Source organism: Paenibacillus xylanilyticus (genome assembly GCF_013359935.1).
GTDB lineage: Bacteria > Bacillota > Bacilli > Paenibacillales > Paenibacillaceae > Paenibacillus > Paenibacillus xylanilyticus.
In genome coordinates this window covers 57,672-115,342 of the sequence record NZ_JABMCB010000187.1, presented here as the reverse complement: position 1 = coordinate 115,342, position 57,671 = coordinate 57,672, and the positions used below count along the sequence as shown (strand labels likewise).

Here is a 57,671-nt window from a genome sequence, read left to right as displayed (position 1 = left end):
GTGTACACTGCGGCAACAAAAAGTAGGAAGGCTACAACAATTGCACCTAATACTTTAAGCAAAATATTTAATACTTTCTTCCACTTGGTTCCATTCCATTTTTTCTTCTCTCTTTTTTGTTTCACACACATCTGCTCCTGTCCTTATCTGGTTCATGGCATAACAAGCCGTAAATGCAAGCCTAACCAACCAAGATGTCCTCACCATGACGACAATATGAACAGAGTATGAACTAACAAAAAAACCACGTTTCACATACAAGAAAGCTTGCATGTGAAACGTGGCATGTAAATACGGTTTAGATAACTGGCGTGCATTTTATACACCCACCTTATTCTGTAAAGCCTAACTATTCCGTTGGTGGAGTGATTGGCAGCGTGACAATAAAGGTTGTGCCTTGATCAGGCTCACTTTCCACCCGGATGTCCCCTTGATGAAGCGATATAATCTGCTTCACGATGGCGAGTCCCATTCCGCTACCGTCATATTTGCGACTGTGGGAACGATCTGCCTTGAAAAACCGTTCGAATATGCGTTTCTGATCTTCCAGAGGGATACCAATGCCACTATCGGAAATTCGGACGATCACATTTTTGACATCCTGCTCCAGGCTGACACGAATTACCCCCTCATCCCTGGAAAATTTGATGCCATTGCTGAGAATATTCGTCCACACCTGATTCAACTGGTCGTGATCCGCCACAACTTTAACAGCCTGGAGATCAAGCTCAAAGTGAATGCTGCGTGCAGACCATTGTGGCTGGAGAGTTACAATGACGCGCCTGATCTGTTCATCCAGGCTGAGTGTGCTAAGTCGAGGTTGCTGAGACTGTGATTCAAGCATGCTCAACTTGAGCAAATTATCACTCATTTTGGACATCCGCTTCGCCTCGGCGATAATAATCTCAAGATATTTGCTTCTTTCGTGCTCTGAGAGATTTACTTGCTTCAGTGCTTGAGCATAACCGGATATTGAAGTAAGCGGAGATTGAACCTCGTGCGATACATTCGTTACAAATTCCCTGCGCATCTGCTCCAACTGCTGCAGATCCTGCATCATTTCTTCGAAGCTGCGTGCCAGCGTCCCCAGTTCTCCGGTTTGCTTGATATTCAGCTTGACGTTGAAATCTCCGGCAGCGATCCGCTTCGTCGCTCTTGTCAGTTTTTTGATTGGTCTAACCAAATATATGGATGCTACCAGAATGATAAGACTTCCTGCAATCAATGAACAGGTTGCAAAGATCGAAGCAAATTTGACGACAAAGGAGGACGAGGGTGGAGCGAGCGTCTCCAGAAACATGGCTTTCGTTCCCATTTCCGTTTTCACTGGCAAACCTAGAAGAACGGATGCAATACCGTTCGGATTGTCCTGAACAACACCTCCGTCTAACACTTTCTTAAGCCGCTCCTCCGTCACCGGGGCCAATTTATGTCCGTTAAGCTTTCCATACGACTGGAAGTGACCCGCTGCATCGTACATTCGAATATAATAGGAATCCAGCTGCTTCATCTTACTAACGAATGACTCTGCTTCGCGTAAGGGAAGGGTTTTGTAAATCTGCACAACATCTTGTCCAAAGTTACGTAAATTGATTTGAGCGTTCTCGTTCAACTTGTCCTCAAATATCCAGATAGACATAAAAAAAGAAATGACCGTACCTGCGATGACGGAGACCAAAAATGTCAGAACTACACGTATGTATAGCGACCTGATCATTCATATACCTCAAGGCGGTATCCAAGCCCGCGCACTGTCTCAATTCGAAATTCAGACGTCGTCGCGAATCGCTCACGCAGGCGTTTAATATGTACGTCTACTGTTCGATCATCACCAGTGTAATCAATGCCCCAGATCTGATCGATCAATTGCTCTCGTGTATAGACTTGTCCGGGTGTTCCCGCAAGCTTATACAGCAATTCAAATTCTTTCAGGGGTAACGTAAGCGACTCCGTTCCTCTCATCACCTTATACGTTTGTCGATCCAGGGTGACGTTACCAAAATGAATCGTCTGCGTGGAGCCGATTTTGTATCGTTTCAGTAATGCACGAACACGAGCTGTGAGCTCCAACGGATCAAACGGTTTAGTCAGATAATCATCGGTCCCCAGTTCGAATCCCTTCACCTTCTCCCAGGTCTCACCTCTCGCCGTCAGCATGAGCAACGGAAGATCAGGATTGGCTCTTCGCAGCTCCTTGCATAACGTCCAGCCATCCATGACAGGCATCATGATATCAAGCACGACAAGATCAATAGGTGTTGAGCTGTAAACGGTCAGAGCCTCCTTGCCATTCGCGGCTTCAGCCGTTTCAAATCCGTCATTTCTCAAAAATAAACAGACGAGTTCACGAATATTCGGATCGTCGTCAGCAACCAGTATTGTAGGCATTTGTGTCCTCTTTTCCTGTCTTCCATCTTAAGTAGTCGTTAACCATTATTTCCCTATTGGATTCGTAAAAAGCAAACTTCTTCTCGTATATAATACGTTCTTTATACAGGAACGAGTTAAAATTTGAACATGCTGCGTAAAATGTCCTGCATCCCGGCTTTGGAATTCTCAAACTGTTTTACACGGTGGCCGTTGGCACCTGACGGATGAGGGAAGCCCCACAATATTCTTTCTTCTTTTATTCGACCTTCATCAAGCAATTGACGAAGCACAGCCTCAACAGACTTACCTAATGGAATGATGAGGGGATGATTTAACTGATTCACTTCAGGCAGAAACGACCCAAGCACGGCATGATACAGAAATGTATTTTCTCGAATGGATGGTAAGTGTCCATTATAATTCTGTTGATCCACAAAGATTGGAAATCGGATCAGGGAAGTGGTGTGCAAAATTGGACATTCAGGTTCAAATAACCTTTGTACATGAGGAACGCTTAAATAGTGATGCAGCCCTATTTCCTGCAGCATATGAACCAAGTTGGCTCGCATTGTTCCGGCCATTCTTGCTGCAAATTTTGCTTCTTTACAGGCATGTTCAAAGGATTGCTGATCCTTTAACGCTTTGATCGCCGTTCGAAAAGCAATCTCCATCTGCTGCCAGCCCGGTGTGATGCCGACGAGCATGACTTCTGCGGAAGGTTTGATATATTCATTGTGCGGAGAGTAGAACATCTCAACTTTTCCAGAAGAATTTAGTTTCAATTCGTTAATTAGCAGCTCTGCTTTGGAATACTTTTGTTTTTCCGGGAACGAATTCATGACTGTAATGAAATGCTTTTGGCGAGTCGAAGGTATCAGCAGTTTGTTTCCCTCCTTCCAGCATCTTAACCTCTATTTACGCGGCTTTTATACAGAGCATATTGGTAGCTGTACGGTAAACGCTGCACCTTCTCCTGGTTCACTGGATACCGAGACAGAACCATCGTGCATCTCAACTATTTTTTGCACAATGGACAACCCCAGTCCACTCCCGCCTGCAGTACGTGTACGGGATTGATCTGCTTTGTAGAACCTTTCAAATATCCGAGGTTGATCCTGAGGTGCGATACCAGGACCTGTATCTGTGATGCGCACATTGACCTCGTCTTCACTTTGTGTAAGGAAAATATCAATTTTCCCGCCTTTGGGTGTAAACTTGATTGCATTATGGATCAGGTTAATCCACACCTGAATCATCAAGTCCTTATCTGCAACGATTTCGACTTCTTCCAGTTCCACGTTCATCTCTATTTTTTTGTCATCCCATTGGGGCTCACAGGAGAGTACAAGAGTAACCAGTTGTCGATCCAATCGATAGGATGTTTGCTGAGAGGCATGCTCGGATGAGTCCAGAACAGCGAGCTTCATCAAATTATCACTGAGTCTGGACAAACGAACACACTCCGTTTCAATAATCGTCAAATATTGGTCGCGTTTCTCCTGATCCATCGTTGTATCCTTCAGCGCTCTGGCGAATCCGCTGATCGACGTTAGTGGTGATCCGATCTCATGTGACACGTTAGAAATGAACTCCTGGCGGAGTTCTTCCATCACTTTGAGATTCGCGGCCATGTCATTGATACCCTCTACCAGTTGGGCAAACGGGTGATCATGTCCCTGTCTGCCTTTTCGTTTGGCGAGGGTCGAATCCAGATTTACGCGAAAGTCGCCCCGGGAGATTCTTTTCAAAGCCTCAATCAACTCGTTAAAGAATTCGTATTCTCTGCCTTTAACCAATGGACCAATGATTGTGATGCATAAGCCAAATAGAATGAATCCGAGCATGGCATTGATGAGAAAAGCAATCAATTCATGCGGTTGCCACGCGATATGGGAATACGCGCTCCTCGTAATATAGAACGCCCCAGTCCAGCATATAAATAGGGCCAGTGATACCAGGATTACATTTTTGGCAATATGAAGAATTCCAGGCTCCGGCTTCATTGCCTAACCTCCAGTCGGTAGCCCAAACCTCGCATGGTGCGGATGATGAAGGTGTGATCCTCTTCGGGGAAACGCTCGCGAAGACGTTTAATATGCACGTCAATCGTTCTTTCGTCACCTTCATAATCATAACCCCAGATCTTTTCAATTAACTGATCACGCGTAAATGTCTTTCCAGGATAACTGGCAAGGGTGAACAGAAGTTCAAATTCTTTGCGTGGCAGCACAATATCCTGATCGCCCTTCCTGCACTCAAATGTATCACGACGCAGAACGAGATCGCCCAGAAATACGGCTTGTGAAGTCATAATCCGGTATCGTTTCAACAATGCCTTTACCCGAGCGACAAGCACCAAAGGGTCAAAAGGCTTCACCAGATAATCATCCGTCCCGAGCGTAAAACCTTTTATGATCTGCGAAGTATCTCCTTTTGCCGTTAACATCAGAAGTGGCAAGTCGGTCTGTTTACGCAGTTCACGACACAGCTCCCATCCATCCATGCCCGGCATCATAATATCGAGAACGACCAGGCCGACATTATGGTCAGCGAGTAATCGCAATGCATCCAGTCCGTCAACAGCCTCGATTACGTGCAAACCTTCCTGCTGTAAAAAATGTCCTACCAGCTCTCGGATATGCGGGTCGTCATCAACGACCAATATGCTTGTCAATGTGACCACCTCCTTCAGGCAACCTTGCCTTATACTCCACATTCTGTCAAGAAGGAGACCTTATACCATGAAGGCATAACGTCTCTTTCCTGACAAGCTACGCGTTTTAAGCAAAATTTGATGATTTCCAATTATGTTCTGCGCATATATGCCCGTACTGTCAATGGTGCAAAAATGGCTACAATAACCGCAGCTCCGGCAAGACTGCTCACCAGATCTGTGCCCATTGTCCCTTGATTCGCCAATTCCCGTACAGCTGAAACCAAATGGGATATCGGATTGACATTGACTACCCACTGAAGCCAATTCGGCATCGTATCTACCGGAACGAAAGCATTCGAAGCAAAGGTGAGTGGAAACAGGACGAGCATGGAAATCCCTTGTACACTGGACGCTGTGCGAGCAATCACACCAAGAAAAGCAAATATCCAACTGATAGCCCATGAACAAGCGATGACGAGCAGCCCGGCCAGCGCGACATGTCCCAATCCACCTGCAGGGCTATATCCCAATAAATAGCCTATCGCAAAGGTTAGTACCGTTGCAATGGTATATCGGATCGTGTCTGCCAGCAATGCTCCGGCCAGAGGCGCAATACGTGCTATAGGCAATGATTTGAATCGGTCGAATACCCCTTTATCCATATCCTCACGCAACTGCACACCAGTAACGACTGAGCTTGTAATTACCGTCTGCACAAGTATACCCGGAATAATGACCAACAAATAAGCTTGAATGTTTCCCGAGACCGCACCACCAAAAATGTACGTAAACATCAATGTGAAAATGATCGGCTGTAGGGTAACATCGAATAATTGCTCTGGTGTTCGTCGAACCTTTAAGATCCCACGGTAAGCCATCGTTAAGGAATTCCGGACGGTTTGCCCAAAGCTTGTGTATTTTCTCAGCTTACGACTTGGGTTTTGTTTCGCTATTGTACTGTTCATACTTGCAACTCCTCCACTGCTTGTGATTCTTGAGACGTATCAGATGTATTGCCACTCGCATCTTGGCCCGTAATGGTAAGAAACACTTCATCAAGTGTAGGTTTCTGGACACTCATCTCAGCCAGATCAATGCCTGCGGAACGGAAAGCTATCAACAGATCTGCTGTAATATTCGCATTCGCCATCGGTGCAGTAATCTTCCCTGCTTCCGCTGATACGCTGGATTCTGTTCGAAGGATCTGCTCCACAATCTGCCGGGCTGTTTCAATGCGCAAGGGTTCCTGAATTCGCAAATGGAGTGAAGCCGTTCCCAGCGAAGCTTTCAAATGATCCACAGTACCTTCCGCAACCACACGTCCATGATCGATGACAGCAACGCGGTCGGCCAGTTGATCTGCCTCATCCAGATACTGGGTAGTTAACAATACGGTTGAACCCGATCTTACCAGTTGCCGAATCGTGTTCCACATCTGCACACGGGTGCGGGGATCCAAACCTGTCGTTGGTTCATCCAGAAAGATCAGCGGCGGCTGGGCAATAAGACTGGCTGCCAGATCCAGACGACGGCGCATCCCTCCCGAAAAGCTCTTCAACGGTCGTTTAGCGGCTTCTATCAAACCGAACTCCTCCAGCAGCTCTGCCGTTTTGCGTTTGGCTTCCGTTCTTCCAAGTCCCAGTAAGCGCGAGAAAATCATCAGGTTTTCGTTGGCACTAAGCGACTCGTCAACCGAAGCATATTGTCCGGTCAGCCCGATAAGCTGGCGAACCATATGAGACTCTTTCACTACATCGTGCCCGAATATCCGGGCTGAACCCTCATCGGGACGCAGCAGGGTAGCCAGCATGCTGATCGTTGTCGTTTTGCCTGCACCATTCGGACCGAGCACGCCGTAGATCGTACCTGCCCCGACTTTCAAATTCACGCCATCCACTGCACGATGATTCCCGAACGTTTTGACAAGTTCTTCCGCTTCAATTGCCCATTCCCCTTGATTCGTATTTATGGTACTTTGGTGTGTATTTATCAATTGTTGTTCCTCCCATATCGTTTATAGGAGAAGAATATCGTACATTTATGAACTGAATATGAATGACATTAGAGTTACAAATCCAGCGAAACAAGAAAACCCCGCCAAGGTCTAATATAGACCGGCAGGGTTAAATCTGAACAATCATATTCTAGTTGGCGGGTTTAATATCAAAAAAGTCCAGTTCTCCGTAACCTTCGCCTTTGGAAAAGCGAATCTTGTTCACGCCTGCCTTCAGTTGAATCTTGGCGGTAGACAGCCCCCAGTTCTCCCATCCTTTGTTGGTCATATGAAAAGGATTGGCCGTTCCTCCATTTACACTCAGCAGCAGATTCGACCAATTGCCCCCAGCTGTGCCGTTCGCGGTTCGTGCCAGCAAAATGTAGGTACCCGCGGATGCTGCATTCACATCGAATTCAACATAGCTGTCCACGGTATCCATATGTCCGGCCTTCATCCCTCCAGATCCGGCAGGACTCTGCGAGGCGTAAGCTATACCTCCGAATGTTCCCTCTTCCCCTTCATATCGAACATGCTGCGCTTCTCCAGAAGGCAGTGCAATAGGAACATTAGGATCCGCCGGTACGCCCAGATTCGGTGTATTGTCCGCATTCCAGGTGAATTTTTGCATTCGAATCTCTCGATTCCAACCCGCATTATTGTATTTCGCTGTATGATATATCATCCAATCCTCGGTTCCATCTGGAGACTTGGTAAACGACTGATGACCTGGGCCATATAGACCGTTTCCTAACTGGAATATCGGCTGACTGCGCTTGGTCCAGGATGCCGGGTTCAGCAAATTGCTCGACGTACTCGCCGTAATAAGTCCAAGTGAGTAATCATTGGTCCAGCTTCCGCTGGCCGAGTACACAAGGCTGATCACACCGTTTCGAATGATCACTTGTGGACCTTCATTGACGTTGGGGGAGTGATTGGTCTCCCATGCATAGGTTGGCCGCGCAATCTCTACCCGATTCGAATCAATGGTCCACGGATTGCTCATATGAGCAATGTACAGATTCTGCCTTACATTCGTATCTCCTTCCCAGCCCGACCAGATGAAGTAGAGCTGTCCGTTCACCTGTAATACCGTCCCGTCGATAGCCCACTTATTGGTGGGGTCCGTGATCTGTCCTTTATACTGCCAGGTTCCCTCGGTCGGGTCAGCCGACGTATTTTCCATCACGTACATGCGATGATTGACGTTGTCCCCGTCGTCCTTGGCGTAATAGATATACCAGGCACCATTGATGTAATGCAGCTCCGGAGCCCAAATTCCGCAGCAGCCCGTGTTCACCACAGTTGTCGGTGCCGCATCAATGGTCGTCAGCTGAGCAGATTTCCATATGGTCACGTTGCCACCGGTTGTTTTGGTAAAATAGTAGAATCCATCCGTATGCTTATACACCCAGGGGTCTGCACCATCCTGCATGACCACATTATAGAAATTGTTCTGAACCGTAGCTGCATGTGAAGTCTGACCCATCGGAAGAATAAGGAGTGCACATAAGGCAAGCAGCAATTTGCTTCTGTAATTCATCTTCATTATCACTCACCGACCTTTCTTCAATCTTCTATTGCAGCCTTCCGCGAATTGATACGGCGAATGATCTCCGAGTCGAACTTGGCACGTCTGTCATAGGTGTACAGCCCGTTCACTTCCTGTTCCACGTCATACAATTGGGTATAACAAAATCCGAACATCATTGGATGGTCAAGCAATACATTGGTCAATCCCTCATATCGGGCAATAAACGCATCTTCGGATGTCGGCCTGTCGCCGTAACCCCACGCTTTGTCATCTTTTTGATCCGGGTTCCACCATATTCCTCCATATTCACTGATGAAATAGGGCTGCCCAGCGTACGTTTGTCTATCCGGAAACGTATTGTACACTTCCCCGCCGCTTTTCATCGGTTCATATCTGGCCCGGAACGTTTCGGGATTCTGATCATAATCATGCAGATCGAAAATATCGGTCACGACATGAAAGTTACCGCTGGTGTCAATGACCGGACGTGTCGGATCCATACGTTTCGTCATTTCATAGACGATGCGCAGAACATCATTATCCTGCTTGGCCCCGTCCCGATCCCACGTTTCATTAAACGGGCACCAGCCGATAAGCGCAGGGTGATTGAAGTCGCGTTCCATACCCTCAATCCATTCCGGCAGAAACCGGGCTAGACTCTCGGTTGTCGTGATATCCAGTCCCCAGTTGGCATGTTCACCCCACACCAGATATCCAAGCCGGTCAGCCCAGTACAGAAAGCGCGGCTCGAATATTTTTTCATGCAGTCTTGCCCCGTTAAAACCCAGTGCCATGGAGATTTCGATATCTTTGCGCAGATCGTCATCGCTGGGAGCGGTATAGATGCCTTCTGGATAAAAGCCCTGATCCAATACAAGCCGTTGAAAAACGGACTTTCCATTGATCCGGAACGCCATGCCATCCAATTTGACGGTACGCAGTCCAAAATACGATGTAACTTGATCTATTGCCTGATCCTGTTTATGCAGTTTCAACTCCAGATCATATAACTTGGCAAGGCCCGGCTCCCATAAATGGATCTCGGATAACGGAATCATAAGATTAACGGAAGGCCCATGAATGAACGCAGCAGCTTCTCCAACTTCCTTCCCTTCATATCGTGCAATCGCGGTCAATTTCTCTCCAGCGGTATTTCCACCAAGCCTGATCTCCAGATGAGCACACCGATTGTCCGGATCGGCTACCACCTTCATTTCGGACAGGTAGACTTGAGGCACCCGCTCCAGCCATACCGTCTGCCATATGCCTGTAGTACGGGTGTAATCACAGCCATGGGAGTGATATCTTTCGCTTTGTTTTCCACGAGGCTGCCGTCCCGAACGCGGGTCGTCTTCCGCGCATACGGCAACTACATTCGTACCTGCCGATACATAGTCTGTAATATCAAAATGAAACGACGTATATCCCCCCCGATGTCTGCCAACCGAGGTTCCGTTAATCCAGATCTCGGCTTCATAATCAACAGCGCCAAAATGAAGCAGAATCCGATCATTTTCCCAAGCCTTTGGAACTTGAAACTCCCGTTTATACCAAACAGCAGCCATAAAATCGGTATATTGCACACCTGACAGCTTGCTCTCCGGACAGAATGGCACAGTAATTGTTCCGGTAAGCTGGTGTCCGGATTGATCATACCCGCGTTCTCTTCCACTTTGGCCGTGATCAATCTCGAATTGCCAGGAACCATTCAGATTGATCCACTCTTCGCGCACAAATTGCGGTCTCGGATATTCCGGACGGGGTGCAGCCATTTCATTCTTTGCATTCATGATAGAATCTCTCCTTTTAACCTTTTATTGAACCGACATAAACGCCTTTTACAAAATACTTTTGCAAGAAAGGATAAACCATCAGGATCGGAATGGTGGAAACGACAATGGTACAGTATTTGACCAACTCACGATAAGCCGTCGAACTGCCCGCACTGTCAATCACGACACCACCTGCACTGCCCATCGTTGTTGCGCTCGAGTCGTTGGCCACCAGGATCTCTTTCATCAGAAGCTGGAGCGGGAATTTGTCCCGATCCTGCAAAAGAACCATGGCGTTAAACCAGGAGTTCCAGTTGCCAACGAGATAATACAGGAAAATAACAGCCAGGGTCGCTTTCGATAGCGGCAGGATGACATACATCAATATGCGTGCCTGACTGGCTCCATCGATTGTCGCTGCCTCTTCCAGTTCGAGTGGAATGGCCTGAAATCCCGTCCGCAAAATGATGATGTTCCATGTACTCAATGCCGTAGGCAAAATCATGGCCCACAGATTGTTGAACAATCCGATATCCTTCATTAACAGGAACCAGGGTATAAGTCCTCCACCGAAAAACATCGTGATGGTAATGACGATCATAATGGCATTTTTAAAATATAAATCACGTCTGGACAGTACAAAGGCCCCCATGATCGTCATAAGCATGTTAACCAGCGTACCTAGTCCCACGTAAATCAGTGTATTGCGATACCCGATCAATAGACTGTTATCTTTAAAAATCAGCTTGTATCCATCCAAAGTGAAGCCCAGCGGTCTAAGCAATAGCCCTTTGTGTGCCACGAGCTGGGCCGGATCGCTGAACGATGCAAACACTATATGCAAAATGGGATAGAGACAGGCCATCGTCAGCAAGGATAACAGCGTATAATTTACGATGTCGAAAACCCGGTTTCCCCACGTTTTGTGAACAATCATTTTTGATTCATCTCCTCCCTACCACAGGCTGACATCGGAGTTTCGCTTTGCAATGCGGTTTGTAGCCCAGAGCAAAGCAAAATTGATTATTGCGCTTAACAGCCCGACTGCGGTCGAGTAACTCAAACTTGCTTCCCTCAGACCTCGTCGATACACATAGGAAGCGATAACATCTGCAGTATCATAGGTCAGCGGGTTATACAAAAGGATGATTTTCTCATAACCGGATGCCATCAGGCCGCCGATGGCGAAGATAAACAGGATGACAATCACCGGACTGATCTGGGGCAAGGTGATATGCCACATCTTTTTGATTCTTCCCACCCCATCAATGTCGGCAGCCTCGTATAGAGCAGGATCAATCGAACTCATGGCTGCCAGATAAATAATGCTCTCCCAGCCGATGCTCTGCCAAATGCCCGAAAAGGTATATATCGGGCGGAACATGGACGAGTAACCAAGCAGCGAACTGTATTCCTTGCCTGTAATAAACTGCAGAATCTGTGTAATGATGCCTTCGTCCGCAGTGAAGATATGAATCATGCCGCATACCACGACGAGTGAAATGAAGTGAGGCATGTAAGTTACCGTCTGAACCACTTTTTTGAACCTGCTGTTACGTGCTTCATTCAGCATCAACGCCAGGATGATCGGTGCGGTGAAGCCAAAAACGATTCCCCATAGATTTAACAAAAGCGTATTCTTAACAACTCTCCAGAAATAAGGTCCCTGAAAAAATTCAATGAAATGCTTCAGTCCAACCCATTCACTGTCTGCGAACCCAAGCAGCGGCTTGAAGTCTTTGAATGCAATAAGCACACCCCACATCGGTCCGTAACAGAAGACGAGAAACCAGGCGATTACCGGGATCGCCAGCAAATAGGCAAACCAGTTCTTTTTGAAATCTTTTTTAATGACATGACTGGTATTTTTGCGTTTGGGGGTCATCATTCCACTCTGCAATTCCCTATTTTTTCGTAAAGTCAGCAACTCATAAGCACCTCGTTTCTAACTCCTCACCATTCAGAATTTACTGACTACCTTTGGTTGTACCGATCCAGTGCAGCCTGATGGATGCTGAGGAATTCTTTCAATCCCATCTTTTCCGCATCGCTCAGGAACTTGTCATAGGCATCCACCGGGAGTTCCCCCATAATAATTTTGGCAAAGTACTCTCCCCGAAGTGTTGACAATTGATTCCCGAGCTCTGCCTCTCGTGAAGCCTCTTCCTGAGTAAACGTAATTGGAGGCATGGCCATGCTGGTGTCCATTTTTTCCGTCCACTCCTTCCGGATGTCACCGGAATAACTTCCTTTCGCAACAATCAATGGATTGGAATTGTGCTCGTCACGAATGGATGGCCAGGAATGCATGCGGTACTTCAACAACGTTGTCGCCACAGGCTGACCTTCCGGGTCTTTGTAAATGTAGCTGTCTTCATGGAAATAGGGTTTGCCATTTTTATCGATCAGGTGTACCGTTCCGTATTCACCATAGTTGAGAATTTCCCAGCCTTTTTTGCTGTAGTTAAAATCAAGCCAGGCCATTGCTGCTTCGACATCTTCACATTGGGTTGTAATCGCTGCGGTGGTTCCAGTTCGCTTGAAGTTTTTGTATGTGGTTGCGGACTGGTCCCCTTTATTCAGAACAGGGTTAAGTGCTCCGACAAAATCGATGTCGTTCTGCTGTTTCCAGTAACTAAACATGGTATCCGGAGAGTCCATCATGATTGCCGTCTTGTCCGAGATGGCGCTTGCCATTCTCTGGTTGAAGTCAGCGGTTGCCCAATCCCGATTAAGCAAACCCTCCTTATTCCATTGCTGCATGGTAGTCAGGTATTCCTTGGCCTTCGGCTGAGCCGGTCCCCAAGCCACTTTGCCGTTCTCATCCAGGAAGGTCCAGTCCCATACGCCATATGCACCATTAATAATTCCCGTAAAGATCTGACCATACGAAGAGCCGTAATTCAGTGGTTCGGTATATCCGACTTCTTTGCTCTTTTTCAGGAAGTTATGCCATTCGTTAATGGTTGTCGGAACTTCCAATCCCGTCTTATCCAAGGCTTCCTTTTTGATCAGAGTGCCAAACCAGGTCCATTCGGAGTAAGGTGCGATTCCGTAAAAACCAAGCAGTTTCCCGCTATCCGTAACCGTTGTTTTGCGTCTCGTTTCATCGGAGTTCCGCCATGCCGAATAGTTGGGCGCATTCGTTTCCATAAGTTCGGTAAGATCCAGATATGCCCCGTCATTCAGTCCGGCCTCAAGGCCGCCCGGATAACGCTCAGGATTGATAATAATATCGGGAAGCTCGCCGGAAGAGATCATGAGGGTAAATGCATCTGCCTCCTGCCCAACGGGCGGTGTGATGAAATTAACCTTGATGCCGGTTAGTTCTTCTACCTGCTTTTGCACCGCATGATTGTTCATGTCGGGAATTTCTGCAATAGCTGGCATCCAGACGTCCAACGTGACATCTTTCTCGTAGGGATACGCCGAGTAGTCATTAGGGATGGTCTCATCGAAGAAATCGCCCAGATAGGTGTCATTCAACGTCTGATTGACCTCTTCTTGCTGCTCTTGCGTTGGCGTTTCGTTGCCGCGGATGTTTTGGCTAATATCCGTAAAAGTGACTTCTTTCCGTACCTTGGCGACCTCTTCCTTTTGACCAGCCTCATCGGTTTCATTTTTGCTGCTGCAAGCCGCAGTCCCCAGCACAAGCACAGACACCATGAAGATGCCAAAAAACCGTTTAGTGAATTTAGCCATGTTCATCCCCCCGCTTCAAATTCGAGAAGCACTCTTCCCCTCTGTCTGATCCATCGGCTGATTTGTTATTTTCTGTATTTCAATCAAAAGTATAGTTTCATAATTATTGTATGTCAACGCTTACAATTTAATTTATTGTAATAAATTACACTCAATACTTTATCCACTCAGTTATTCATAATATAGATGTTAATCGATAAATATTTGTATAACTACCTATATATAAGGGTTTATCTCAACTAAATCGTTTGTTCCGAAGCTACACTTCACACATCCCCTCTTTTCTCTGTCCAATTTAATTACGGAATTATTGTAACTAAAAGCCTATCTATACATTAGCTCTGTCTCCTTCGACGTTACTCTCCGGATGGTCTCTGAAGGCCATGGTAATCACTGACCGGCACCCCAAAATCAGGTGTACCATTCGTGTTCCATTGAAATCGCTGGATGCGTGTTGCCCTTAAACTGGTGTCAGCCCCCGGAGCGTGAAGCCCATGGTAGACAATCCAGTCCTCCAAGCCGTCCGGGGACATTGTAAAACTGTTGTGCCCTGTGGCATATACGCCGTTTTCCGGGCATTTGCGGAATACCGGCTGCGGGGACTTATTCCATGATGAAGCTTGCATCGGATCGCTCTGTTCATTCATGGTCAACATACCCAAAGCGTAGTCCTCGGACCAGGTTGTGCTTGCAGAATATATCAAAAAGATTCGTCCATTTCGGTGGAGCGTCACGGGTCCCTCGTTGATCGCCATACCGCCTTTCTTTTCCCAGGCTAGGGTTGGTGCAGAGAGAAGCACATGATCTCCGGCCACGGTGGATGGGTCAGACATTCGCATAATATATATGGCCGATCCATAATCGGGAAAATGTCCATAGCCTGCATATAGAAAATAAAGCTGGTCGTTAAGCTTCATCACGGTACCATCCAAACCGGGCACTGGTGTATCCAGTGCTCCTTTCCAGACCCATTCCCCTGCAAAGGGATCCGCGCTTTCATTTTCCAGTACACAGATTCGCCGGGTATCATCTCCACCTCCATCATTGGCCGTGTAGTATACGTACCATCTTTCATTCAGGAAATGAATCTCAGGTGCCCACAAATGATGGCTGTAAGGACCGCCAGGCTCGGGTGACCAGATGATTGTACGGTCTCCTTCCCCGATTTCCGTTAGTCGGACCGATCGAACGAGCTCTACCTGATCTGAACGTGTTCGCATGAAGTAATAATAGCCATCCGTATGTCTGTAAACCCAAGGGTCGGCAGATTGAGCTGCCACAGGATTGTGAAAGGTTCTTTTGTCAGACATTGCTTCTACTCCTCTCAAGTCGTTCTGTCTTCTATTATCTGGCAGGGTTGGTTCACACACAATTATGAAACCGCTTCAAAGTGATCTCAAAAAAAGACAACCTTCAATCGATTTCGTCGGTCGAAAAAAAACCGCCCATGGGCGGTTATGTGATGGATTATTCAATTCGTGTTATGCATCCGCCATTCCAGCGGCGTTACACCGGTAAATTTGACAAAATAATCATAAAATCTGCTGGAGGAGGTAAATCCCACTTGTGATGAAATTATCTCGATCGCTTTATTGGTTTGCTGCAGCAATCGTTTTGCTTCCATTAAGCGAAGGTTAATGATGTATTGTTTCGGGGAAACACCTACAGCTTCCGTAAATTTTTTGCGCAGATTACTTTCAGACAAAAAGTGGCGGGATGCGAGCTCGCTGACCGTGATCGGGGTATGGTAAGAGGAATGAATGTCTTTCAGCACTTCCTGAATGATAACTTGACCGGTCGCATTAGCCGGGTAAGGCGATTCCAATGCATGACTTCGCTGAAACAATAGCAGTGTTGTCTCCATTGCGAGACACATGAGTTGATGTGAAACAGAATCATGCCCGGCAGATCCCCACTCCTTTTCCAACTGGGATAAACTGATGTTTGCCCAAGCCAATTGGTCATCGGAAAGATGAGTGCTATAGATTCGATCCAGCCCGCGTCCAGGCCCATGGAAGAGATAACGGCAATGCACAGGCAGCTGATCATGATAAAAATGGACCGAAATTCCCTGCCATGACTCTGTGCACACATAACCGTGATGAAGCTCTGGAGGAATGAGTACCAGGTCACCTGCTGACACTTTAATGTTTTGTTCAGGAGAACTATAGTACCCTTCTCCTTCCAGGATCAACGTCAATTCGTCATATGCATGTGAATGTGACATGAAGTAGCCTTCACCATGCTCCAGTTTAAGCGCATGGGGCTTGAAGCGCTCAATGCTGACGATAAACGGCATGTCCTTATTTTCCATCTTTGCCAACCTCGACGTCCGGATTCAGCGAGTACTTCACACGCATCACAATATGCTGCCCATGATCACCGAACTGACTTCCGAACAGATTCATCCCCCCATGGTGTTGGGCATCCGGGTCAACGCCAATACGCAGGCGTACTTTGGGTTTGTCGCCCAAATCCAGATCATACAATGAAATATCCGAGATTTTCTCCATATCCAATGTAGTCCTGGCTTGATCTACAAGCCAAGTCTTGAGGATTCCATACTGCGTGGAACCGTCATACCACCAATCCGGGTTCAATTTGCCACGCCTGTCGCCGAGATCTCCTGGGCTTGTCCACATTCCGATCTTGATGCCGTTCACCCAAACGGAAATATCCGAAGGCCAATCATTGTTATAGGTAGGCACTTCAGAACACATTTCCATCGATACTTCCAAAGATTCAATCGTTGCGCCAAACGGAATATCCATGGGCAGCAAATATTCCAGGTACCCTTCTCTCAACCAGATAATTTGAGCCTCTACATGCTCGGGATGAAAAAAGCTTGCCGGATCATCCTCTTTCAGAATCATGCTCTCTGCGCTGGCCATCCCACACGTTGGCGTCACCTCACAGTCACTGTAATGACCGATAGGCATCTGGACCTCATATATATTCGTGGCACGCTTGGAAGCTGGCCTCATCTGATCCAAAACAATATGTATATCATCATAATTGCGACTGCACAATTTCATGGCTCCCCGGGATGCGGGAAGCATCTCTGTGTGTATTAAATTGGCGGCTTCAAGCACTTTGATATGATTGGCCACTGTTGAAATGGGGAGATTCAGCGCCTCGGCAATTTCAATAATATTTAACTTGCTCACTTGTAACAGCTGGAGAATGTCAATCCGGGAACGGGTTGACAGGGCATGGGTAACACTTACCAGTTTTTCCGGGTCATTGAAACTGAGTTCCAGCACGTATCCGCTCTCCTTTGGGAACATATAAATTAAAATAATTTTACTGAATAACAGGAGCAAACACAATCAAATCTCCTGCTCTATCCCATAACGGAATGGTTGCCCTATTCAGTGACCAAGACAGCTTTGCGATCATATGTGCTGTCATTCCCCTGCTTAAGCAAAAAATCTGCCAGATTGGCACGTGACAGCTTCAGCTTGCGGGATGGGTCCTGGTGAATCTCTGCTTCATGCACATACTTTCCATTATAATCACCCATGGTGAGCACAGGCGGTTGAACCAAAATCCAATTGAGCTTGCTTTGGGTGACAAGCGCATCTTTGTCCCGGTGATCGCGAAGCAAATTGGTCATGATGTTGGGAATCACGTATTTATATAAGAAACCGAGTTTACCGGCCTCTCGATGAGCACCAATAAACGACACATGGATCAGCTTACCTGCGTCGCTTTTCTCCATCGCCTGAATGATGTTCTTCAAGGCATCGATTAGAATCATATCCCTTTTGAACATGCTCTTCGCACCAAGAACAGAATAGACTGCATCAACTTTTTCTTTTTTTAAGACAGTATCGATATCGATATAGCGGTTAACTTCTCCTTGCTCAACTTTTAAGTTTGGATGAGAAATGCCAAGTTTGGTTGGGTTCCTGACGAATGCGGTTACAGTATGCCCCTCACTTAGCGCACGCCGCAGCAGTTCACTCCCTGTTCTTCCGGTCGCTCCAAATATAATGATATTCATAGGTTCCACTCAACTCTCTATTTATTTTCACTACATCAATCCCTTATATGAATACGAGCGAATCAGAGAAAACTGTTTGGCCAGAAAGTGTGGTGCATAAGGCATGTCATTGCGAAGCCAGGCAACAATGGTACCAATCAGGGCCGAGGAGCTGTACCAAATCGCAATCTCCTTGTGGATGCCTGCCTGGGCAAAAATGCTCTCAATCTCCAATCGCTCGATTTTTTCGGTCACGAGTCTCGTTAATAACTTCATAAGCCGTTCTGTGAAAATGGGGGTTCGCTTGGAAGCGAGAACGACACGATAGAATTTGGGATGCTCGGCAAAATGCTCAAGCACTTTCACGAGAACCGGCCAAGCCTCCTCTGTTTCAGGGTTGTCGAACCGGTGATATTCATCAACAATCCGTTCAATATGTTCATTCATCTCATCCGCCATCTTCTCCATCATATCTGTAATATCACGATAATGAAGATAGAAGGTCACACGGTTGATGGTGGCACGTTCAGCAATCCGGTTCACCGTTAATTTCTCGATATCCACTTCCTGCAGCAAATCTACAAAAGCATCACGTATTAATTGCCTAGTACGGAGTATTCGCGGATCGATAGCGGACTTGTTATCGTTTTTCATGCTCATGCACTCCTTCAATTTTAGAAAATTACAATTTTAAATAATGAGTCGTTTATTTTCGTAATAAACTACATATTTTATAGTTTTGTAAAATAAGCAACAGATATTCCCCAAAGTGTAAATTGTATTTTGCGGGAATATGTATATAATTCAATAGATACAATGTAAACTATACAACACGTTGTAAATTTAGTCACGTGTAGATTGAAAGGATGGAATGGATTGAGTCAGGCTAGATTATATGATGAGAAAAACATCAAAAAGGGTCCCATACTGTTTGTCATGATTTTGGGTGCGTTTCTTGCCACATTGAATCAAACCCTAATGAGTGTTGCCACGCCGGAGTTGATGATCGATTTTAATATCACCGCTGCAACGGCACAATGGTTTACGACCGGCTACATGCTGGTGAATGGAGTACTTATTCCCATTACAGCGTATTTCATGCAGCGCTTTTCAACAAGGCAGCTCTTTCAGGCTTCCATGCTCATTTTCCTGATTGGTACGATTGTATCAGCACTTGCCACCAACTTCGGTACACTGCTCACAGGTCGTATGATTCAGGCTGCAGGGGCTGGTATTATTATGCCGCTGTTGATGCATGTCATTTTGACATTGTTCTCCCCTGAAAAACGAGGAGCCGCCATGGGTATGGTCGGTTTCGCGGTCATTTTCGCCCCGGCGATCGGACCTACCCTTGCTGGATATGTTCTGGAGAACTATTCGTGGCAAACGATGTTTTACGGAATGATCCCATTGACAGTCATTGTTATCGGATGTGCGTTTGTATATCTGAAAAATGTATCGGAGCGCATAGATACGAAGTTCGATACGCTTAGTGTAGCATTATCAACAATTGGATTTGGCGCATTATTGTATGGCTTCAGCCGTGCGGGAAGTCTGGGATGGTCCAGTGCTGAAGTACTCATTTGCCTCGCGGCAGGCATTATCGCTCTGGCCTTGTTCACATGGCGCCAGCTTGTTTCTGCAAGTCCACTGCTCGACCTTCGTGCGTTCAAGTACAATATGTTCTCCTTGACCACGATCATTAATATTGCGATTACGATGATCATGTATGCAGATATGATGCTGCTGCCTCTGTACCTTCAAAATGCACGTGGTTACACTGCACTGGAGTCCGGTCTATTGCTGCTTCCAGGCGCTCTTGTCATGGGATTCCTGATGCCGGTAACTGGACGTTTGTTTGACCGCTTTGGAGCAAAGTGGCTCGCCATTATTGGTATGGTTATTACGATCGTAACGACGATTGGCTTTATCGATCTCACGGATTCGACCAGCTACACTTATCTGGTTCTGATGTCCACGGGCCGCCGAATCGGGATGGCTCTGCTCATGATGCCGATTCAAACGGCAGGCCTGAATCAGCTGCCACCAAGACTCGGTCCGCATGGTACAGCAATCTCCAATACAGTAAGACAAGTCGCTGGTGCTGTTGGTACTTCATTGCTCGTAAGTGTAATGACCAGTCGTACAACAACGCATGTGCAGGATATGATTGCAAGCGGAGCAGCAAGCGGCTTATCTCAGAAGCAATTGGCGATGGAGTCCATGATCCAGGGAATCAACGATGCTTACGTGGTTATTATCGGTATTGCAGTCGTTGGTCTCGCACTCTCCTTCTTCATTAAACGTACCAAGCAGGCAGCTGAGGAAGAAGTCAAAATGCCTGTCAGACAGAACGTTTCCATGAATTCGAATTAATTCGTTAGTTATATAAAAAGCGGCAGACAGGACATGAAGATCGTCCTGATCTGCCGCTTTTCTATATGTTTTATTGCTGTGGGTTTCCCTATTCGATGATCGTGAGAGGTAAGTGTGTCAAGGACTGTCCTGGCGCAGAAGTCGAAAGATTATGCTCCAGCTCAAAGGAATCAACCGCTTCAACCCGGGCAACCCTTTCCACAAAAGCCGTTAGTACTAGTGTGAGTTCCATCCTTGCCAGCGGTGCCCCCAGACAAAAGTGCGGACCGTTACCAAAGGTAAGGTGTTTCTTATTGTTGAGACGGTGAATATCGATTTTAAACGGGTTTTCAAACATCCGCTCGTCCATATTTGCTGCACTCATCCAGGAGATGACCACATCCCCTTTTTTCAAATCGACACCAAGCAATTGGTTGTCCTTCTTGACGGTTCGATGCCTTTTCGCATTATGGAATCGGTACCGAAGCATTTCTTCTACGGCAAGCGGAACCAGTTCTGGATTCTCTCTTAGCTGACCATATAAATCTCCTTCATCATACAAAAAAGAATAAAACGTGCTCGAAACCATATGGCTCGTAGTTTCAATGCCGGCACCGAGCAGAAGCATCGTTGTTCGTACAACTTCATCTTCCGTGAATTTCTCTCCCTCAACGTCGACATTCAACAAATCGGTAATGATATCATCCCCGGGATTTGTCCGTTTGTTAACTACGAGTGGATATAGAAATTGATAGTACTCCTGGGCTGCTGCCTGTTTTTTCAATTCGATTTCTTCTGCGTTCTCCAGAGTGGCAGGTTGGAACAGGATATCTACCCAGCTTTTAAACCGATGGCTGTCCGTGAGCGGGATCCCCAGCAAATCCGCCATGACCATGGCAGGCAGTGGAGCAGCAAGCTTTTCAACGATATCAATCGTTGTATTGAATTCCAGGTCTGCCACCAGCTGCTTCGCAATGTTGCGAATTCGGGGTTCCCAATTTTTTAGACTACGAGGGGTAAAAGCAGCGGATAACAATGAACGGCTTTTTTGATGTCTTGGCGGGTCTATGCTTGAAATGTTTAATTTGTCCGGAGGTGTGCCTTCCTTGTTCTTCGCCCCTACAGCTATGGTGGTTCGGGTTCCCTCAGCTGAAAAATATTCATGATTGCTTAGGACCTGTTTGACATCATCATACCTGAACACGTTCCAGGTGTCGGTATCTTCATGATAATGCACAGGATTTTCGGACAACATTTTCTGATACCACTCCATGGGGAAAAACTCTTTGGACTTGGACTGGAATCTGGTTATATCCTCAACTCGAATCACTTCTTTGTACATGTGGATGCTACCTCCCAGAATAGTTTCATGTTTGGTTGCTGTAGATTAAAGGGTTTTGGTACATGAATTGACAGTTCAGCACCTTATTAAATTTTATACGAATCGTATAATTTTTGATATAAACCTTTTGAACCAAATTAAAAACCCTCTTTTTATAAGAGGGTTTTATGTATACGATTCGTACATTTTACATTTCCATTTGCTGTTCAGCATTTTCGATCGGTCCATTCAGCTCAATAAACCACCAGCATGCCTGGGCGATCTTATTTGCCTGCAACTGTGCGGGTCCGGATACAAAAGCAGCCTGAAAAGCGGATAACGTAATCTTCAGCATCGACATATTGAGCGTATCTTCCCGGAACAAGGACCATAGTCCCTGGCTTAATTCTTTCGCCTGAATGGACCCTCGCGAGTTCTGAACAGAATGGTTGAACTTTTCCAGCTCGGCCAGCAGGTAGGTTTTATCCGGTACAGTCCGCTTTAAACCAGGATCGATGACAGCCAGACTCGCGGCATCAATGATATGTTCTTGTTTATTCACCATGGCTCGCAGCAACACTTCAATATAGTTCAGAACTTTTGGTACAAGAGACTTCCAGTTAGGTTGATTCAAGTGAAAGTTCCTCCACGTATTCGATATCTGGTGAACCATGCCAAAGCAAAAAATGGCTCCTTCACACGCATATGGTTTAACCTCTTCACCAAATAACTGAACAAGCCGTCCAGAAAGCCAGTTTAACTGAATTCGTGTAAGATGTTCGACATCAAATTCTCCGGAATAGAAGCCTGTCCAGAACAACTCGACAACTCGCTGTTTGTCTGGCGATATCATCGGAACCACGATCTGGTCCACCAGCAAATCAAACTCAGAAGCATAACCCTGCATTTCCAAATCTTGGCGAATCATCATATCTTCCTGAATCCGCTGCTCGAGAATGGCCAGAATACAATCATCCTTGGAACTGAAAAATTTATAAAATGTACCTTTCGATACGCCTGAATGATCGAGGATCATTTGAATCGTTGTATTGGCCACACCATTTTTGTCGAAAAGCATAAGTGCTGTGTCCAGAAGCTGTTGTTTGCGTTTATTCATAAGGACCTCTCAATCTGCCAGCTTTTCCAATTCATCCTGCAGTTGAACAAGCCGGGTGCGGATCGTTACCATTCGAGTCTGTACTTCGGCTAATTGATGCACCAGATTTTGCTCCTTCGCAGCGTCCCTGAACGAATTCGCATGATCCATTAAGGATGATCTTAGCTGAGTCAGTTCGGATTCGTAACTTATACGATCCCCATCCGCTTGTTTCAATTCTTCCTCTACAGCACCGATCTGGTACTCCAGATAAGCTATATCTGATGCGCTCGCTTGCGTTAGTCGCTGTGAATACGTCATGCTTCACCTCATATTCGATTCATTATCATTCGTCCATTGCTTTGGCAACATTATAAGGAAGGATATCGATATCCAGCTCCTGATTGAGAGCGAGCTTCGCCAACTGACTGCCAATAAAAGGGCCCATGGTTAATCCCGAAGCACCAAGCCCATTGGCTGTGATCAGTCCCGTCCATCCCGGAACAGCCCCCATTACCGGAAGAAAGCCTGGCGTAAACGGCCGGAAGCCAACCCTTACTTCCTGAAAAGTGCTATCCGCCAAATCCGGTGCCAACTCCAACCCTTTATTCAGGATCTCCTGCATTCCACCTGGCGTTATTCGAGTATCATAACCTTCGATCTCATTTTCATGAGTTGCGCCTATAACGATCTTGTGTTGGTCAAAAGCCAATAGATATTGGTCAGAAGGAGGCATAACGACTGGCCAGCTGCCCGTATCGTTCTGCTCCGGGACCTGTAAATGCATAATTTGTGCTTTTTGGAAATGAACCTTAAAATGAATGCCCAATGGTTTCAGAATTGAGTTGGCCCACGCGCCGGCACATACAATAACTTCGTCAGCCAGGAAGCTTTCTGTTGCGACAGTCACTCCTGTTACACGGCAGGAATCAAATTGAAGCTTGGCATCGCCATGTACCAGGACAGCTCCATTTCGCCGGGCCGATCGTATCAAGGCATCACGCAGGGCACGGCCATCTATGCGGGCTGCGCCGCTAATGTAAACGGAATGATAACGCTCGTCCAACAATGGAAACCGCTCATGCGTTTCCTCTACGTTAAGCCGTATTATATCCCCAACTTCCGGTGCATCCGCTCTACGGTGATGAGCGCGCTCCTCCATCTTTCCGATTTTCTCTATATCCGGATGAATACTCAGGGCCCCCACTCGGGCATATCCGGTTTCCGTTTCTCCCTCACGTTTGAGTTCTTCAATCAATTCAGGGTAGAAGCGAGCACCCGCCTTCGCAAGCTGGTACCAATCCTGATTACGCCGCTGCGACAACCATGGGCAGATAATACCCGCCGCAGCATCCGTAGCCTGTCCTATATCGTTGCGGTCCACAATGATAACTTCAGCACCCCGTTTTGCTAACTGATAGGCTGTCGATGCCCCCAGTATTCCTGATCCTACTACGATGACTTTCTTCATGCTTGCATTCCTTTCCTCCATCACGATATCCATTATAGCGTATACTGTTTCGCATCATATTAGCAAGGCAAACGTCCCTTGCGATATCTCTTGCTAAAAGGTTTTCGCATTTGGCATGTTTCCGACAGCACTATTTAAAATAATGTTATTTATGTAATATAATTCAAATTAGGTTTCTTTTAACGCTGTATCCGCGCCACTTACGTACACGATCCTTTAACGAAAAGAGGAATAACACGACGATGCCGAAACCTAGCATGGAGAATCCGCTGGATGCCGATATGCCACTCATGATTACAGGGCAGATCCAGATGAATGCAGATGAATTCATGCATTGGAGCGACCATTCACGGGATTACACCATTGTGCAATGCATCGGAGGAACTGGGCGAATCGCAGCCAAAAATCATGAATTCTCAATCCGTGAAGGAACCGCTCTTATTATGTTTCCTGAAGTTACCTATCGTTATCACAATCTCAGTGATTCATTATTGTTCGATTGTCTGACGTTCAATGGCTATTTATTGCCCCGCTTCCTCCATACCTTGCAGATCGGGGAGCTGCGCGCCTTCAAGCCGGATGGAATGCTTCATATCCTGCTGCATGAAATAACACTGGCGCTGCAGTCCCGGCACAAGGATCAGATCTGGCACGTATCCGCATTACTCTACATGCTTCTGGTCAGATTGACGATTGAAGGAGAACGTTATGGTGCTTACGAACGCACCGATGCCCGATTAAAGATGGCCGGACTCGTTACTTTTATCAAACAAAATTATCATGAGGATATCTCGCTCTCCATGTTGGCTCAGCAGATGGACGTTACCGAACAGCACTTGAACCGGATATTCAAAAAAGAATTCCAAATGACACCGCTCGAATATCTGACACGTTATCGGCTGCTGAAAGCGAAGGAAATGCTCATCCAGGATGAAGCCACCACTGCCCATGACATCGCCAAAGCTGTCGGGTTCAATAGTGCCAGTTACTTTGGTTCCGTCTTCAAGAAATACGAAGGAGTCTCTCCCATCGAGTTACGCAAGCAATATCTAAGTTAGAGGATCTCCATATTTATCTCGGCCAGCGAGGATAACCGCAGATCATGCATCTTGAACTCCAGATCGCGTGTTACCTCGTTCGGCACAATAACACAGCGAATCCCCGCTGCCTTGGCTGCCTTCAGTCCGTTTGGCGAATCTTCGAAAACAACAGCCTCAGATGCTTCAACTCCGAGACTGTTCAGAGCCAAAAGGTACAGCTCGGGATCCGGTTTAACCCGCTTCACGTCCTCTGCCGTATGAATGACAGCAAATTGTTCGAATATGCCCAGCTTGTGCAGGTAACCATGAACCCAATCGCGCGTGGAGCTGGAAGCAACAGCAAGCTGAATCCCCTTTTCCCTGGCCGACTGGAGCAATTCACGCACTCCTGGAAGTATGGCGGCCTGCCCCAGGTATGATGTATATTTCTGTTCGGATAACAACTTGATATATTCATGGTCAATCGGTTTTTGCAGGGCTTGTTCTAGATATATAAAAGGATGAAATTCTTCAAAATCAGTCCCTACATTTTTGGACCACAGCTCCAGCCCCAGTTCAAGCCCGTGTTCCTTGTAAATATCGCGAAAGGCATAGTACCACGGAGTCTCCGTGTCCAAAATTAATCCATCAAAATCCAAAATAAAGGCTTTTACCATGAAGTTATTCTCCCTCCAATGATCGGCAGGGGACGGCTCAGAAACGGGCAGTCAAGTCCGGTCTCGTAACCTCCAAGGACAGGAAACGACAGGTACATCCTGTTCCGGTTGGTGACTGTGCAACGACTCCAGCCTGGATATCCCCCTGAATCGGCATGCCGAAGTACCGAATTAGTTTCCACTCACCCCCATCGGGTGAATAAAAAAATGAAATGCAGTCGTCTACTTTGCGGATACGGAGATATGGATCAGGTACGGGGACTTCAACCGAGTTGCAATCGTCAGAAGAGCCGTCCCGCGTGACCACAGACACAATGGTAGCTGCCTTTCCATCATATTCAAAACAAAGCTTGCACCAGTTGCGATCATCTGCCATAACCATCAGACATCCGGAATCATACTGATTTTTCATGTCCACCGTTAATTGGGTTGTCAGTTCGAAATCACTCTGCACAAGCATGGACAGAAAGGGTGCGGATGCACGGATGTTTTTGCCCGCAGGGTCCTGGAAAAAGTCTGTATCTGCCTGAGCCTCCACAGTAAGAACCCCCTGTTCTGAGTAAGACCAGATTTCCGGTTCATTCATCCAGTTCATTTGGCTCCGTGTTTCTGTTGAAAATACGTTCGTCATCTCTTAACCTCCCAAGTTCGTTTTCTGTATTACATATTCTTCCTATATACAGAAAACCCCTTCTCCTACATATTTTTGTAAGATTCGATCACTTGGGAGTGTTTCTGCGGGTCAGGCAGGAATAACATAATGACCATCAGAACGATGTACAGTGCAAGAATGACGCTGAACAAAAGCACCGGATGATGATGGTACAGCAGACCTGTAAGGTAACCCGAAGGAATCGCCGTCAGTGTCATGACTGTCTGTACCGCTGAAAACATATCGGCTTTTTCATGTGTACCCAGCCTGTTCATCAGAAGGGTATCCCGGTACGTTTGCAGGATGAAATTGCCGGCTGCAAGCACAATCAGTGTCAGAAACAGCATCGCTATATTTCCGGCAGGAATCAACAGAAACAGCACTGCACCGACTGTACTCAGGACGATGGAAAATCCAACATACTTCTCCTCTGATCGCTGCTTCAGTCGGGGAATAATGACCAGATACAGCAGCATGACCGTTAATGCAGTCACAACCGGGATAAACGAGATCACACGATCATCGAACTTTAACTGCTCCTTGAAAAATATCACCTGAAAGAAATTCAGCTGCAGGATCAGATTCGAAAGTACTGTAATCAATATAATCGGGAACAGTCTTCGCTTGTAGAATGATCTCCCGAACAGCCGCAAACTGGAGGCAAGGCTCTGGATTACCCTCGTTTGGCTGTGCATCCCCATCAGCTCTTTCCCAACCTCGGTTTCATCGGTGTATCGGTTACGAATGAAAAACATGGCCGTCATGAGAATTCCGCCGATAAAATAAATACTGGCCAGTGTAGGCACAATGCCGAAATCAGCAATCACGACTCCGGCAATCGGTGTCAGTACACCCGCCGCTGTGATGATCATATTCAGAATTCCGAATACCTTGGACCGTTTGTGTTCCTCCACATCCTCAATGATTAGACAATTGAAGGAGACCGTTACAAATTTGGACGTGGCATTCAGCAAGTAGGCGATCAGGAACAGCCAGAAATTCTGTGAAAACGCCCAGATGAACATCGGAATACTCCAGGCAATCAGATCAAAAATGAGTGTGGTTCGCTTGCGACCCAGCTTGTTCGTAATTGAACCGGCAAATAACTGAAATATAAAGGCAAAATAAAGATTTACCGAATTGATTAAACCGATTTCGATGTCCGAAAGTCCGGCTTCCTTCATATATAAAGGAGCATAAAACAGGACAATCGTGCCCGGGATGGCCCACACCGGTTCGAGTAAAATGGAATACCGCGGATTTCTCGGCAAATCCTGAAGCAGCTTCAATCCATATCCCCCTCTTTCTGCGGATCTTGCCGCTGCGAATGGTTACCTGTCGCAGCGGCGATACCACAAGCGCCTATACGCCTATAAGATTAAAGCTGTTTTAACCGAATTCATGGGCAGTGGTTCACCAGTCCGCAGATGATATCCCACTGTACCGTTGAACGCTTCTTCATAATCACTCAGGAATTCCTTGGCTGTAACCATTTGTTCCAGTTCCGGGATGCTTTGTGCAAATTTCAGTGCTGTGCTGATCATCGAGTGATTAGCCACCGCACCTATGATACTAATTCCGTCATTAATTACGTGTGTCGACTTGAACGTCACTTCATAGCTGTCGTCATAGCCCATAGGAATGATTCTGCCGCCTTTGGCAATCAGCTCAAATCCCACATGAAGCTGGTTTCCGACAGCATCCACCACGATATCAAATTTTTTATTGTTATTGATCTCGTATACTTTATCCAGCGTCAGTTCCTGAGGATAGAAAACATGGTCGGCAATGCCTACAGCAAACTCTTTGCGGTATGGATCGACTTCTGTTCCTACCGTAAGCCGTGCTAATCGTTTACTCACAAGCTGACATAGCGAACCAATGGCACCGGAACCCAGGACGAGGACAGAATCACTTGGCTTGACTCCTGCTTTCATAAACGTCTGTAGAACACAACCGAGCGGTTCAATCATCATGGCTGTCTCCCAGCTCATGGAATCCGGAATGGGATAGACATACTTCTCATCTCCGACATAATATTCTGCAAATGTGCCATGGGTGGTCATGCCTACTTGGTAGTCATCGAAGTTTTCGCAATAGATGAATAACCCTTCACGGCAATACGAGCAGGTTCCACAGGATTGGGTTGGGTCAATCAAAACCCGGTCCCCTACCTTGAATCCACGGACCTCAGAACCCACCTCCACGACAGTACCTACGCCTTCATGACCGATAATCGTCCCTTTGTTCGCCGGAACTTTACCTTTGACAATATTCAGATCCGTACCGCAGATGCCTGAGCCATAAATTTTGATTTTGACCTGGTTTGGCTTTTGAATGTCCGGCTGTTCAACATCCAGCAGCGCCACCTGTTTGTGATCCTGATATACGAGTGCTTTCATGGAATACTCCTCCTTGTCATTTCCCTGATAGGGACTAGGCTTTAAACGTTTTCGAAATTTTTATTGCGAAAGGTGCTCCTGTTTACGCAGCTCTTTCCAGTCCGATAGTGTCTGCAGGAGTGCTTCTTCCACCCACAGCAATTCCTCCCGGGTATGTGCATCCGAGAAAATGAAGTATCCCTTGGTGAAAATGCCGAAGTGCGCCATTTTTTTCACGATAAACTCACGGAATGGGTCGGTCTGGAAGTTTTCCTCCGTAATCGAGTGAATGTAGAAGCTCGCATACGTCCCTTTCAACGCCAATTGGTCGGTTAGTCCAAGAAGTATGAGTTCTGCCTCAATCAGATCCATGATCCGGATGGTAGCATCCCGCCAGCTTGGCCATACCTTCGCACTTTTCATCAATCGCTCACATGCGATCGCTGCAGCAAGCGCAGTAGTCTCGCTGGAATGAGCATTGCTGAACCTGACCTGTCCCGATAAAGACATCAAATGCTGCGGTCCCATCACAGCTGCAAGGGGCAATCCGTTCGCCATGCCTTTGGAAATACAGAGCAGATCAGGCCAGATGTCATACTCTCCTGCTGTAGCCTGCTTGCCCATTCGAATGCCTGAAGTAACCTCATCAAATATCACGATGATATCGAGTGATCGGCACAAGGAGACGACCTGCGCCAACGGCTCGCGCTTCCATTCATTCGGACACAGGACAATGCAGGCGATATCCTCGGGAGAAGCGGTAATCTGTGCCTCGATTCGTTCCGGTGTTGGCTTGTCCACCCAGATCGTTGTACGCTCAATATCGACCGGAATGCCTCTCTCTTTTGTTTCGCGACCATAGTAACCATAGGCAGACCAGTCATGCCACCCATGATAGGCAGTCGATATCACCTTGCTTTTGCCGCTGCCCGCACGAGCAAGACGTACTGCTCCACTGACTGCATCGGCGCCACTTTTCGTGAATCGCAGTGAAGGGTAACGTCCACCAAACCGCTGCAGGATCAGGTCAGCACATTCCAGTTCGATGTCAGCAGGAATGGAATAACTTGTCCCTTTTTTCAGCTGATGGATAATAGTTAGTTGAATTTCATGCCTTGCGTGTCCCCATGGTGCCGTACCCATGGCCATCTCGCAATCGAGCCATTCATTTCCATCGATATCGATAAAACGGGAATTGCGTGCTTCGGCACAGCATACGGGCGTGTGACCCGGAAATAATCGTTCAGGTGCCTTGGCTAATGTACTGCATCCGCTCGGAATTACCTTTTCGACATGTTCCAACCACTCCAGATTCCGGGTAAATCTAACGGCACGGTCCAGCGTGCTCTCTTTTGATTTCACTTATAGTTCCTCCCCGTATGCTTGGTTTTTATCTTTAGCGAACTTTGGTTCCAGGCCAGCAGCCATCATATATGCGATCCATCGTAATCACATTGCCATACAAATCGATGATCAGATCCTTAGCCCGATGTGCATGTCTCATCTCGATCCAATAGCGGTTTTCCAGCAAACGGGCGAAATTATCCACCAAAAACAATAATCGGTTCTCACTATGGATCAATTCCTTACCCAGTACCTGCGGCAGCCAGATGGCTCCGTTCGAATTAAAACGGTTGGAATAATCTCGTACCTCTGCAACAGGTGCTATATCAGCTTCCTCAAGCTTGGTCCAGAACGTATCTGCATCACTTCGTACCTCAGCAAGATCAATACCGACGATCGGCAGATGTTGATCATTATCCTGGCTCTCCAGCTGTGACTTCAGATGACTGAAAACGAACGGCCATACATCAGCCTCGATTTCACTGCCCCACTTTTTCCAGAAACGTGCCAGATTGTTTTTGCGGTTGAAGTTTCGATGAATGCCGCTGCTTCGTTCCCAGTGATACGCACGAATATTCGGATTAATGACCGTATCGTAACCAGCAGCCCGTGCCCGCATCTGATAATCAAAATCCTCGTATCCATTAAAGAACTTCTCATCGAGGGTACCAATCGTCTCGTAAACCTCCCTCTTCATGCCGAACATCGCGAATACAACCAGTTGAACCGAGAAGGTCTCTTTGGGAATGTCTTCTGGAGATGCATTCAGGAAGAGATGACGTCCGATCGTGTCCGCAAAAGCAATGCCGCAGTGCTGCACGCCTCCCGTTTGCGGATAGAGCAGCACACCACCAATCATGCCGATGGTAATATCGCTGTCCAGCGTCTCTCTCATCATCGATTGCCAATCCGGCTGCAGAATGGTGTCGGAATCCAGGAAGAAAATATAATCTCCCTCAGCTCGCCGTAGTGCACTGTTAATGGACACCGCGCAGCCGAGCGGAAAATCATGCTGCAGAATCTCGATGGTTACCCCTTCTCTGACTTCCTGCTTCAGTTTCTCCAGATGCTGATAGACTGCTGAGCCGGAACCATCGTTGATAAAAATAATCTGTGTTGATGGACTCACCGTCCGAAGCAGTGAATCGGTGAACAGGTTCAAAATGTTATAGTCCTGGTTGACTGGCACAATAATGGTGTAAAGCATGGAATCCCTCCCGTTGGATATGATGAAATGCGATTTAATCCTTTTGGATCTGTGAAAAATGTCCGGATATCCACCTCCTTGTCCCGAATTTACTGTCTTAATTTGGTAATGTTTTGGATCTACTAGAAATTTATATCATTTTTTGCAATTGTGAAATCTCAAATTCTGAACTCTATTAATATTTGAATATGATCAAAAAAACACCCTCGGGAGCAAATCCGCATCTGTTGACACGGTTAACTCACCAAGGGTGTTGGTTGATCAGTTATTATATAAGCGGTTTAATTTCTGCCGTAATACAGCTTGCGATTGGTGATATCCACCAGATACAAGATGTCTATACCATTCGCATTACGCTCTACACTGAGCCTCTCAATTGGTTTCCCGGAAGCAATTGATGTTTGGGTCCAACCGCCATTACCATTCGGAACCGCCATATAGGCACGGTCTGTTCCGCTATATTTTGTATAGTAGACTCGAACGTTCGACCCGGTCCATGTAATATCAATTCCTGCTCGGGTCGCCGTGGCATTATAGACCGTCTGCTGATTCCATCCTCCCGCCTCGTATGAAGCATATTTCACAGAGAAGTTGCTGCTTCCTTCCTCACGATATCGGTAGACAATCTTCGGATTGCCTGCAGAATCAACAGCCAGCTTGGCGCTCTGGATGCCCGGTCCTCCTGGATCTCCTCCATCCTTAACATAGGCCTCGGATGGTGCCATCGATTGCACAATATCCACATTGCCCAATGATACGGGTGAGGAAATTACACTGCCGTCCGCTTTATAAAAGGTGCCTGTAGAAGGTCTGTATTTTACATATGACAAATCATGACGAAGTGCGCTGGATACAAAGGCCGACCATTCAAACAAGATGTGCAAGTCGCCTTGTGCATCGAAAACCAGATCATTGGGATAGAATGACCGACCAGCATTGGCACCAACTACCGCGACTTGACTCCAGCTGGACTGAGCATTATTCCAACGGAATAACAAGCCAGGTCGATAACCGGTTGAATCATCACTTGATCGGATCAGAAGATAGACATCGCCATTGGGTGACGTTGTCAGTACGGGATAGGTTCCTTTGAACGTCGTGAAGGAGGGCATATCTGAGGAATGATTTTGCGGGGTGCCTCCAACGGTATCCGACCTGAAATAACGCCAGCTGTCATTGTGCATCGAAGCAAATACATGAAAGCGACCGCTGCCATCGCGGGCAATGGAGGGTTGATTATGTCCAATGTCATCGTTATATTCGGCAATGACACTGCCATTCATAACTGGAATGTTGGACCACGTACCTGATCCATCCCGCCTTGCTATATTGACCGTATGTGTATTCTCTGTGCTGCCCGGAGCGTTGTAAGCCAAGTACGCATACTCAGATCCAGTACCATACGTCTCAAGTGGTGACCACCATCCTGCCTGATTGCTCGAATCAATTACATATGGCACCTCAGTGAGTGTGGCTGCTGCCATACCTGTGCTCGCTGGCAGTACAGAGATGAGCAGCGCTGCAGCGGCGCCTATCTTCCAAAACCTGCTTCTTCCCAAGATCATCCGCCTCCTTCATGAATGGTGTAACATGAATTTGTAGAGAATAGGATCCCCGGCCGGGATAAATAAAGCGCTTACACTTTACTGACTGGCTTGTTGGCGCCATAATCATCGTAACATGTGATTTCCCTTGACCGTCATACACAAAATCATGTTTTGATAGAACAAAATTTTGATATTTAAGCATTAAGACAAAGCGAATAGAACATTTCACCTTTTTGCTTATTTGGCTTCGAATCTTCGATGAATGGGATCGCAGGTTGCTATAGAAAATCAATAAAAAAAACTCTGCCAACAGAAATGCCAGCAGAGTTGTAAGAACCGATCCGTTTGTGCACATTTCCCCCCTGTGCTATTTTGCCTATACTCTTCTAAATATCAAATCGTCTTGATAACGCTTTTGTCCAAACCTGATTTCTTCCTCTTGTACTGGTGACGGTAATAGTGATTCAGCTACCGGGTTCCCCGTATGATCCAGAAAGGTTGCAACCTCTACGCTATCATGACTCAAGCATATCTCGTCCATCCAGCCTTCTCCAGAGATTTGCAGCGCCGTCACTTCCTGTCGAGTCAAGCTGCTCTCGTTTCGGTGCACCGGCAATCTTGTTACTTCTAAGACAGGCACTTCTTTTCCATAAGGAACGATAAGTGTTTCCAAAATGGTACGTCCTGCAGCCTGGATCGTCCTCTTCACAACCGGACTGACCTCGTATTTTCCCAAGCGGTAGTTAAGTCCTGATTCGATAACCAGTTGAGCATCCTCTGCCTTCTGCTCCGGAAAAACAAGCATGACATTGGCTTCAGGATCATTGGTCCGAATACGGCATGTTTTCCAATCTCCAATGACATCTCCTGTTGGAAGGTGAAAATATTGCTCCACCTTGTGATCTTTATCTGCTTCCAGAATATCGACAATTAACCAATATCGGTTTTTGACGTGGAGCACCTTACGGGAATGGATAACCGGATCAGTGAAACGTGTATATCCATAATGACTGGCAAACCAATAATCGTATGCTCCTGTATTACGAATGTCCCATATTTTACAAGCTGCTGTTTGCTGCGTACTCCAGTGCATTCCCCGAACATGCTGATCCTGTTCATCCACTACAATTGTATTGTGGGCCCGGGTGGATACGGCATATTTGCGCTCCCTGTTCCATTCAAACAGCCCCATGCCCGAATCACGGATCAGTTCCCTGCCACCTGCAAATAAAATGACACTGAGTGCATCCGAATGTGCATGTCCTCCAATGCCCTTGCCTGCACGCATCGCAGCATACATGGCATTCTGCTGCCAGTTCTCTCTGGAAACAAGATACCCTCCAACACGAAAGTCTGCCGATGTCGCCACTGGCTGCTCAGAAACGATCTGTTTATACGGCTGAATGGCCTCCGGTCCAAATCTCCACAACAGTGCAAAAGGGAGTTCTTCATATCCCAGGTATTTCAAATCTCCCCGACCGAACAGATAGGCTCCCGTACTGAAAATATTGCGGATTTCCCGTTCATCCGTTTTGTCCGTATCCCCAAAGCGCAACAGCTGGCCGTCCGGAGTACGAAGTTGAATCAACACATCCAACATCTTCACCAGAGTTTCCTTATAGATTTCCGGAGCCTCAACGTCAAGTCTCTGGAATAAGGAGACCAACTCATAAAGGTCCCGCATGACAATAACATGATAGTTGGGGCTTGCTTCGATCTGAACTCCATCGTCAAATACATTTTGCCTGATGAACGCTGGCAGTTCACGCAGGGCATAATCAAGCCACGCGGATGATGCCTTCAATTCGGGCAGCAGCAAGGCCACCTGAATCAGCCCACGCATCTGCATGCATACATGATTTCCATCAGAAGCGTGAAATGCACGAACATAATTCCCATGCTGGAGAAATGATTTGATCATTTTCATTTTTACCTCCGGCTTGAAAGACGCTGAGCCAAAAAAGGTAACAAACGCCTCGGGAATCTGGAACAGCCTGACGCCTACAGACAGCGGATCCCACGTGCAGTGCTCGCCCCGAAAGGTGCCGTCCTTAGGAACTGGATTATCATCAATAAAGTGCTCCATCATGTCGTTGAAGCATTGGGCATACTTTTCGTTTCCGGTAAGGCAGTAAGCTCTGGATAATCGCTTCAGGTACACGAATCGGGTGAGGTGCAGCTGATACTGTGAGCTGTCATACAGCCAACTGTTCCAATCATACTTGTTATCAGGGAACACAACCCGGTGCTCTTTGAATATAGGCAGGTCGCCCTGCACGATTCGGTCCGCTTCGGCGATATCCCGGAGGGCGCCCTGATCCCGTGAATATTTCGATTGTACAACCTTCATTAATTGAGGCACATCCGATATATCAAAATAATACCGCCTTCTTGATGTGGATGCGATAAGTTTTAGAAAAGCATCGCGCGCAGCTTCAATATTCCCCTTTTCCAGGTACAATCTGGTTTCCTGCAGTTCCGGGAGCTCCAAATTCACATCATTCAATAGAAAGTGTTCATCGGTCGGTAATATCTGCGTATATGCGGAATTATGCCGTAGATCTTTGTATCCGTTCAGTGTCATAATCAGTCTCCTTTATGGCATCGCCTGAGTCAGAACGCTTATTCTTTGATTGATCCCAGCATGGCTCCTTTGGCAAAGTGTTTTTGCAAAAAGGGATACACCACCACAATGGGAAGCATCGCGAGCAGAATCGCTGCGTTTTGTACATTCGGTCCCAGATTGGCGGCTAGCTGTGCGTCAAGTGCAGCCTCGGAGGAAATATTGGAGGCACTAATCGTCACCATCTGTCGCAGCAGCGGTTGAATTGGCCAGCGATTGGTATCGTTCAGATAGATAACCGATGAGAAAAAATCATTCCAGTATTGCACCACAAAAAACAATGTGAACGTCGCAATGATCGGTTTGGAGAGCGGTATAACAATTGAAAACAATATGCGAAATTCTCCAGCACCATCCATTCTTGCCGCTTCATCCAGACTTGGTGGCAGGCTCTGAAAAAATGTGCGGATGACCAATATGTTAAAGGCACTCGTTGCCGCAGGCAGCACAATCGCGCCATAGGTATCGATGAGGTGCAGATTTTTGACGACTAGGTAGGTGGGGATCATTCCTCCATGAAAAATCATGGTGAAGAAAATGAGCAGCAGAATAATACGGCTGCCGGGAATCCCTTTTTTGGACAACGTGTAGGCTAACATAATGGATACAATCAGACTGATGCAGGTACCCAGTGCCGTAATGATCACCGAGTTTTTCAGTGAATTCAGGAAAGATTTCGCACCAAGCAAATATTGATAGGCATCGAGCGTCCAGTTTTTGGGCCAGATAAAAAAGTTCCCTGCCATGGAGTCCCCCGGAAGACTGAAGGACACAGCGATGATATACAGAAAAGGCAATATTACGGTCAGGCTAATCAAAATGATCATGATGGCCAGGACCATGTCAAACCACGAAAATCGTGCTTTCATGTCGCTACACTCCCGTCTAGAAGATACCGTCCTCGCCAAGCAATCTCGCGGCATAGTTGGCTGCCACAACCAGAATGAGACTGACAACTGATTTAAACATGCCTACTGTTATGGCGTAACTGTAATTAAACTGCTCCAGTCCGACATTATAGACAAACAGATCAAAAACGTTTGACACCTCCAAATTGAGGCCATTGGACATCAGGAAGATCTGCATGAAGTTGGTATCCAGGGATGAACCCAGACGAAGCAGCAGCAGAATCACAATGGTACTCTTGATGCCTGGAAGGGTAATATGCCAAATATTCTGAAAACGGTTTGCCCCGTCGACCTTGGCTGCCTCGTATAATTCGGGATTGATTCCGGCTAATGCAGCGAGAAAAATAATGGTCCCCCATCCTGCATCTTTCCAGATGGACTGAAAGATTACCAAGGGTCTGAACCATTCATTACTGACCATAAAGGCAGCACTGGTGCCAAACCACTGTTCGAGATAATAATTGATTACACCCGATGGACCGAAAAAGGAAATGGTGATCCCGGAGATAACGACCCAGGACAAAAAGTGTGGCAGGTACACAATCGTCTGTGAGATTCGCTTGAACAATTCCAGCCTGATCTCATTCAGCATAATGGCAAACAAAATGGTAAATGGAAAATAAACAATCAGGTTCAGCAGGCTGAGAACAAGCGTATTTTTGAGAAGCATGTAGAAGTCAGGCGTACTGAAAAACTGTTTAAAATGATCCAATCCCACCCATGGACTATTCCACATCCCCCGGAAGGGACTATAATCCTTAAATGCAAGAACCAGCCCTGACATGGGAACATAATGGAACACAATAAAATAGATGAGTCCCGGCGCAGCAAGCAGATAAAACGGCCATAGTTGGCGGAATCGTGAGAACCTGGCGTTACGAAGCACTGTCCTTCCTCCCTTCCCTTACAGCTGTCCAGTCCACAGAAAGCCTGTCATACTTCGATGTGTGACAAGCGTCTCTGTAACCGGAATACGAATTGCATGTCTCTTCGTCAAATCAAAAGGTTATTGATCAGCCTGATACTGATCCATCAGTTCTTTCGTAATTTGGGCTCCGATCCCGTTGGTCCAGACGTCGATTTCGTTTTGGACCGGTTCCCACTCCACTTCACCAATGACATATTTGGTCATGATTGCACTCATTTTTTTGTAGCTATCCGGATTTTTGCTGGCAGTCTGCGAGTTATAGATGAGAAATGGATTCTCTATGCCATGTTGGCTGATCGTATCAAGTGATGCCTTCTGCACGGCAAGAATGTCTGGTTCCTTGGATGTGGCATACACGTACGGATCTACACGATTCTCCAGAACGAACTGACTGGGTTTATCCACGTCATACTGTTTTTTCTCTTCTTCGGTTTGAACAACAATGCCATCCTTGTAATCACTTGCATGAACGCCAATGACTCCCGTTTTGCTGAATGCTGCGTTCTCCTCCGATGCCGTGAAGTCCAGAAACTCCACAATCTGTTTCACCTTTTCTTCTGAGACAGAACTTGGTATAGTCCAGAGTCCATAATATCCTCCCAGCACCGGGACGCCTTTATCTCCATTGGGACCTTCGAGAATATCAATAATGGCAATTTCCGCATCCGGGTCAGCCTGCTGCAATTTGGCAACGTTTGTTTCCGCAAGATCACTGACATTCCCCGCATACACACCAACAACACCTGCCTGGAATTTACTTCTTGCTTGCTGCTGGTTTTTGAGAACAGGCGCGTCCTTGTCGATCAGCCCTTTGCTCCATGCGTCCCGCATCCAGTCAAGGAAACTCTTGAATTCCGGTGTCTGAAAATCACGTACAGGCTGGTTATTATCCAGCTTCCAGGTGAGTGGAACGCCGAAGGCAAACCCGATGGGAGACACCCCTCCGAAGGGTCCGGGGGAACTTGTTGCATCTGCACCATACACGGATAGGGGAATTGTCTTCCCGTTTCCTGCCGGATCATTCTCTTTAAAAATCTCCAGGGCATGCGTCAATTCATCCATCGTTTTGGGAACTTCGAGATTGTATTGATCCAGCCAGTCCTTTCGAATAATCATGCTGGCTTCTCCTCCACCATAGAGTCCGCGAGGCCGGGGAATACCGTACACTTTTCCATCCACCTTGGCGTTGTTCCAGACCGCATCTTCAATCAAGCTGATATTCTTCGTAGCCTCCAGGTAAGGTGTCAGATCGTGGAATGCTCCCATATTCACCAGGTTATTAAACTTGTCATCCTTGCCGCCATCCATTAACAGCAGATCATAGGAATCTCCAGCAGAGACGGCTACCGAGAGCTTATCTGCATAAGCCTCCGAGGGAACAAACGTTACATCGAGATCGACATTACCGCGTTTCTCCAGATCTTCAAGCGCTTTGTTATTGTCTGTAGCAGGAGGATCACCGAACAGAATGGTCATGGCCTTAATATGCGTTGGCTTGGATGAGTCCCCGCCTGTCTCCCCTGCCGATTCGGTTCCACTTGAACAACCCGCTAGCAACACACCTATCATCATGACGGCCATACCTTTGGCTAACCATTTCTTTTTCATTTTCATACCCATCCCCATTCGTCTGAGTTCTTAAGCCTTATCAGTATCTTCGCTGCTGTACAATTTGGATTATAAGAAATTCACCTCAAGCTTCACATGTCGATTCCGAGCTAAAGTGTAACCATTTTTAATATTTTTGAAAACGCTACCACAAATCGCGGGAAAATCATATTATAATATAAAAAAATCAATCCTGTTACGGAAGTGATCCCATGTCGTCAGCATTTTTGCGTTTTTTGACTCGCAGCTTCTATATCAAAATGATTCTGATCATGCTGGCCAGTTCCATTATTCCGCTGATTGTACTCTCAGCCATTTCCATCCGTGTCTCAAGCACGACTGTAGACAAACAGGTGAATCGGCTAAACGCACAACTGGTGGATCAAGTGGTAGACCGAATTGAATTAACCATGAGCCGTTTTCGTGAAGTAAGCGAACAGTACTCCAGAATCACTTCAATTCAGGATGCACTTGTATCCCCTTCCGAGCAATATTTTGAGGAGGTTGTCCGTAAAAAAGTATTGATTTCCGTATTAAGCACTGCGTCTGCTATTATCGGCAATGTGGAAGGCGTACAGGTCTACTCCGCCATTACCGGGGAGATTCTCTCTTCTACCAATGCCCCTGAAGCAATGGACAATTCAAAATATAAGGCACTGATTGAATATTACTTGAATTCCGGCAAGCAGGGACTTTTTCTGGACAAGCATTCGATCCCGGATGTGGAAGCATTAGACGAATCCACTTTTTACATTTCACGAATCCCATACTTCCAGTACGAGGATCTTAAGGGTGTACTGCTCATATCCATGAATAACAAGGAATACTTGCGTCAAATTCAGCATATTGAACTCGGCTCAAGTGGAGCCATTTCACTCGTAACAAGTGATGCCCAAACCATTGCCACTACCAGCAAGCTGTCTGATGCTGAAGAACAGCGACGGATTCAAGGGATTTTGAATCATTGGCGGGAGCTGGGCAGTCCCAATCAGTTTGACATGGGTTCATCGATCATCTCTGTTAAACAGACGGCTACTTACGACAAATGGATCGTTGTCAGTGAAATTCCGTCCCGGGAGCTGAACCAGCACACGACCATTATCCGGCGTACCGTTACTTATGTTCTCGTTCTGCTTGTCAGTCTGGGTGCATTAAGCGTTATTGGTTTTGGTTATCACTTATATCGTCCCTTACAGGCAGTGAAGCGACAGGTGCAGGCGATCAAAAATGGGCAATTCGATGCCAGGGTTACTCAATTCGCCAACAACGAAATCGGGGACCTGGGTCGGATGCTCAATACAATGGCTGTTCGTATTCAGGATCTGATGGTGGACTTGCAGGAGTCTGAGGATTTGAAGCACAGGCTGGAGATCCGTGCTCTGCAATCCCAGATTAATCCCCATTTTATGTATAACACCCTGAACACCATCCGCATGTTTGCCATGATGAAGGATTATAACCGGATTAACTCTTTGATGGGCAGACTTGTCTCCCTCCTTCGCTATTCAATGGAAAATGTTGAACAAACCGTCAGCCTCCAGGAAGAAGTGGACTACTTGCGGGATTATATTGCCTTGCTTAACATGCGGTACGAATGTCAGATTACCTTGCAAACCTGTATTGCGGAGCCCTATCAACAACTCAGCATTCCTCGGCTCAGCCTGCAGCCACTGATTGAGAACGCTGTCTTCCATGGCATCCTGCCAGCCAGGATGGATCAGGGTTCCATTCATCTCCGTGTCTTCTCATGCTCCACACGAGAGAGAATCGTCATTATTGAGGTAGGTGATAACGGCGTTGGCATGGAAACTGATGCGCTCAACAAGCTAAGAGGACACCTTCTGCATGATGAAATTGGGGAAAATATCGGACTGCAGAATGTCTGGATGCGGATGAAGCTGTTCTTCGGCTCCAGTGCCCGAATCACACTTTCCAGTCCTTCGGATGAAGGATTAACGATTCGGTTTGAATTGGAACAGGATAAAAATAACGTCAAGGGGGGAGATGCGGATGAGTAAATACAAGGTCATGCTTGTCGAAGATGAGCTCCCGGCCAGAACGGTATTCCGTGAAATGATTCTTCAGAGACAGGATTTGCTTGAACTGGTTGGCGAAGCTTCAGACGGAAAAGGCGGTCTGGAACTTTATGAGCGGCATCAGCCCCACCTTATTGTTACGGATATTACGATGCCTGGCATGAACGGGCTTGATATGCTGCGGAGCATCCGGGAAGGTCATCAGCCGCAGCCCCTGATTGTCATATTGACCTGTCATCAGGATTTTCATTTTGCTCATCAAGCCATCTATCTAAATGCCGATGTCTATCTCATCAAGGACGATTGCCTGACCGATCCGCAACTGCTTGCCCGGACACTCGAAGAGCTGACCCGGAAAGCCGGAACCCTGGACGAGACGCGTGTGAAACAGCAGCAGCTTGAACAGCAGGTTCGCTCTAATGAAATGGAGATTGAACAAAATCAATTTCTGGAAATGCTGCGCCATCCCGTTGCGGAGCAAAAATGGCTGGACGGATTGGAGCAAGCTCAGCTTCCTGTTCGTACAGGAACCTTTAAGGTGCTGCTTGTGGAAATAGATCGTCATTCACTGCGATTCTCTCTTGAACAACTTGGAGAGAAAAAGCTGTGGCAATTTGCGGGGAGCAATGTCATGAAGGAATTATTGAATGCGCGTGGCCCCAACAAAGTCGTTGCACTGGATAGAGAACGTTTCTTTTCCATTTATGACGATCAGACCAATCGGGAATATCCTTCTTTTTTGGATCAGCTGCAGCAGGCATTAACGAGCAATCTGAAAATGAGTGCACTGATACTCGAAGTTTTTTTTGCCCAGGGAATTGCAAGCCATATTGAAACATTAAAAAGGCTGGCTTCCGCACCCTATCCATTTTTCTATCAACAACAGCAGGTTGCAACTGAATCCGTATCCAGGCTAGTGTTTCATTTTCAGAGCATACCTGAACAGATGACACGGTTCTGGACCAAAACGATCAAGTCTGCCTTCATGGAAACCATCTCGAGGGCTGCCGCAGCGGATCAAGTGCGTCATTCCTTTTTCATGCAGGCTGCTGAGTTACGATGGGATCCGGAACAGATCAAATCCCTTTATCTGCGCATTGTTCTGGAGCTGGGAGCGTTTGTAATCGAAGCACGTGGAGGGGCTGACATCGAAGCTGAGTTCCGAAAAAGGCTAGAAAACTGCCAAACCTTCCATGCCGTACATGATGCAAGTCTAACCTCTTTTCTCAAACTTCAGGCATTGCAGGGGGATGAGTCGCGGCTTGATGCGTCCATCTACAAAATTGTACAGCAGATCAATGAGGATTTGTCTTATCCGTATAAACTGGAGGAATTGGCCGGATCCATAAATTACAGCGTGCCCTATTTCAGCAGCATGTTCAAAAAAAACATGGGTGAGAGCTTCATGCAGTACCTCACCCGTCTACGACTGGAGAAAGCCAAACTGCTTTTATTAACTACGGATCAGAAGACATTTGAGATATCGGAAGCCATTGGATTCGAAAACTACCGATCCTTCAACCGGGTATTTAAGAAGGAAACAGGGGTATCTCCCTCCGACTTTCGCCAGATCCGTCCGAATTGATCACCATTCGGTTTGCTTGGCTCCCAAGTTCGCGATAAATTGGCGTAATGCATGAGATACCCATTTCCGGGTATGAATGACCAGCTGGATTTCCAATCTGAATTCGCCGTGATCCAATGGCAAAACAGCGAGTTCCTCCCGGCGTATTTCATCCATCGCAGTCATTTGCGGCAGAAGTGAAATGCCTGACCCTGCCATAATGCTTCTTTTGATAGCTTCTGGACTTCCGAGTTCGAGACCTACTTTATAGGGTATTCCGTTTGTTCTCAGCACCCTCTCCAGCAGCTGCCTGTAATTGCAGGTATCCTCAGGCATAATCCATTCCTCGTCAGCCAGATCACTCAGCTCGATTTTCTGCTTATGGGCAAGGGAATGATCTGTGTTAACAATGAGAACAAGCGGCTCTTCCCTGATCGTTATCCACTGCAAGCCTGTTTCGGACGAAGCATTGGCAAGAATAAGCCCTACATCTGCTTCTCCCTCTCTCACTTTCTGCAAAATCATGTCTTCCCGATCCGTCTGCAGCCGAATGCCAAGTTCAGGATACTGCTTACGAGTGGTCTGAATTGGGGCAGGCAGAAAATAAGAGGCAAGAGAATCCATGGTTGCAATCGTAAGCGAACCTCCACCCTGTTTCGTCAGCTTTTCCTGGGAATGTTCAAAAATCTCAAGAAGTTGTCCGGAAAGTAAAAACAGTTCTTCCCCCGCTGATGTAAGCCGAATTTTATTGTTGTTGTAACGTTCGAATAATTTTACTTGGTATATTTTTTCCAGCTTTTGAATCTGGGTTGTTACACTAGACTGTGCATAGCCCAGCTCTTCTGCAGCCTTCGTAAAACTTTGCCTTACAGCCACTTCACGAAAGGTTTGAAAATAGTTCAGATCCATATTCCTGGTACCTACCTCATCAAAATAATTGATAACACTCATCATCTATTATAGTTAACTATGATGCCAATTCCCATGGTAAAGTGAATTTAATATCATTTCAACATAAATGGAGGCCATATCATGTTAACGGAACAACAGATTCATGGTATTTATGTACCTGTAATCACCCCTTTTACACAAGATAATCAACTCGATTTAACCTCCTTTCAGACCTATATCACTCATATGGCAAATAGCGGAATTCAGGGTTTGGTTATTAACGGTACTACGGGAGAATCTCCCACAGTATCCTGGGATGAAGTGGAGCAGCTGGTTCGAATCACGAAGGACACCTTGAGCAGCATGAATAAAACGATTCCGATTGTCGTGGGGACCGGAACCAACGATACAGCCTCAACAATAACGCGAACACAAAAGGCTAAAGAATTAGGGGCAGATGCTGTTCTTGTAGTAACTCCCTATTACAACAGACCGACAGAGGCAGGCATATTCGAGCATTTTCGAGCAACTGCTGAAGTGGGCGTGCCCATTATTGTATATGAAATTCCAGCGCGAACGGGTGTCCGGGTCTCTATAGACACGATGAAAAAAATAATGAACTTAAACGGTGTTATTGGTCTTAAGGACAGTACCAACGGAATTGAGTTGATGTCAGAACTGGTGCGTAGTGGATCAAAACCGATCCTGTGCGGGGATGATTCGTTTTTCTATGACATGTTAAATGAAGGTGCCGCTGGCGGTATGCTGGCTTCTGCCAACATCAACACGAAACAGTTCATTGAAGTGTACGACCGTTTTAAAGCAGGTGACAAAGATGGATCACGTGACTTGTTCAATGAATTAGTTCCTTTTATTCTTCACCTTTTTGAAGAACCTGCTCCTGCGCTGCTCAAATGGCTGCTCGTCAAACAAGGAATCATCGCTTCCGCTCATTTGCGCCTGCCGCTGATGCCAGCATCTGAGCAATTAAAAGCAAAGATGGACCAATACACGGTGAGCAGTAACGCAGTAGTCTAGATAACATAATGAACTACAATGCATAGACATGACAAAAGCCGCAGATCTGCGGCTTTTTGAATATGCGTTATGGGCATCTGATACAAGAGCTACGGAATTACGTCATTTTTTCGCACATCCTCACTTCGCAACAAAGCCATGATAAAAATGTATCCACCACAAGTGTGGCTGCCCTAACGTTTCTGTCGTTACCATTAGACCAAAATGGAAATCAGAATTGGCAGTGAAATCAGTGACAGGACCGAGCTCATGACAAAGGATGACGCCGTCTCAACCTCAAGCGTATCGAATCTCGACGCAATCATCGCAGCTACGGCTGATCCAGGGAAGGATACCAGCAGGATAACCATGGTCACGTCTGTAGAAGATAGCCCCATCAATACAGCAAACATGTAGGTAAACAAAGGCAGTGCAATGACTTTCAACAGGGAAATGCTGATGGCATTCAGGCTGAATTTAATCCGATTGATACCCACTGTTACCCCAATGGCAAAGAGCGCTGCGCCGGATGTAATACTACCAATTTGATCAAATGAGCTTTGCAGCAGATGAGGTGACTGGAAGCCAAAGAGTGTCAGGATAACACCCAGAAGCGGTACACAGGCAAGCGGTTCTTTTAGACCATGAATGATGGAATGGATCGTAAGTTTAAACAGGCTTTCGGCATGATCGCCGTTCTTGCCCGCTTCCGTTTTCTTCCCTACGGAACTGACGATGGTCGCGATGGGATCAAGCAGCGCATTGACCACTACGCCTGTAATCGCAATAGGAATGGTTACTTCTGCAGCGCCAAACAGGTTGCCCAGGACAGGAATCCCCATAAACGCGAATGAAGGTTGCGTCGCATTTAATGAAAAGATGGATGACTGGCTTAGGTTTACTTTGAAAATGAAACGCATCACAAGCAATAAAACCACATAGAACCCGATGATACCAAGGAAAATGGTCATGAAAAATGGCCACTTGTCGATCAGGGTTTCTTTTTTGGTTGTAGTAATACCGATAAACAAATGTGCCGGCAGTGCAAATTTGGTCACCAGTGTATTTAAACCTTTGGAGGATGCCGAGTTAAATACCTTAAAGTAGCCTCCGAAAAAGCCAAGTAAAATTACGAAAAAAATAGGAATTAATATGATGAAAATGTCACTGACTGACATGTTGTTCAAACCTCCATTTATGATCTGAGCATTTGCAACAATTCAACAAATGACAATAGATTTTGATCATGTATAATGTTTTTACAATTTTAGACACAGCCAAGGAATACCTGCACGAATGGACAGGTATTCTCTCGGTGCGGCGTATTGTCATATTTAAACCATTGCGTGTTCACGTTCATTAACTGCTGCAAGGACGGGTCTGTAAACAGGGTGCCACATGGCTTCCTTAATGGCCTCTTCCACATTCTCAAGTTCACGGCGGGCTACGCCATCCTCAATCGCCGCTTTCGCTACAGCAACTGCAACTTGGTATGAAACATCCTGTAGTTCTTTGACTCTTGGCAGCAACGGAGCACCAGGTTCTGAAGAGTCTACGGCTCCAGCTACCGCGATCGCCGCTGCAGTAAACATATTTTTGGTAAATTTAGAGGCTTTGGATACGATCGCTCCAAGTCCAAGACCCGGGAACACGAAGGCATTGTTGGATTGACCTATCTCGAACTGAATGTCATTATACATCACAGGTTCAAATGGGCTTCCTGTTGCGATCAATGCTTTGCCATCCGTCCATTCAATCAGACTTTTCGGAGCAGCTTCGGCAAGTGATGTCGGATTGGACATCGGCATGATGATTGGGCGTTCCACATGCTTGGCCATTTCCTTAACAACCTGTTCGTTGAAGGCACCCGTAACACCGGATGTACCAATAAGAATGGTTGGTTTAATGCGACTCACAGCTTCCAGCAGACTAACCTGACCTTGTTCATCTAGACTCCAGTCTTTGATTTCCTCCGCTTTACGCACATACGGCTTCTGGTATTCAAACAACCCTTCGATCTCATCGGTCAAAATACCGCGATAATCGAATGCCCAGAAACGATCCTCGGCTTCTTCCTGCGTAAGCCCCTCTTCCATCATGGCGTCCCGAATCTGATCCGCATTACCAATGCCGGCAGCCCCTGGTCCGAAGACGAGTACACGATGCTCCCGAAGAGGTACACCCGTTACTTGAACGCCTGACATAACGGCAGCTAGGGTAACCGCACCGGTTCCTTGAATATCATCATTAAATGTAAGGAGTTCTTCTCCATATTTTTGAATAATATTTCTGGCATTCACGCTGCCCATGTCTTCCCAGTGAAGAAGAACGTCGGGAAACCATTTGGTCGTTTCCTTCACAAATGCTTCAATAAATTGATCATACTTTTCACCGCGAATACGTTCATGACGATTCCCCACGTACAATGGATCATTCAGCAATGTTGGATTGTTGGTTCCAACGTCCAGTACCACCGGAAGTACACGGCTTGGATCGACACCTACTGCAGCTGTGTACACGGCCAGTTTGCCGATGGCAATGTTGATGCCACCAACCCCCCAGTCTCCAATGCCAAGAATGCTCTCAGAATCTGTCACCACAATAAGGTCGACGTCTCCAGCCTGCAGGCCACTGTTCCGGAATGCTTCCTCAAGTCCGTCCATATCATTGATGGAGAGATACACGCCGCCAGGTCTGTGATATTGATGACTATATTCCTGAATCGCTTGTCCAACCGTAGGTGTATATACGATCGGCAGCAGTTCACTAAGATGTTCTTTTAGCAAACGATAGAATAGGACGATATTTCGGTTGAACAAGTCATTCAGCATGATGCTTTTACGCAAATTATCAGATTCATTTTGCAGCTGCTGATAGACCCGGCTCACCTGTTCTTCAATATTTAAAACCATTGGCGGCAAAATGCCGTTCAGGTTAAGTTCTCTTCTCTCTTCTTCGGTAAAGGCAATACCCTTGTTCAGGATGGGATTGGAAAGAATGTCTTTACCTCTTAATTGGGTTTTCAGATTACCATTGGAATCAACAAAAAATGTGTTCATTACGGATAGCCTTCTTTCGTGATATCTCTTTAATTCCTTTTCTACACTAGATAACTTTAGGTTAGTTGTTAACCTTCCGATGACAATTATATGACTTTTTTTATATTATGTAAACGAAGCTATGAAACTTTCATGAAAAGAATTTGGTTGCCATTCGATAAGTAAAATTTATCGCTTTAATATTTTCCAAGAAAATCATTTTATAACTCTATTTAGGCTTCAACATGGGTATGTGAACCGATTTAGGCATAAAAAAGGCCGCATATATGCGGCTTATGAGAGACTTATATACACCTTCAAACCATTGTTATATGACGTAAGCGTCTTCTACTTCTACCTTTCTAACATTCCCTTCACCCATGTATTTTACGTCAATCTCACATCCTTTCTGGAATTTCGGAATATGGATCACCGGAATAAACGTAGTCACAACCGATTGGAAGGTCTGACCATCTTCTTGGGTAACGAACAAATCGAGACGTACGCCAGGCCGTCCATGCATGCTTGACGACGTCTCGGCAATATCCTGAATGATCGCTTTTGCAGGAGATCCGTACTTCAATATCTCCTTCCTGATCTCCATCGTCTCTTTACCGGTTCGCAGCTTTTTGGTGACGTTCAATATGAGAATCAATCCTGTGGTTAGCCCAAAAACAACAATTACAGCTGCAATGATTAAGGTTATCAACGTTGAAGTCATCTCATCCTCCTTAAAAAGTTGGTATACAGATTACTTCTGGCATGCTGCACCTAAATCCTGCCAATTTCTCAGCACATATGTAGGAGAGTTGAACAGGTGTAGACTAATAGATAGAAAAGAACTATAAATTCGCCTTGGCGGGCCTGCCAAGGCTCTTTAAACATGCTTACGTACTAAAATAAACGTCCAGTTTGCCTGTAGGTGGTGTGGTTGCCATCCAGACAGCAGCCAGATTATCTGGGGCCGATGTTGTAGCGGTAATGTAATCACCAATAAGTACTGTAGGTACAGGTGAAATTCCGTTCGGATCAAAAGAAGTTGTTGTCAGACGCCGGTTTGTGAAAGAAGCGCCTCCATTAAACGATTCGGCGACAAATACATCCAGAAGGAATCCGTCAATTCGGTTTGTCATATAAATGACCCTGATCGTTCCGGCAAATGGGGACACGGTTATGGAAGGGAAAAAGTTCTGTGTGCCCGGAGCTGCACCTGTAATACTAACAGGATTTGACCAAAGAAGACCATCGGGAGACCGACTGAGGAACACATCCGTGTAACCACTTCGCGCATCATTCCATACTCCATACACCGTTCCACTGTTTGGCCCGATGGAGATATCCGCCGCCAGATTTAAGTTGGTTTGTACACGAAAAGCATAATTCGGCACAGGCAAAGGCGAAGGGGCAGGGACAACTGATGAAATAAATGTAGACTGTCTTTCAATAGGCGGTTGATAATTAATTCCACCGTCATAAGATATTCTTAGCAGTGCAGATGGGCTTGCAGGGCCTGTAAGGATGTAACCCGCATATACTTCGCCGGAGAACCCTACAGCCAAGGCTGCACGGTCATGTATTCCCCGGGGATTGGACTGCCGATCTGGTGGTTCCCAGGTTATACCTTGCGAAACTGATCTTTGAGTGAAAATGGCTGAAGAAGTTGTAGCGAGCGGCGTGTAGCCAACATATGCATTGCCTCTATAGGGACTGCCCGGAGACCGATCCACGGCAATATAGGGCTCATCGTTATGGACAACGGTACCGAAACCTGCTTGCACGATAACCGGTGGTTGCCAGCTTAAACCATCATCAAAGGAGGTATAGCTGACAATCGTTCCATCATTGATTCCATTAAACACGTGAACCGTCACGATAAAGGTACTTGGAAATGTATAGTCAATGGTAGGTGCTTCTGCCCCTGAATATCCTGCTGGCTGTGGAAGCACAGTAGTGGACCAGGTATTACCGCCATCAATGGAACGATAGAATCCGGTCAGTGTCGGTCCAGTGCTGGTATCCACAGCAACGACACACATAATATTGGGATTCAACGTATTCACCGCAATGGAAGGTTCAAACTGATTGCCTCCCAGAGCTCCGGTAATATTTACAACTGCCAATGGTCTCACCTCCTCTTTTCCTTTAAGGGATATTTGTGAATCGGTCTATCACGGTCATCTCGGACTGGAGCACCCGTTGGATGATCTGGCCTGTAGAGCTAACACTATAAACATGGATAATCGTACTTGTAGCACTGAAAAAATCACTTTGGACCTCAAAAAAGGCTGCATTGATGAGAGGGTATATTAACGTCCTTGTACCTTGAGGCAAAATTTCGATCAGATCATGACCAATGGGTATCCGAGCAGTTTGTGTAGTGTCCCATCTAAACACCTCCAGCTCGACATTGACGGAAGCGTCAAGGGAGTCATTAATGCAAGTCACAATAAGCTGCGTGGACTGAGTTTCCCCCGCTGTCGGGTTGTAAATGAACCCCGTACTGTTAGGCAAAAGAATCACTCCCTTCTCATACAATACACGCTATCTTTCTGGTATTTTATACTACGTAAACCGTATAGACATTGACACGGCTAATACAAATATCCTATAAAATCAAGCTCCCCCTCGTCCCATGGAACTGTTCCTGCTTGTTTCATCATTAACCCATCCATAACCTGATCTCCAATACCGACCGTGGTTAGCGTGGTATGGTCAATTTTGAGCCATTTGCATCTGTTTTTTACAGATTGGTACCCATTTCTTACATACAAATTCACATGATCCGCAAATAAGAGAATAAAATCAACATTTTGCTTGCTTAGCTTATCCACTTCACCGAGCAACATGGAAGCAATGCCTTTCGAACGGTGAGTGACCGAGATGCACAGATCAATAACCCCCAATACCCGGATGGCCGTTCCGTTCAGATTCATGGTCCTGTAATCCAATCCAACATGCCCGATCAGTCGATGTTCCGCATCCATAACGAGCAATCTCGAATGTGGAACCTGCTTGAAGTACATTCGATCTTCTGGGTAGATCTCCGGAAAGCTCGCAACCAGTAATTGTTGCAGCTGCACCGAGAGTTCATTGTTCAGTTCCATATCGTTCGTTTGAATTACCTTCAAAAAATCTCCTCCTTAATACAGCAAAAAGACCTGTCCTACAACAGGCCTTTATAACTTGCTATTTCTTATTGGTATTTCAGTTTGATATCAACAGGAATTAATCCTTCTTTTTGCCTATCATCTTCAATAACAGACCATTGTCTGCCTACTAGAGAATGAAGCAATTGAATCTGTTCGCGGTTGAGCTTCAGATGCCGCAGCGTCAGATCTTCCTGCACATAATCACGATCCAGTTTAAGATCGAAACGGAAGTCCAACACCCTTTTTAAAGCATTAATATGCAAAAACTTGAACTCGTATCCACTACGAATGGCCTCTGCCCAATCCTCGCCCACTTCTTCAGCGGTCTTCAGTCTTTCTTCCAAATCCATCATTGGTTCCTTGATTGTGGCCCGCAATGAAGCAAGATCCCTCCGATGCAAACAATCAATAATCACCTCACTCGCTTCACCACTCGTCAGAACATTTTCCACCAGCATCCCCACGGGAATCGAAAGCCGTACCAGACTCATACTTCCCCCGCCTCATTTCGAAGATACTGATTAAACCAGACATTGACCTGTTCGAAGCTGTCTACTCGCAATGAAGGTTTACCGCTTTTGAGCAGTGAGTGATTGGACCCTGGATAACGAATCAGTTTGGTCTTTTTACCGTAACGCTTGAGTGTGGTGTAGAGTTCCTCTGCCTGTGCAATCGGGGTTCGATAGTCTTGCTCTCCATGCATGATCAGAAGCGGTGTTTCAATCTTATGTGCATGAGCCAGAGGTGAACGGGACCACAGCAGCTCAGCATGCTCTGCCGGATTGCCTCCAATGACACCCTCTACATAAGAGATGCCTATATCACTGGTACCGTACATGGACAGCCAATTGGAAATACAACGCTGAGTTACAGCAGCTTTGAACCGGTTGCTGTGGGCAACAATCCAGTTCGTCATAACCCCTCCGTAACTGCCGCCTCCGACACCCAGACGTGATTCATCCAGGTGTTCGTATGTATCAAGGGCATAATCGACCGCCTCCATCAGATCCCGGAAGTCTCCGCCAGCAAAATCACCACGGCAAGCTCTGGCAAATTCCTGCCCGTATCCCATACTTCCACGTGGATTCACCCATAGAACGGCGTAGCCCTGTGCTGCAAGAGACTGCATCTCGAAGCTGAACGTTCCCGTATACATCGCATGTGGCCCCCCATGAATCTGCAAAATCAGCGGGGTTTTGACATTTGGGTCACGTTTCGCAGGCTGCAGCAACCATCCCTGAATACGCCATCCGTCTGTGGATGTAAACTCCATTCGTTCAGGCACATTCACTTCCAGCCCGGTGACCCATTCTTCGTTTCGCCGGGTAAGCCGGAACGTTTCGCCGCTGCTTATATCCACACGATACAGTTCCGCAGGATGATCCGGTGTCAGAGCAGCAATGACCAGGGTCGTTCCATCAGGTGATAACGTGTATTGATACACATCCTTCTCACCACTTCCGGTGATGGATTGAAAGTCTCCATTCTCATGAATGCGGTATACATCCACACTTCCATTATCGGTACCCAGTACATACATGCCGCGTTCCGGATGTCTGTCATCCCAGATCGGTGATGGAGACGGACCAGCGGATTTCATATCTCCAAGAGCAGCGTTACCAAGCTGTATATCCATTTTCGTATTGATCAGCTTGGGCATCCCTCCTTGAACAGGAACAGCGTATAATCTGTTATGACTGCCGCTCCCAAACTCTCGGTCGCTGGCGATCAGGTAGAGTACCTGACCATCAGGTGAATAGGAGAACTGGCTAACCAGCAAGCTGGAATCCGTTACTTTGGAAGGACGGCTTGCTTCCAGCCCTATGGTGTATACATCTGCAAAGTACAACAGATCTGCATCGGAGTCCTCATCCTCCACCTGCTTGGAAATAAAGGCAAGGCTCTGGCTATCTGGCGACCATGCAGGCCCGCTGACATTCCACTGTCCGGATGTGATTGAAGTGATCTCTCCACTCGCGATCTCATAAATGTACAGATGGCTATATAGCCCATCCCACCAGCCGGAACCCTCCGCTTTTGGAGCGGTACGCTCAAAACTTTTACCCCGCAGTACGGGTGCCTCCTCATTTTTCAGCTCGTCTTTGCCTTCCACGTCATTCATCTGCACTTTACTGGTAAAGGCAATATACTGCCCGCTTGGCGACCATGCATAATCCAATATTTTACGTTCCGGAGGAATACGCCTAACTGGTTCGGTTGAACCTGCTTCGAGGGTCCATAAACCTTTACCCCCATCTTCCAGACGCAAAAAAGTGAGCTGCGTTCCATCGGGTGACCAGGTCGGCGCCGTATCCTTGTTGCCATTCGTAAGCTCCACATCATTGCTGCCATCCAGGGAAATTCCCCGAATCCGGGTGTTATACTCGTTCTTTTGCCGGTCTATGGTCTGCTCCACGTAAGCCACCTGTCCATTCGGATGGACCACCGGCTGGCTAATGGAACGATAGTGATATAAGTCCTCTGGTATCATCGGTCGTTTGTTCATCTGAGGGTCCCCTTTCTCCAGTCCAGTTATTTTTTGTTCGTTTCTGTTCGCGGATCGAGTACATCGCGCAGCCAATCACCGAGGAAAATAACCCCAAGCACCGTAAGTGTAATGGCCAGTCCAGGGAATGTGGCTACCCACCAGCTCGTGGCTACATATTGTCTTCCATCACTGAGCATGCCTCCCCAAGAGACGTCAGGCGGCTTGATACCCAGACCGAGGAAACTGAGTGAAGCTTCCATAATAATGGTGGTTCCGACATTCATGCCGCAGATGACAATAAACGAGGACAGGATATTCGGCAGAATATGTTTCAGGATCAACCGTCCATTCTTGGCCCCAATCGATCGGGCAGCATGAACAAAATCCCGCTCCTTGATACTGAGAACCTCGCTTCGAACGATACGGGTAAACGGAACCCAGTTGGTCACACCGATGACGAAAATCAATGTCGTGATTCCCGGGCCAACGATGGCCATCACCACAAGCATGAACAGAATGGTAGGAATGGCCATGAAGGCATCCCCTACACGCATGATGACTGCATCCAGCCATTTCCCGTAAAATCCGGACAGCAGACCCAGAATGGCTCCGATTATTCCCGAGACGATGACCGCTCCCATCCCTACTATCAATGAAACGCGTGCACCGTAGACAATTCTGCTCCACATGTCTCTACCCAGGTTATCCGTACCCAGCCAGTGTTCTGCAGTTCCTCCCTCTAACCAGGCAGGCGGCTTAAGTCGACCCAGCGGATCGACGGCTGCGGGATCATGACTCGTTAACAGAGGTGCACATATGGCGATCAAGACGACCAGTAAAACGAGCACAGAGCCAAGCATTCCGGTTTTGCTGAGGATCAGCTGTTTCCAAATATAGCGAAATCCTGTTGGTGTACGTAAACTCTCACTTTCCTGTTCTGCACCCGGAATGGGCATTTCATTGCTGCCTGTCATAGGTTGCACCTCCCTCTAGTCGAATTTAATGCGCGGATCAAGCAGCCGGTAAGCTACATCCGTCAAGATATTGGTTACAACAACAATTAAGGCAATGACAAACACGGCTGCCTGGACAATCGCCATGTCATGCGTATTGACGGCAACAACCAAGAGCTGACCCAGCCCCGGCCAGGAGAATACCGTTTCCGTAATCAGCGTTCCACCGATCAGACTGGTAAACTGCAAACTCATAATCGTTACGACGGGTATCAAACCGTTGCGAAAAGCATGTTTGCCGATCACGACCATTCGTCCCAGCCCCTTGCTGCGAGCCGTACGAATATAATCCTGACTTAGAATCTCCAGCATACTTGAACGGATCAGACGGGTCATTTGAGCTGCCAGTCCTATGCCAAGGGTAAAAGCCGGCAAGATCAAATGCGACAATCCACCGCGACCCGATACGGGCAAAACGCCCCACATGACGGAGAACAACAGGATCAGCATGATTCCCATCCAGAAGTTTGGCATGGCCTTGCCGATTACCGATATTCCCGAAATGATAAGATCGGTAAACGTATTACGTTTAACAGCTGAGGCTACTCCCAGTGGTACAGCCATAAGAACGGCAAAAAACATCGCGGCTACAGCCAGTTCGAAGCTGGCAGGCAATCTCTCCAGGACAAGCTGTAAGGCGGGCTGCCCATAGCGGAACGATTGCCCAAAATCCCCCTGTAAGGCACTGCCCAGGAACTTCACATACTGCGTGTAAAGCGGTTGATCCAGCCCAAGTGCCTGTGTTAATACCGCTCGGTCTTCCGCTGTGGCAGTCTCGGGCAGCATCAGTGCAACGGGATCGCCAGTGACCCTGACCAAAATAAACACAATCAGCGATACAATGAACAATACCGGAATGACTTGCAGTAAAGATTTAAGTACGTATTTCCCCATCCTCATTCACCTCCATGCTATACAAAAAACGGCAGGAACATGGTGTACCCAGTCCCTGCCGTTCACGGCCTATCCTTGCAATGACAGGTTGTTCTGCCGGGTATTACTGTGCAGCAGGTGTAATCTCGTCGGCATAAAACATTTCATCACTGCGCGGCGTGAATTTCACGCGTGCATTCGTTCCATAGACACCTTCCATCTGGTACAGATACACGGCTGGACGTTCTTCTGCGAAGATTTGCTGTACTTGCTGGTACTCTTTTTCACGAGCCTCAGGGTCCATGTTCACCAATGCAGATTGAAGCAATTTCTCCACTTCCGGATTGTTGTAATCCGACTCACCTTTGGCTTCTTCGAACATGTAACGGTTGTAGTTATTCGAAGCGTCGAACAGGGAGTTACCAATACCGATCATGAAAATTTCCTTGAATGATTTGGAGCTGTAACGTTCACTGAAAGCACTTGGCTCAAGCACGTCCATGTTGATTTTGAAGCCAGCTTGCTCCAGCATCGCTGCAACAACTTCCACCTGCTCTTTGTATTGTGACGAAACGGAGATGGTCATCTCGGCTTCACCTTCAGCGTAACCGGCTTCCTTCAGAAGCTGTTTGGCTTTTTCCAAATCGTATAGTGATGTTTTGTACAGTGATGGGTCCGCACCAAAGTTTCCTGGCGTGACGGATGTGCGGGTAACAATACCTGCTCCACCGGCAATGCTGTCTACAATCCCTTGTTTGTCGATAGCCAGATCAATCGCTTCACGCACTTTCGGATCAGCCGTAATGCTGCCTTCTGTCTGACGGAAGATCAATTGCAAGACGCGCTGGATTGGTGCTTTGACAATTTTCTTGTCTGCTTCTCCTTCAATGCGGGCAATGTCCGTGGACGGAATCGATGCAGCTACGTCAACTCCACCAGCGAGCAGTTCGGATACCCGTGTGGAAGCTTCAGGAATAACGCGGAATACGACTTCATTCCATTTCGGCTCACCATCGAAGTAGTTCTCATTTTTCACGAGTACCACACGATCGTCTTTTGTCCATTTGCTGAATTTGTAAGGTCCTGTTCCTACCGGTTGTTTAAGGAAAGCATCCATGCCGTTTTCCTCAATGTATTTGGCAGGCAGGATGCCCGCTCCCATTTTGGACAGGCGGTTAAGCAGAAGCGGATCCGGTCCATCTGTAATGATGTCTACGGTATGCTCATCAACCTCTTTGACCTCAACAATATTTTTGAAATAACTGTTTTGTTTAAGTGTTTCGTCTTTGGCTACCCGTTCAATCGTATATTTGACGTCTGCTGAAGTGAACGGATCGCCATTATGAAACGTAACCCCTTCACGCAGCTTGAAACGCCAGGTTGTGTCATCCACTTGTTCCCAGGATGTAGCAAGTCCGGGAACCTTGTTTTGTTCACTGTCATTTTTGACCAGATAATCAAATACGTTGACCAAAACGGCCTCACTGGACGTATTGTTGTTGTTATGCGGATCGAAACTCTCAATATCGGTAGCAGCTGCAATCGTAAGCGTTGTGCTGGCAGTTCCACTACTTTCTGTGCCGCTGGATGCCGAATTGCTGTCAGTACCTGTACTTGTTCCACCGCATGCGCTTAGCACCAATACTACAGCCAATAATGTGATCCACATGCTAGTCCATTGTCGTTTTTTCATTTGGTACGCTCCCCCTCAGAAGTTGTGTTTCTTGCCAAAAATTCAAGTGCCACGGATGAAAGTATGCCTACACCATAAGGCATTGCCGTTTCATCCAGATCAAACATCGGATGATGAAGCGGATAACGGGTACGTTCTTCTTCATTACCGGAACCAAGCCGGAAGAAAACGCCGGGAATCTGTTCACAGTAGAAGGCAAAGTCCTCGCCCCCGGTGGACGGCGAAATGCTGCTCCATCCTTTTGCCCAGTCCAGTCCGTCTACGGTTTCGGTAAGCAAGTCCACCATCCCGAGATCGTTCACCACAACCGGATATCCATCACCGTAAATAACCTCGTGCCCTGCGCCGAAGGAAGCGCACACCCCGCTCACCACCTGTTCAATCAGAGCAGGCATGCGTTCACGAAGAGCTGGTGAGAGTGTACGCACCGTGCCGATCATCTCCACCTCTGGCGCTATGGCTGTACCCATGTAGCCGCCAGTGATTTTACCGATGGTCACCACTACGGGCTCCAGCGGGTCTACCAACCGACTGGCGATATTTTGTAAAGCGGTGATGACCTGTGCGGATACAGCAATTGCATCAATTCCCTCATGTGGCCGGGCAGCATGTCCACCCTTGCCGAACACACGAATGACCAAGCGGTCTGCCGAGGCAAAAGCCACCCCTTTACTGACACCGACGGTACCTGTATCCTGTCCAGGTGTCATATGAAGGCCTGCGATCGCCTCCACCTTCGGATTCTCCAGTACACCGTCCT

General features: G+C 46.8%; 51 protein-coding genes (2 of these 51 cut by a window edge). 5 read left to right on the top strand and 46 right to left on the bottom strand.

Annotation, left to right across the window (positions count from 1 at the left end):
* The 18 genes from HP552_RS16410 to HP552_RS16325 form a co-directional block, all read right to left on the bottom strand.
* Positions 1–131 carry the beginning of an alpha/beta hydrolase gene (locus HP552_RS16410; protein WP_175396503.1) on the bottom strand. It extends 859 nt beyond the left edge of the window, so 131 of the gene's 990 nt are visible here — the first part of the coding sequence; its start codon is at positions 129–131; its stop codon lies off the left edge, out of view.
* A gap of 218 nt (positions 132–349) precedes the next feature.
* The gene (locus tag HP552_RS16405; RefSeq protein ID WP_175396502.1) at positions 350–1,717 is read right to left on the bottom strand and encodes a sensor histidine kinase; all 1,368 of its coding nucleotides are present in this window, start codon (positions 1,715–1,717) and stop codon (positions 350–352) included.
* A complete protein-coding gene (locus HP552_RS16400) occupies positions 1,714–2,388 on the bottom strand; it encodes a response regulator transcription factor (protein ID WP_175396501.1) in 675 nt (224 codons plus the stop codon). The genes HP552_RS16405 and HP552_RS16400 overlap by 4 nt, the downstream gene beginning before the upstream one ends.
* Positions 2,389–2,504: 116 nt before the next feature.
* The gene (locus tag HP552_RS16395; RefSeq protein WP_246310920.1) at positions 2,505–3,209 is read right to left on the bottom strand and encodes a hypothetical protein; all 705 of its coding nucleotides are present in this window, start codon (positions 3,207–3,209) and stop codon (positions 2,505–2,507) included.
* Positions 3,210–3,296: 87 nt separating this feature from the next.
* Positions 3,297–4,373, bottom strand: a complete 1,077-nt coding sequence (locus tag HP552_RS16390) for a sensor histidine kinase (RefSeq protein ID WP_175396500.1) — start codon at positions 4,371–4,373, stop codon at positions 3,297–3,299.
* The gene (locus HP552_RS16385; protein ID WP_175396499.1) at positions 4,370–5,044 is read right to left on the bottom strand and encodes a response regulator transcription factor; all 675 of its coding nucleotides are present in this window, start codon (positions 5,042–5,044) and stop codon (positions 4,370–4,372) included. Before HP552_RS16385 ends, HP552_RS16390 begins: the two co-directional genes overlap by 4 nt.
* 131 nt (positions 5,045–5,175) lie before the next feature.
* A complete protein-coding gene (locus tag HP552_RS16380; RefSeq protein ID WP_175396498.1) occupies positions 5,176–5,991 on the bottom strand; it encodes an ABC transporter permease in 816 nt (271 codons plus the stop codon).
* Entirely contained in the window at positions 5,988–7,016 is a 1,029-nt protein-coding gene (locus HP552_RS16375; RefSeq protein ID WP_175396596.1) for an ATP-binding cassette domain-containing protein, read from the bottom strand. Before HP552_RS16375 ends, HP552_RS16380 begins: the two co-directional genes overlap by 4 nt.
* Before the next feature lie 154 nt (positions 7,017–7,170).
* On the bottom strand, positions 7,171–8,568 hold the full coding sequence (locus HP552_RS16370) for a family 43 glycosylhydrolase (RefSeq protein ID WP_175396497.1): 1,398 nt from the start codon (positions 8,566–8,568) through the stop codon (positions 7,171–7,173).
* Between the two features lie 20 nt (positions 8,569–8,588).
* The gene (locus HP552_RS16365) at positions 8,589–10,343 is read right to left on the bottom strand and encodes a glycoside hydrolase family 2 protein (RefSeq protein WP_246310919.1); all 1,755 of its coding nucleotides are present in this window, start codon (positions 10,341–10,343) and stop codon (positions 8,589–8,591) included.
* 16 nt (positions 10,344–10,359) lie between these two features.
* Positions 10,360–11,262 (bottom strand): carbohydrate ABC transporter permease, encoded by a 903-nt coding sequence (locus tag HP552_RS16360; RefSeq protein ID WP_175396496.1) that lies wholly within the window; start codon positions 11,260–11,262, stop codon positions 10,360–10,362.
* A gap of 18 nt (positions 11,263–11,280) precedes the next feature.
* Entirely contained in the window at positions 11,281–12,252 is a 972-nt protein-coding gene (locus HP552_RS16355; protein WP_376768963.1) for an ABC transporter permease, read from the bottom strand.
* Positions 12,253–12,299: 47 nt separating this feature from the next.
* Entirely contained in the window at positions 12,300–14,027 is a 1,728-nt protein-coding gene (locus tag HP552_RS16350) for an extracellular solute-binding protein (protein ID WP_175396494.1), read from the bottom strand.
* A 356-nt stretch (positions 14,028–14,383) separates the two neighbouring features.
* The gene (locus tag HP552_RS16345) at positions 14,384–15,337 is read right to left on the bottom strand and encodes a glycoside hydrolase family 43 protein (protein ID WP_175396493.1); all 954 of its coding nucleotides are present in this window, start codon (positions 15,335–15,337) and stop codon (positions 14,384–14,386) included.
* A gap of 161 nt (positions 15,338–15,498) precedes the next feature.
* Positions 15,499–16,341: an AraC family transcriptional regulator gene (locus HP552_RS16340; protein ID WP_175396492.1), complete on the bottom strand. Its 843-nt coding sequence runs from the start codon at positions 16,339–16,341 to the stop codon at positions 15,499–15,501.
* Positions 16,331–17,290, bottom strand: coding sequence for an ArsR/SmtB family transcription factor (locus HP552_RS16335; protein ID WP_175396491.1), 960 nt, complete (start codon positions 17,288–17,290; stop codon positions 16,331–16,333). The genes HP552_RS16340 and HP552_RS16335 overlap by 11 nt, the downstream gene beginning before the upstream one ends.
* Positions 17,291–17,394: 104 nt before the next feature.
* Entirely contained in the window at positions 17,395–18,033 is a 639-nt protein-coding gene (locus HP552_RS16330) for an NAD(P)-dependent oxidoreductase (RefSeq protein WP_175396490.1), read from the bottom strand.
* A gap of 30 nt (positions 18,034–18,063) precedes the next feature.
* Entirely contained in the window at positions 18,064–18,666 is a 603-nt protein-coding gene (locus HP552_RS16325) for a TetR/AcrR family transcriptional regulator (RefSeq protein WP_175396489.1), read from the bottom strand.
* A gap of 282 nt (positions 18,667–18,948) precedes the next feature.
* Here HP552_RS16325 and HP552_RS16320 point away from each other — a divergent pair, with 282 nt between their 5' ends.
* Positions 18,949–20,388: a DHA2 family efflux MFS transporter permease subunit gene (locus HP552_RS16320; protein WP_175396594.1), complete on the top strand. Its 1,440-nt coding sequence runs from the start codon at positions 18,949–18,951 to the stop codon at positions 20,386–20,388.
* Positions 20,389–20,476: 88 nt separating this feature from the next.
* On the opposite strand, the gene HP552_RS16315 is transcribed toward HP552_RS16320, so the two are convergent.
* The 4 genes from HP552_RS16315 to HP552_RS16300 form a co-directional block, all read right to left on the bottom strand.
* Positions 20,477–21,709: a cytochrome P450 gene (locus HP552_RS16315; RefSeq protein WP_175396488.1), complete on the bottom strand. Its 1,233-nt coding sequence runs from the start codon at positions 21,707–21,709 to the stop codon at positions 20,477–20,479.
* A 187-nt stretch (positions 21,710–21,896) separates the two neighbouring features.
* The gene (locus HP552_RS16310; protein WP_175396487.1) at positions 21,897–22,805 is read right to left on the bottom strand and encodes a TetR/AcrR family transcriptional regulator; all 909 of its coding nucleotides are present in this window, start codon (positions 22,803–22,805) and stop codon (positions 21,897–21,899) included.
* Positions 22,806–22,814: 9 nt separating this feature from the next.
* Positions 22,815–23,105, bottom strand: a complete 291-nt coding sequence (locus tag HP552_RS16305; protein ID WP_175396486.1) for a hypothetical protein — start codon at positions 23,103–23,105, stop codon at positions 22,815–22,817.
* Between the two features lie 25 nt (positions 23,106–23,130).
* A complete protein-coding gene (locus tag HP552_RS16300) occupies positions 23,131–24,255 on the bottom strand; it encodes an NAD(P)/FAD-dependent oxidoreductase (protein ID WP_175396485.1) in 1,125 nt (374 codons plus the stop codon).
* A gap of 242 nt (positions 24,256–24,497) precedes the next feature.
* On the opposite strand from HP552_RS16300, the gene HP552_RS16295 reads away from it, so the two are divergent.
* The gene (locus HP552_RS16295) at positions 24,498–25,313 is read left to right on the top strand and encodes an AraC family transcriptional regulator (protein ID WP_175396484.1); all 816 of its coding nucleotides are present in this window, start codon (positions 24,498–24,500) and stop codon (positions 25,311–25,313) included.
* Here HP552_RS16295 and HP552_RS16290 read toward each other — a convergent pair.
* From HP552_RS16290 to HP552_RS16240, 11 genes are all read right to left on the bottom strand, one after another.
* Positions 25,310–25,951: an HAD family hydrolase gene (locus HP552_RS16290; RefSeq protein WP_175396483.1), complete on the bottom strand. Its 642-nt coding sequence runs from the start codon at positions 25,949–25,951 to the stop codon at positions 25,310–25,312. The two genes, HP552_RS16295 and HP552_RS16290, sit on opposite strands and share 4 nt — an antisense overlap.
* A gap of 37 nt (positions 25,952–25,988) precedes the next feature.
* The gene (locus tag HP552_RS16285) at positions 25,989–26,582 is read right to left on the bottom strand and encodes a DUF1349 domain-containing protein (RefSeq protein WP_175396482.1); all 594 of its coding nucleotides are present in this window, start codon (positions 26,580–26,582) and stop codon (positions 25,989–25,991) included.
* A gap of 65 nt (positions 26,583–26,647) precedes the next feature.
* Entirely contained in the window at positions 26,648–27,892 is a 1,245-nt protein-coding gene (locus HP552_RS16280) for an MFS transporter (RefSeq protein WP_175396481.1), read from the bottom strand.
* Between the two features lie 81 nt (positions 27,893–27,973).
* Entirely contained in the window at positions 27,974–29,005 is a 1,032-nt protein-coding gene (locus HP552_RS16275; RefSeq protein WP_175396480.1) for a zinc-dependent alcohol dehydrogenase, read from the bottom strand.
* A 60-nt stretch (positions 29,006–29,065) separates the two neighbouring features.
* On the bottom strand, positions 29,066–30,346 hold the full coding sequence (locus tag HP552_RS16270) for an aminotransferase class III-fold pyridoxal phosphate-dependent enzyme (protein WP_217506454.1): 1,281 nt from the start codon (positions 30,344–30,346) through the stop codon (positions 29,066–29,068).
* Positions 30,347–30,380: 34 nt separating this feature from the next.
* Positions 30,381–31,535: a glycosyltransferase family 2 protein gene (locus HP552_RS16265; protein WP_175396479.1), complete on the bottom strand. Its 1,155-nt coding sequence runs from the start codon at positions 31,533–31,535 to the stop codon at positions 30,381–30,383.
* Positions 31,536–31,816: 281 nt separating this feature from the next.
* Entirely contained in the window at positions 31,817–33,094 is a 1,278-nt protein-coding gene (locus HP552_RS16260) for a BNR-4 repeat-containing protein (protein WP_217506453.1), read from the bottom strand.
* Positions 33,095–33,458: 364 nt separating this feature from the next.
* Positions 33,459–35,666, bottom strand: coding sequence for an alginate lyase family protein (locus tag HP552_RS16255; RefSeq protein ID WP_175396477.1), 2,208 nt, complete (start codon positions 35,664–35,666; stop codon positions 33,459–33,461).
* 38 nt (positions 35,667–35,704) lie between these two features.
* Positions 35,705–36,574: a carbohydrate ABC transporter permease gene (locus HP552_RS16250; RefSeq protein ID WP_175396476.1), complete on the bottom strand. Its 870-nt coding sequence runs from the start codon at positions 36,572–36,574 to the stop codon at positions 35,705–35,707.
* A gap of 16 nt (positions 36,575–36,590) precedes the next feature.
* Complete coding sequence (locus HP552_RS16245) at positions 36,591–37,499, bottom strand: ABC transporter permease (RefSeq protein WP_175396475.1); 909 nt, start codon at positions 37,497–37,499, stop codon at positions 36,591–36,593.
* A gap of 120 nt (positions 37,500–37,619) precedes the next feature.
* A complete protein-coding gene (locus HP552_RS16240; RefSeq protein ID WP_175396474.1) occupies positions 37,620–39,149 on the bottom strand; it encodes an extracellular solute-binding protein in 1,530 nt (509 codons plus the stop codon).
* A 212-nt stretch (positions 39,150–39,361) separates the two neighbouring features.
* Between HP552_RS16240 and HP552_RS16235 the strand changes: the two genes are divergently transcribed.
* Together HP552_RS16235 and HP552_RS16230 are read left to right on the top strand one after the other, a co-directional pair.
* A complete protein-coding gene (locus tag HP552_RS16235; protein ID WP_175396473.1) occupies positions 39,362–41,167 on the top strand; it encodes a cache domain-containing sensor histidine kinase in 1,806 nt (601 codons plus the stop codon).
* Positions 41,160–42,770, top strand: coding sequence for a helix-turn-helix domain-containing protein (locus HP552_RS16230; RefSeq protein WP_175396472.1), 1,611 nt, complete (start codon positions 41,160–41,162; stop codon positions 42,768–42,770). Before HP552_RS16235 ends, HP552_RS16230 begins: the two co-directional genes overlap by 8 nt.
* Here the strand turns inward: HP552_RS16230 and HP552_RS16225 are convergent, their stop codons facing one another.
* Positions 42,771–43,658, bottom strand: a complete 888-nt coding sequence (locus HP552_RS16225) for a LysR family transcriptional regulator (RefSeq protein WP_175396471.1) — start codon at positions 43,656–43,658, stop codon at positions 42,771–42,773.
* Positions 43,659–43,781: 123 nt separating this feature from the next.
* On the opposite strand from HP552_RS16225, the gene dapA reads away from it, so the two are divergent.
* Positions 43,782–44,678, top strand: a complete 897-nt coding sequence (gene dapA / locus HP552_RS16220) for a 4-hydroxy-tetrahydrodipicolinate synthase (RefSeq protein ID WP_175396470.1) — start codon at positions 43,782–43,784, stop codon at positions 44,676–44,678.
* A gap of 194 nt (positions 44,679–44,872) precedes the next feature.
* Here dapA and HP552_RS16215 read toward each other — a convergent pair whose 3' ends face one another.
* The 12 genes from HP552_RS16215 to HP552_RS16160 all read right to left on the bottom strand — a co-directional run.
* Positions 44,873–45,835 (bottom strand): AEC family transporter, encoded by a 963-nt coding sequence (locus HP552_RS16215; RefSeq protein WP_175396469.1) that lies wholly within the window; start codon positions 45,833–45,835, stop codon positions 44,873–44,875.
* 156 nt (positions 45,836–45,991) lie between these two features.
* A complete protein-coding gene (locus HP552_RS16210; RefSeq protein ID WP_175396468.1) occupies positions 45,992–47,716 on the bottom strand; it encodes an NAD-dependent malic enzyme in 1,725 nt (574 codons plus the stop codon).
* Between the two features lie 307 nt (positions 47,717–48,023).
* The gene (locus tag HP552_RS16205; RefSeq protein ID WP_175396467.1) at positions 48,024–48,416 is read right to left on the bottom strand and encodes a hypothetical protein; all 393 of its coding nucleotides are present in this window, start codon (positions 48,414–48,416) and stop codon (positions 48,024–48,026) included.
* Positions 48,417–48,582: 166 nt separating this feature from the next.
* Positions 48,583–49,815 carry a beta propeller repeat protein gene (locus HP552_RS16200; RefSeq protein ID WP_175396466.1) on the bottom strand — a complete coding sequence of 411 codons (1,233 nt, stop codon included), beginning with the start codon at positions 49,813–49,815 and terminating at the stop codon, positions 48,583–48,585.
* Between the two features lie 22 nt (positions 49,816–49,837).
* Entirely contained in the window at positions 49,838–50,206 is a 369-nt protein-coding gene (locus HP552_RS16195; protein ID WP_175396465.1) for a hypothetical protein, read from the bottom strand.
* Positions 50,207–50,286: 80 nt separating this feature from the next.
* Positions 50,287–50,823: a GNAT family N-acetyltransferase gene (locus HP552_RS16190; RefSeq protein WP_246310918.1), complete on the bottom strand. Its 537-nt coding sequence runs from the start codon at positions 50,821–50,823 to the stop codon at positions 50,287–50,289.
* A 65-nt stretch (positions 50,824–50,888) separates the two neighbouring features.
* Complete coding sequence (locus tag HP552_RS16185; protein WP_175396464.1) at positions 50,889–51,335, bottom strand: hypothetical protein; 447 nt, start codon at positions 51,333–51,335, stop codon at positions 50,889–50,891.
* Positions 51,332–53,350, bottom strand: coding sequence for a S9 family peptidase (locus HP552_RS16180; protein ID WP_175396463.1), 2,019 nt, complete (start codon positions 53,348–53,350; stop codon positions 51,332–51,334). Before HP552_RS16180 ends, HP552_RS16185 begins: the two co-directional genes overlap by 4 nt.
* A 26-nt stretch (positions 53,351–53,376) precedes the next feature.
* Complete coding sequence (locus HP552_RS16175; protein ID WP_175396462.1) at positions 53,377–54,306, bottom strand: ABC transporter permease; 930 nt, start codon at positions 54,304–54,306, stop codon at positions 53,377–53,379.
* Between the two features lie 15 nt (positions 54,307–54,321).
* Positions 54,322–55,239: an ABC transporter permease gene (locus HP552_RS16170; RefSeq protein ID WP_175396461.1), complete on the bottom strand. Its 918-nt coding sequence runs from the start codon at positions 55,237–55,239 to the stop codon at positions 54,322–54,324.
* A 103-nt stretch (positions 55,240–55,342) separates the two neighbouring features.
* Entirely contained in the window at positions 55,343–56,911 is a 1,569-nt protein-coding gene (locus HP552_RS16165) for an ABC transporter substrate-binding protein (RefSeq protein WP_175396460.1), read from the bottom strand.
* On the bottom strand, positions 56,908–57,671 hold the 3' portion of the coding sequence (locus HP552_RS16160; RefSeq protein ID WP_175396459.1) for a M20 metallopeptidase family protein. The gene runs 448 nt beyond the window's last position; only the last 764 of its 1,212 coding nucleotides appear in the window; its start codon lies beyond the right edge, outside the window; its stop codon occupies positions 56,908–56,910. Before HP552_RS16160 ends, HP552_RS16165 begins: the two co-directional genes overlap by 4 nt.

Excerpts from the sequence above, each read along its gene's own strand:
- HP552_RS16400 (WP_175396501.1), bottom strand. The coding sequence starts at position 2,388 with ATGCCTACAATACTGGTTGCTGACGACGATCCGAATATTCGTGAACTC.
- HP552_RS16305 (WP_175396486.1), bottom strand. The coding sequence starts at position 23,105 with ATGACGTATTCACAGCGACTAACGCAAGCGAGCGCATCAGATATAGCT.
- HP552_RS16405 (WP_175396502.1), bottom strand. The coding sequence starts at position 1,717 with ATGATCAGGTCGCTATACATACGTGTAGTTCTGACATTTTTGGTCTCC.
- HP552_RS16345 (WP_175396493.1), bottom strand. The coding sequence starts at position 15,337 with ATGTCTGACAAAAGAACCTTTCACAATCCTGTGGCAGCTCAATCTGCC.
- HP552_RS16290 (WP_175396483.1), bottom strand. The coding sequence starts at position 25,951 with ATGGTAAAAGCCTTTATTTTGGATTTTGATGGATTAATTTTGGACACG.
- HP552_RS16390 (WP_175396500.1), bottom strand. The coding sequence starts at position 4,373 with ATGAAGCCGGAGCCTGGAATTCTTCATATTGCCAAAAATGTAATCCTG.
- HP552_RS16360 (WP_175396496.1), bottom strand. The coding sequence starts at position 11,262 with ATGATTGTTCACAAAACGTGGGGAAACCGGGTTTTCGACATCGTAAAT.
- HP552_RS16210 (WP_175396468.1), bottom strand. The coding sequence starts at position 47,716 with ATGAACACATTTTTTGTTGATTCCAATGGTAATCTGAAAACCCAATTA.
- HP552_RS16330 (WP_175396490.1), bottom strand. The coding sequence starts at position 18,033 with ATGAATATCATTATATTTGGAGCGACCGGAAGAACAGGGAGTGAACTG.
- HP552_RS16300 (WP_175396485.1), bottom strand. The coding sequence starts at position 24,255 with ATGAAGAAAGTCATCGTAGTAGGATCAGGAATACTGGGGGCATCGACA.
- HP552_RS16235 (WP_175396473.1), top strand. The coding sequence starts at position 39,362 with ATGTCGTCAGCATTTTTGCGTTTTTTGACTCGCAGCTTCTATATCAAA.
- HP552_RS16175 (WP_175396462.1), bottom strand. The coding sequence starts at position 54,306 with ATGACAGGCAGCAATGAAATGCCCATTCCGGGTGCAGAACAGGAAAGT.
- HP552_RS16215 (WP_175396469.1), bottom strand. The coding sequence starts at position 45,835 with ATGTCAGTCAGTGACATTTTCATCATATTAATTCCTATTTTTTTCGTA.
- HP552_RS16320 (WP_175396594.1), top strand. The coding sequence starts at position 18,949 with ATGATTTTGGGTGCGTTTCTTGCCACATTGAATCAAACCCTAATGAGT.
- HP552_RS16240 (WP_175396474.1), bottom strand. The coding sequence starts at position 39,149 with ATGAAAAAGAAATGGTTAGCCAAAGGTATGGCCGTCATGATGATAGGT.
- HP552_RS16370 (WP_175396497.1), bottom strand. The coding sequence starts at position 8,568 with ATGAAGATGAATTACAGAAGCAAATTGCTGCTTGCCTTATGTGCACTC.
- HP552_RS16170 (WP_175396461.1), bottom strand. The coding sequence starts at position 55,239 with ATGGGGAAATACGTACTTAAATCTTTACTGCAAGTCATTCCGGTATTG.
- HP552_RS16180 (WP_175396463.1), bottom strand. The coding sequence starts at position 53,350 with ATGAACAAACGACCGATGATACCAGAGGACTTATATCACTATCGTTCC.
- HP552_RS16185 (WP_175396464.1), bottom strand. The coding sequence starts at position 51,335 with ATGAGTCTGGTACGGCTTTCGATTCCCGTGGGGATGCTGGTGGAAAAT.
- HP552_RS16265 (WP_175396479.1), bottom strand. The coding sequence starts at position 31,535 with ATGCTTTACACCATTATTGTGCCAGTCAACCAGGACTATAACATTTTG.
- HP552_RS16275 (WP_175396480.1), bottom strand. The coding sequence starts at position 29,005 with ATGAAAGCACTCGTATATCAGGATCACAAACAGGTGGCGCTGCTGGAT.
- HP552_RS16250 (WP_175396476.1), bottom strand. The coding sequence starts at position 36,574 with ATGAAAGCACGATTTTCGTGGTTTGACATGGTCCTGGCCATCATGATC.
- HP552_RS16325 (WP_175396489.1), bottom strand. The coding sequence starts at position 18,666 with ATGAAAAACGATAACAAGTCCGCTATCGATCCGCGAATACTCCGTACT.
- HP552_RS16395 (WP_246310920.1), bottom strand. The coding sequence starts at position 3,209 with ATGAATTCGTTCCCGGAAAAACAAAAGTATTCCAAAGCAGAGCTGCTA.
- HP552_RS16315 (WP_175396488.1), bottom strand. The coding sequence starts at position 21,709 with ATGTACAAAGAAGTGATTCGAGTTGAGGATATAACCAGATTCCAGTCC.
- dapA (WP_175396470.1), top strand. The coding sequence starts at position 43,782 with ATGTTAACGGAACAACAGATTCATGGTATTTATGTACCTGTAATCACC.
- HP552_RS16350 (WP_175396494.1), bottom strand. The coding sequence starts at position 14,027 with ATGGCTAAATTCACTAAACGGTTTTTTGGCATCTTCATGGTGTCTGTG.
- HP552_RS16165 (WP_175396460.1), bottom strand. The coding sequence starts at position 56,911 with ATGAAAAAACGACAATGGACTAGCATGTGGATCACATTATTGGCTGTA.
- HP552_RS16310 (WP_175396487.1), bottom strand. The coding sequence starts at position 22,805 with ATGAATAAACGCAAACAACAGCTTCTGGACACAGCACTTATGCTTTTC.
- HP552_RS16365 (WP_246310919.1), bottom strand. The coding sequence starts at position 10,343 with ATGAATGCAAAGAATGAAATGGCTGCACCCCGTCCGGAATATCCGAGA.
- HP552_RS16285 (WP_175396482.1), bottom strand. The coding sequence starts at position 26,582 with ATGACGAACGTATTTTCAACAGAAACACGGAGCCAAATGAACTGGATG.
- HP552_RS16230 (WP_175396472.1), top strand. The coding sequence starts at position 41,160 with ATGAGTAAATACAAGGTCATGCTTGTCGAAGATGAGCTCCCGGCCAGA.
- HP552_RS16255 (WP_175396477.1), bottom strand. The coding sequence starts at position 35,666 with ATGACACTGAACGGATACAAAGATCTACGGCATAATTCCGCATATACG.
- HP552_RS16205 (WP_175396467.1), bottom strand. The coding sequence starts at position 48,416 with ATGACTTCAACGTTGATAACCTTAATCATTGCAGCTGTAATTGTTGTT.
- HP552_RS16340 (WP_175396492.1), bottom strand. The coding sequence starts at position 16,341 with ATGGAAAATAAGGACATGCCGTTTATCGTCAGCATTGAGCGCTTCAAG.
- HP552_RS16225 (WP_175396471.1), bottom strand. The coding sequence starts at position 43,658 with ATGGATCTGAACTATTTTCAAACCTTTCGTGAAGTGGCTGTAAGGCAA.
- HP552_RS16380 (WP_175396498.1), bottom strand. The coding sequence starts at position 5,991 with ATGAACAGTACAATAGCGAAACAAAACCCAAGTCGTAAGCTGAGAAAA.
- HP552_RS16295 (WP_175396484.1), top strand. The coding sequence starts at position 24,498 with ATGCCGAAACCTAGCATGGAGAATCCGCTGGATGCCGATATGCCACTC.